The organism is Aquirufa sp. ROCK2-A2, from assembly GCF_054558485.1.
In genome coordinates this window covers 1-47,037 of sequence record NZ_JBPXKA010000014.1, presented here as the reverse complement: position 1 = coordinate 47,037, position 47,037 = coordinate 1, and the positions used below count along the sequence as shown (strand labels likewise).

Here is a 47,037-nt window from a genome sequence, read left to right as displayed (position 1 = left end):
TTGCCTTCAATTAAAACCTATTAATCCCGAACAACCAAGAAATAAATTATTAACTTTAAACTAAATAAACCTGAAAGTTGAAAGAAAAGTGACAACCAAATTCAGGCAAGTACATACCTTTTACCTATTACCTTTTACCTATTACCTTTTACCTTTTACCTATTACCTTTTACCTAATACCTAATACCTAATACCTATTACCTAATACCTATTACCTATTACTCATTACCTATTACCTAAAAATTCCTCCTTCTTTTCAGTATCTTTGAAAATGGAAAATGATGATTTAGTAGACGTACTTGAACTTTTGGTCAAATTATGGGATGTGCATGCCATCAATGAATTCAAAAGTAAAAATTTATCCTTCGCAATTCGAGGGATAGATAAATATCCTCATTCGATTGCCAATGCCACAGAGGAGGAATTATTGAAATTACCTGGTGTTGGTAAATCAGTGGTGAAATTAATTCAAGATTTTGCCCAAAATGGATCATCATCCGAACTGGATCAGGTAATGGAACAAACACCTCCCGGTATTTTTCAATTATTAAAGATCAAAGGATTAGGCCCCAAGAAAGTTCGTGCCATTTGGCAAGAGCTAGGAATTACAGAATTAGATGAACTTTTATTGGCTTGTCAAGAAAATCGATTAGAACAATTAAAAGGTTTTGGAAAGGCTGTACAAGAAAATGTTCTGACCTATATTTTGTTTTTAAAACAGAACGCCCAAAAATTAAGAATTGATAAAGCTAGTGCATTATCAGATGGTCTTCAACTTCAATTAAAAGAACATTTTAATCGTGTGGAGGTGGTTGGACATTTGAGGCGCTTTTCTGAAGTGATTTCTGAATTGGTTTTTTTGGTTCAATCAGATGATTTATTTGGTGCTCAATTCCTGATTAACTCCATTCCGCATTGGCAAGAAAATAGGCAAGAATCTTCTCCATTTACTTGGAGAGGTCATATTGAAGGACATATTATTCCAATTGAAGTTCATATGGTGGATGAACAACAATTCATTTCCAAACGTTTTGAATTATCTGCTCAGCCTGAACATTTGTCCCAAGTCAATTTCTACGCCCATTTTCAAGGCAAAATGATTCATTCTGAAGAAGAAATTTACACCAGTCAATCTTTACCATTTATCGTTCCAGAGATGCGAGAAGGGCTGCATGAATTTGATTGGGCTTTGAAATATCATAATGATCAATTGATTCAATTATCCGATTTAAAAGGTTGTGTTCACAACCATTCTACCTATTCAGATGGTAAAAATACGCTTTCAGAAATGGCAGAAGCTTGTCGGAATTTGGGTTTATCTTATTTTGGCATTGCCGATCATTCTCAATATGCTGCTTATGCTGGTGGATTAAAACCTGAAAGAATTATTGAACAGCATGAGGAAATTGATCGATTAAATGCCAATTGGACTGATTTTCAAATATTGAAAGGAATTGAGGCCGATATATTGCCGGATGGTTCTTTGGATTATAATGAGGAAATACTTGCTCGATTTGATTATGTTGTTGCCTCTGTTCATGCTGGATTAAATATGGATTTGGATAAAGCCATGTCCCGATTGATAAAAGCCATTGAAAATCCATACACCTCCATTTTGGGACATCCCACGGGTCGTTTGTTATTAACAAGACCGGGTTATCCCTTACACATGTCCAAGATCATTGACGCTTGCGCGGCGAACAATGTAGCACTCGAGTTGAATGCAAGTCCTTATCGCCTAGATCTCGATTGGCGGTTCATTTATGCGGCGATGGAGAAAGGCGTATTTATTTCCATCAATCCTGATGCTCATCAAATCGATGGATTAAAAGATATGGAATGGGGGGTGAAATTGGCACGAAAAGGAGGTTTAATCAAAGAATTAACCTTGAATGCATTAACAGCCGATGAAATGCTAGCATACAAAAAATAGTGGTTTAATTTTCATGATGTAGATTGTAATTCCTTGTATAATATTTCTTATAAGCGTTTTCAAACAAATACCTAAAATATTTACCGTTAAATAATTTTTACATGACAAAGGTTTTTTCTTAATTATAATTATTTACTGTAAGATTATAACATACTGGTTTTTCAAAGTTTTAATAAATTTAATTCTATCATTAGGATTGTAGATTTAATATTGGAATAATGATTTTATCAAATGTTAATTTTAATTAAAACACTCTTATTTGTAAATAATTAATTTGAAAATGGCATTAAAGACCAACCTTTCTAAATCGGATTTCCAATTAGCCTCTTCATGTGCTAAAAAATTGGTTTACAAAAAGAAAGGATATGATTCATCTAATGATACAGATGAATACATGATGATGCTTGCAGAAGGCGGCTATATAGTTGGCAAAATGGCTAATATGTTGTTCCCAGAAGGAATAGAAGTGGAGGGTAATACAACTGATTCATTATTAAAGACAAAAGAGCATATTGAAAATCATGATTCAATAACTCTATTCGAACCTGCTTTTGAGTTTAACCAACGATTAGCTAGGATCGACATTTTTGTTAAAAATGCCAATAAGATTCAATTAATTGAAGTAAAATCAGCTTCAAGAGATTCCTTAAATCCCAAGAAGGATTCTACCAAACTCAATAAGTATATCCAAGATATTTCGTATCAGTACACTATTTTGAAGGATGTATTCCCTGACTGTGAAATTACCTGTTTGCTCTTAATGCCTGATAAATCCATGCGGACTTTGATTGATGGTCTAGCTGGATGGTTTCGGTTAATAGACAAACCTATTTCGCAGGAAAGGGAATTTGATTCTCCAAAGGAGTATATAACCCAGGAAAAGAGCAAATTTCAAAATCCTAAGGTTGAGTTTGTTTATGAAAATCATCCAAATAGACAAAATTACATCGATAAACTACGAAATGAAGGTATTCTAAATTACTTGGATGTCACGGAGAAAGCTATTGCACTTGAATCAGGAATTAGAGCTAAAGCTGAGTCATATATCAAGATATTAAATAATGGACTTGAAGCTACCTCCGAAGACTATGAGATATCAAAATCCTGTAAATCTTGTGAATATTACGTTTCAGGAGATGCTAATTGTGGTTTTTTTGAATGTTGGAAAGGTGTGAATGCATTTCCAGGTATTTTCGATTTGTACTATGGTGGTACTGTTGGATCCAATAATTACTTAAATGAATTGATTCAAGATGGAAAATATAATTTTGAGGATATTCATACCGAACGACTATGTAAAAGTGATGGTAGTATAGGTACGAGGAATGAGCGGCAATTAATCCAGTTTGAAAATACAATTAGCAAAAAGGAGTGGATTTCTGAGACCATGAAACAAGAACTTAATTCTTGGACCTACCCACTTCATTTTGTGGACTTTGAAACTTACACAGGTGCATTACCATTCCATGAAGGAATGAGACCCTTCGAACTTATAGCATTTCAATGGTCATGCCATACAGTAGATGCCCCTGGTGCAGAACCGAGACATGAGGAATTTATCAATACAGACACTGAATTTCCCAATTTCAAGTTTGCTGAGAGCCTAATGAAGCATATTGGAATGTTGGGTACTCCTTTGATGTGGCAACTCATGAAAATTCTGTTTTGAGGGCTATCCTTTATCAAATGGATGAATATGGTTATCAAAACCCTGAATTAAAAGATTGGCTTCAAAAGACCATTAAGGATAAAGATTTAGGGACGGAAGGTCGGTTTATAGACATGAAAGCATTTACCTTGAAGCATTATTTCCATCCTGAAATGAAGGGAAAAACATCCATTAAGAAGGTTTTGCCAGCTATTTGGAATAATAATCAATTTCTTCATGAAATACCCTATCTTCATAAGTATTCTATTAAGGATTTAGAAGATCAGGTATTGGATCCCTATAATACCTTATTTAATCTGGCAAATGCTAAAATGCAAACTGCTGATGAAGAAATGGAAATTCAATCGGAGGATGTGAAAGGAGGTACGAGTGCAATGAGAGCATTTTACCGAATTCGGTTTGATAATTCTATTACTAAGGAACATAAAGAAGAACTAAAACATAGATTACTTGAGTATTGCAAATTGGATACAATGGCCATGGTTATCATTTGGTTGTATTGGAAACAAGCTGTTCGATAAAATTATATAATTATAACTTTTATCGAATCTATATTATTCTAAAATTGAAAAAATAAATAAACAAAAATATGCTAAAGCTTAATTTTTTAGACGAACTAATTGGTTCAGAACATGATTGGTTTAAGATAAATGAAATAGAAATTCTAGACGAGGAGTTTCAAATAAAGCTTATTGATAAACATAACAAATTTCGTGAAACAGTTGTATATCTAAAAAGAGAAGTTGATGAAAATTGGGGTGGATATCTTTGTTACATTAAAAGTCCAATAAGTAAAACATATTTATTTGAAGAATATCTTGAGACTCCGCAAATGTTTCTGGTTGGAATTTCTTCATTATTTTAATTTTAAACAAGGTCAATATGATTTATTATACCTGTTTTACTGATAAATATTCATTTTAAAATTCAGTTTTGAAATCAATAATGGTGATGGAGAGTTTCAAATCAGAATTAACCTATCTGATTTAGATAAATTTTATGCTTTCATTGGTTATCTGAAAACAAATGGCAAGTCTGAAATTACACAACTTTTAGAAGATTGGTGTAGAGATTTTCAAAGTGATGGTGAAGAAATTCCTGAAGGCTTTGACGATGAAATATTAGATATAATTACTTCTTAAAAAAGCTTATATTACTTAAAACAAATAAATTATGAAATCTAAAGATTTAATGAAGTTAGATTTTTCTCCTTGGGAATGAATTTTACACACATAAAGTTTAAATATTATAGCAACTATTACTTGCACTCATTGTGGTGGCATGTTTTAAATTCAATTAACTATGGGGACGATTGGTTGTGGTTCTCGTGGATATCAACATTCAAGTTCCCAAGGATCTGGCAAAATGACAAATGTAGACGTACATGATGGACAAATTTTAAAAAATTGGAAAGGGTAACAATTAGCAGCTTTAAAATAAATAAAATATGAAAATAGTAACCGTAGGAAATCAAACTTGGGCCTTAGAAAATGTAATTAATCCCGTATTTCGTAATGGTGACGAAATACCAATTGTAGATAACTTTTCAGATTGGAGTAAATATTCTTCCGATGGGAAGCCATGTTGTGCATATGTGGACAATAAATCTTCAATGAAAAAATATGGTTTGATCTTTAATGGTTTTTCATTAATTGACAGTAGAAACATTGCTCCATTGGGATTTAGGGTTCCTCGTATTTCTGATATTATTGAATTGACAACTTATTTGAAATTTCCAAATCTTTCCGAGAACTCAATTTACTATAATGGTAATGCTGCATTAGTCTTAAAAAGCAGTGATACATGGAAAAAAAGTTTTGTTGGAATGCCGGGTAATAATGAAACAGGAATGTCTTTCTTGGCTGGAGGGAATTTAGGAATCCGTTCTGGTAATTTTAATTTTATCGATAAGGGAACAACAGCAAGTCATTGGCTTTTAGATGAATATATTCCTAAGGAAGGTGTTCGTTTTTTACCTGCCCCTCCTGAAAATTGGCCTAAAAATCAAAATTATTGTTTTAATATAGGAATTGGTGGTGATCATTCATTGTCTATAAAAAATGAATTTTTGTTTGGTGCTAGGTTTATCCGTTTGATTGAAGAATGAAATAACTGAAATAAATATAGATTAAAAAAGTTTAAATAATCTAAAATGTAAACTGTTTAAATATGAATTACCAAAATTATTTAGATAAAGACTTAATCAATCAAGTAAAAGAGTCTAAGGAGGATAATGATCATAATACATTCGCACTTGTATTAATAAATGATCAACATCCAGAATATGAAAGTGTTTTTGATGATTTAGAAATGAATCACAACTTTTATACTATGAACTGGAAAGCCGAGGAAGAATATTCAGTCCGCTACTTATCTGGTTTTGATTTAGATGTTAGTCAAATTAATTTAAAATCAATATTAAAAGATGTTTATATAGATAGTTGTGAGGTGCCTTCAAGTATTGTGTAACTTCTCAAGAAATCAAATATTATTTTACTTGTCAAATAATATAGAAGATAACATTCAAGTAAAAAAATTAAATAAATATGAAAGCTAAAGATTTTAATGAGTTAGATTTTTCTCCTTGGGAAACAGATTTTACTGAAGATGCATTTGATGTTGGCGAGGACTGTTTAAATCTTTCTTCAGATTCTACTGATGTAACTGTAACAATTAGAGATGAAGGTGATTTTCTTGTAGTTGAATGGGCTTCAGATGATGATGGAGATCAGATATTGTACGTTAAGTCAGATTATAGTCAAACAGTAGAAGAAGTCTATGGAATAATCAAAGAGCAATTGGATTCCTTTTAGGAATGATTTTTTCATTACATAAAGTTTAAATATTATGGCAACTATTACTTGTGCTCACTGTGGTGGGATGTTTCAAATTCAATTAACTATGGGGACGACTGGTCGTGGATCCCGAGGATATCAACATTCAAGTTCTCAAGGATGCGGAAAAATGACAAACCTAGAAGTTCACAACGGACAAATTGTTAAAACTTGGAAAGGGTAATTTAGCACTCAAAATCAAACTTTAAATTAATTTACCCCAAACACTTAAATTCTTTATTAATTATTTATTTTAAAAATATGGAAAATATAATTCAACTAATGAATTCGGATCAGGAGTTATTGAAAATTGATGTCGTTGATTTTTATAATCCTCAAATTCATTCAACTAAGAAAACTATTCCAAATTCAAATTTCGATTCTAATGAGGTGGAACTTCTTAAAAAAAATATCTTAGAAAGTAATTTATTAAGTAAGTTAGAAAACATAGTTTATTTAGATTTGTCATCCTTGAAAATAGAGGATTATCCAAATTTGAATGCTTTAAAACATTTAATTGAACTTCATCATATAGGGGGAAAATTTAATTTGCCAGATTCAATTTGTGAATGCAAAACATTAATTAAAATTTGGTTTTCTGGTGTTATTTTAAATAAACTTCCAAAACAAATCTCGAATCTATCTAATTTAGAAAATTTAACAATTGAAAGGTCAACCATGAAAAAATTACCTAAAGAGGTAACAACTTTATTAAAATTAAATCACCTAAATTTTCAACAAAATAAAATCGAAAAATTGCCAGATGAGATTTCAAACTTGCAAGAATTACAAGTTTTAAAAATGAGCGAAAATAAAATATCTGAATTGCCACAAGGTTTTTATGAATTGAAAAACCTTGTGGAGATAGATTTATCCTACAATCCGATATTTTATTTGGATAAATTAAATGTTGAATGGAAAAAAATAAAAAAAATTAATTTAACAAATACTCCTTTTGGCTGTTTTGAAAATAATATTAATTTTTTGAAACAAAAATTCCCTAATTGTGAAGTGTTAGGGGGTAGTAATAATAGGTATTATGAAAATGGTGATAATTATTTTTATCTAACTTCGATTAAAAGGAGATTATGTAATGAGGATTTTAAAGAATAATTTAATGTTGGAAAGGGGGGTACTTACAAGTAGGCTGCCGTTTTAAAAACATAATTAGGGTAAAATCATAAAGTTTCAAATGCCTTTTTTACTTAGCAAACAATGTCCTTCCCAAAATACCCGATTCATTTCTTCTGAATCTCTTAGTTCCTTTGGAAAAGCAGGCGCATAATCACCTGGAAATAACGTAACAATTTGAAGGGTTTTTTCTTGTTTTAGGACAATAATTGAAAGCAGATTCGTTGAAGGAAGTTCTTCCACCTGACAGGTCCAAACTTGATAATCACTTCGATTCACCTTATATTTGGAAGCTTGATGGTGGGCAGAAAGTTCATGCAAAGGAATCAAGGCCGAATTCCCAATACCATTTGGAAAATCCTTATATGAAAATGAAAATTGGATTACTATTTTACTGTTTTCGATGTCTCTAGAGGTGAATGAATCTTTTTTAATAGACCTTAAAATATCCAAAGGTTGCCTTACAAATGAAGGATCAAATTTTGAACCAACCATGTCCAATTGTTCCCTGATTTCTTTTGTAGAATACTTTTGGAAAATTGTTTGAAGAAAATTTAATTGATCTTCATCGTGAAATGAAAAATGCCGAAGGCAATGAAATTGTCTTTCCAAGCTAAATTCGAAATCAAGGTCTCTTAAAGCCATCGACTAATGTAATTTTTGATTTTTTCAGGCATGAAAAATATAAAACTGATAATGGACGAACCTCCACCTATTAAAATAATATAAGCCGCATAGGTTGGCAAATGAAAAAATTCTTGCGCCATGACCGCATATCCCCAGAATGGTTCGATGGCCGATAAGGATGCAACAAAAGAAACTAAGCCTAATAAAATATTTGTCCTTTCCTGAGATCGTTCCTCTACTACGGCACCTATTTCTTGAATCCGCTTCGTTAGGGCATCTACTTCATTCTCCACGTCCAAGGCTACACGAAGCTTGGAATTAATCATGGAAGGCAGAAAATTAAAGGATATAAAAGAGAGATTGAACACATTTAAAAAATCTCTTAACTCGGGCCGAAGGTCTGACTTGAAATCGGAAATTCCCGTATTCATCTTAAATAGGTTGTATTTGACATATAGGTTATGTAGATAAATCAAGAAATAGTTTTCCTTAAAAGTTATCAGCTGAAATTCTGAGGTTAGGATATTATTTCCTACTATTACAAAAGTATCTAACAAGGCAATTCCCCTCCAATTTCGAAAGGCTGAAAACTGAAATTTGTCCGCTAATTGTATTTTGTATTCTTCACTTGGTGCATTTGCGTCATTGGATATCGCGGTTCCTGGTTGGGCTATGCATCCTATATCATACAATAGGGCATTTTGAGTTCCAATATCAAGCGTTTCATCAAAATCACAGGCAATAAATAGCTTGAACTTGGTTCCGGAATATTCATCCAATTCCACGCCTTCTCCTCTGGTTTTTTGACCTAACAAGTATTCTTTGACAATAAACTCGTTCCAATTTAAATCAGTCCCCTGAATTAACCCTCTTTCAAATTCTCTAACAATAAAACATGCATCCGAAAATTGAGCTAGGTGGGTAGTATTTTCATTAAATTCAACCTTTATGTCCAATGAAAACATCCCAAAGGAATCAGGAAATAAAAATAAATCTACTTGGTTAATACAGATGTGAATTTCCTTGGTACCGGCCACTAGCGTAAGTCTTTGCTCCAGTTTTTTTGTTAGACGCCTTACTTTATTGCTTTCTCCATCAAGAGTATATAAATCCCGAAAACCTTTGTAAAAGTAATCTTTATAAAAAGGCAATGAGGTAGGTGCAAATTGATGCAATTCATATCCAGCTATAAGCGCCTCCTGTTCAAATGAAGGTTGAACTGGGAAAACACCTACTATTTTCAGTAAGTGGTTTTTTATCTTAATATTTATATAATTTTCCATCTTTTCAATTTAATAAATATGCGGCAGCTGCCAAGGCACTTCGTCTTCCAGGGCATTCTAAAATGGCTATTCGGCGGGAATTAGGGTATTGTGATAAATATGTTCCGTCCCATTTCGCAATTCTTTTATAGTCAGAATAACGGATAATATAATCTCCATCAAATTTCAACAACCGCTTATAACTAGAATAGCTAACTAAATAATCATGATCAAATTTATAAATTCTTTTGTTGGATGGATAGTCTATTACATAGTCCCCGTCAACTTTCAAAATTCGTCGGTTGGATGGATATTCTTTTACGTAACATTGCCCGAATGCAGTGGTAGCAACAAATATCATTATTAATAAGCAAAAAGTATATCTTATCATTTTCATATATTAATTTCCATTTATTTATAGAGTGCTCGTGCTCGCTTTAAATTTCCCCAATTAACAATTATTGGAGGATCGTACTGAATGATAGATTTGAACTTAACATTTAAAACAAAACGAGGAAAATGACCTTTAGCTAAAATATTATTACAAGAAAAATTTCCGTTCCAAACATTCAAAGCCTTCGCGTGTAATACACCATAATTAAGGATAAAATTTGGACTATTTTCCACAAATTTATCAAAACCAACTTCTTTAAGTTTATCTCTCAAAGTCAATATTTCAGACTCGTCAAATAATTGATAAACTTCACTTAAAGTTGCATAATGCAGTGTTTTTCCTTTTCCATCTGAATAAAACAATTTCAACTCTTGAATAAAGGGTCTTTTGCAAGTACTATAGCTAGGAATAAATGCAAAACGAAAATCATTTAGCATGAAATTTGATAGAACTTCACAAAAATTAAATTCTTCCAGTCCTAAATATGCCTTTTGATTTTCCCCTGAAATTGGAATCCCAAAAGTACTTAGTGATTGCGGCGAGGACCATCCATTAGCACTTTTATATGTTTTAGCTTTCATAGAATGTAATTTAAATATTCAGTTTCTCTTGCACCTCAATAGTATCAACGTGTTCTGGGCCTAGTATTGCAAACCGAATATTAAAACATTTTTTGAAATATATTTGAGCATCGATTTCATTATTTATATCTGCCAAGATTAACCCTTTTTCAAAATATGCGTTTGCCGTTTCAATATGCGTTTCGCCAAAATTCGTTTCAAAGATTTCGATTGCCAAATCTATATTTTCTTCTGCAACATTAAACTTATTCAATAATCGTAAACATTTAGCAAGGTATAAGTAAGTTCTAGCTAGTTTTGGATCACTTTCTACCTGATTTTGTAATAAAATCTTGACCGATGAGTCAAGCATTTCTTTAGCTTTGTTCAATTCCCCTAAACCAATAAGTGCCTTTCCAACATTTCTTTTTAAACCTCCAACATTCGGATGATTTCCTCCAACATAGTTTTCAAATATATTTAAGGAGTTAATATAATTTAAATATGCATTTGAATAATCACCTTTTTTTTCCAAAATATCACCAATTAAACTATAACTTATTGCAGTATTCGGGTGGCTATCCCCAAAATATTGTATTTTTATTGTTAACGCTTTATTGTAATAATCAATCGCTTTATTAAGCTCCCCTTTTGTAAACATAATCTTACCAATTCGATCAAAACTATTTGCCACATTCGAATGTGATTCGCCGTAGTATTGAAGACGAATGGTCATTGCACGTTCAAAATATTCCAACGCCTTGTTGTAATCTCCTAATATCTCCCACACATCGCCGATCTGGTCTAATGATCCAGCCACATTCGGATGCAAATCCCCATAATATTGAAGATTGCTGGCCAAAGTGCGTTCATGATATTCTAGTGCCTTTTCGTAATCACCTTTAATTTCCCAAATATCTCCAATACGAAGTATTGAATTGGCCACATTTGGATGCAATTCACCATAGTATTGAAGTTGGATTGCTATAGCACGCTCAAAATTTTCCAACGCATTGTCAAAATCGCCTTTGGCCTTCCAGATATCTCCAACTCGAAGTAATGATGAAGCCACGTTTGGATGTGATTCACCATAGTATTGAAGATGAATGGCCATAGCACGCTCAAAATATTCCAAAGATTTGTCGTAATTACCTTTAGTCTCCCAGATATCTCCGATGCGATTAAATGATGAAGCCACGTTTGGATGTGATTCACCATAGTATTGAAGACGAATGGCCATAGCACGCTCAAAATTTTCCAACGCTGTGTTGTATTCGCCTTTAGACTCCCAAATATCTCCGATTAGGTCTAATGATCTAGCCACATTTGGATGCGTTTCACCATAGTATTGAAGACGAATGGCCTTAGCACGCTCATAATAATTTAGCGCCTTGTCGATATCACCTTTAATCTCCCAAATATCTCCGATGCGATCTAATGATGCAGCCACATTGGGATGCGACTCACCATAGATTTGAAGATAGATGGCTATAGCACGCTCAAAATATTCCAAAGATTCGTCGTAATTACCTTTAGTCTCCCAGATATCTCCGATGCGATTTATTGATGCAGCCACATTCGGATGCGTTTCACCATAGTATTCAATATTGATTTCCATTGCTCGCTTAAAATATTCTAGCGCCTTGTCGAAATCACCTTTGGTATTCCAAATATCTCCGATACGAAGTATTGAACCGGCCACATTCGGATGCGATTCACCATAGTATTCAAGATTGATTTCCATTGCTCGCTTAAAATATTCTAGCGCCTTGTCGTAATCACCTTTGGTATTCCAGATATCTCCGATGTGATTAAATGATGAAGCCACGTTTGGATGTGATTCACCATGGAATTGAAGATTGATTTCTATTGCACGCTCAAAATATTCCAAAGATTTGTCGTAATTACCTTTAGTCTCCCAGATATCTCCGATGCGATTAAATGATGAAGCCACGTTTGGATGTGATTCACCATAGTATTCAATATTGATTTCCATTGCTCGCTTAAAATATTCTAGCGCCTTGTCGAAATCACCTTTGGTATTCCAAATATCTCCGATACGAAGTATTGAACCGGCCACATTCGGATGCGATTCACCATAGTATTCAAGATCGATTTCCATTGCTCGCTTAAAATATTCTAGCGCCTTGTCGATATCACCTTTAATCTCCCAAATATCTCCGATGCGATCTAATGATGCAGCCACATTGGGATGCGACTCACCATAGATTTGAAGATAGATGGCTATAGCACGCTCAAAATATTCCAAAGATTCGTCGTAATTACCTTTAGTCTCCCAGATATCTCCGATGCGATTTATTGATGCAGCCACATTCGGATGCGTTTCACCATAGTATTGAAGATGTATATTCATAGTACGCTCGAAGTATTCCAGCGCTTTGTCGTAATCACCTTTGATTTCCCAGATATCTCCAATACGGTGTAATGAATTAGCTACATTGGGGGCTGAATCTCCATAAAATTGAATATTGATGGCTAAAGTTTTTTGATATTCTTCCAAAGCCAAATCATAATTCCCCAAGTGCCTGTGAATATCACCTTGATTATTCTGTGTCCTAATAGTCTCTTTATGAAAAGGACCTAGATTAGCTTTATTTAAATTAAATGCATTTTGATAATATTCTAATGCCTCACTAAATAAACTTTGATTCTCCTTAACTTCTCCTTTTAAGTTTATAATTCTTCCTTCAACCTTGGGAGAATAAATTAACTTGTTTTTGTAAAATAATTCAGCTTTTATAATTGATTCCCAAGCGTTAGTTAGATTCAGTAGATGAAGTTGAGTACTCGTTAATTCTTCTAAAATACCTCCCATCAAACTGCTATCCTCGGGCAATAGTGTAATGGCTTTATTTAATAGTTCCGCGGATTCCTTATGACCGCCAAACTTCGTGAAATACTTAGCTAATGCTATTAATTCTTCGACATCCTCTAAATTTTCTTTTATAATAAATTGTTCATGAAAAATATCCGCTTTTGATTTAGTTGACTCACTTAATAGTTCTATTATAAAAAGACGATTATTATCATTTAGGTCACTCTTACAATGATCTAAAATTTGATCTGCAAAATCAGTCGCTATTTTTGGTCGACTATCTTTTATATATATAAACGCTTCTTTTAATACGTTCCAATCATCTTTGCTTTCATGTAAAAACAATTGATTCAATGTTTCTTCAGCACCAAATAAGTTAATGCGTTGTGATAATGCTAATGCAGCTAAATCATTTGGAAACCCCTCTAAATCAATTAGACTAAAAAGTAATAAATCATCTTTATCTGCTGCTTTATCCCAAAGAAAATATTTAATTGACTCTTTCCAAATAGAATTATTTTCTAATTGCTTCAAAGCCAAATCCAATTCTAAATTCCTAGAAACAACATAATGAAAAGAAGCTTCCATGGTAAAGCTTACTTGAAGCGTATCATGTTGAAAAAACTGACTTAGTATTCCTCTACGAATTAATTGTTGGTGAGGGCTATCAATTTGAATATTCTTAACAGCATCAGATAATTGAGGAACATCAAATAATTCGTCTAATGAAACTTGTAACGAATTTTTGCCTATCATATAACTTGCTAATAAAGCAAGGTATTTTGACTGATTATTATCTTTTTGAATCTCCTTCCACCATAATTCCCATAAATTAATAAATCCTTTAGAAGCCTTAGGCAAAGACTTTCCGGAATATAATTCCATAAAGAGTCTCAACAATAGAGGATTACTTAATTCTTCAATCAATAAAGGATCAAATGCCAATAAATCTCTAAATGAAAAATTTGGTCGATATAATTTAGATGAATGACTTAGATAAAAATCCCAGGCACCTTCGATTTCGATTTTGTTCAAGCCTTTTAAAAAAAATGCACGATTAGCCTCTATAGATTCATCTTCGCGCTCTCTCACTTCATACAAAATGGTCTTATATCTTTCGTCTATTTGTGGTAAGTCGTTGAGTGTAGAAATACGCCAACTAAGAACTATTTTTACAGAGCCTATTAATGGTTTTAAGACGAATTTCAATATAGAATCTAGAAATACCTGCGGTTCTTGATGTTCATTTCCTCCGTCTATTAGAATGATGAGTGGATTTTCTTGGGTAAAATTTTTGCTTAAAAATAAGGGTAAATTAAAGTCGTCATTTACATTCAATATTTCTTTGATTTCCTTTTCAATATTTGTTTCTTCAGTTCGAATGGAACGTATTAATATAGAACTGTAACCTGCATTTTCATACTTGGTTACCATATGGGATAGTAAGTTTGTCTTACCACTTCCCGCTTCGGCAGCTAACATAAATAGACCAGCTTTTGCACTAACCCAACTCATTAATTCCGTTTCCGCATCTACTCTCGGTTGGTAAATCCCTTCTAATAGTTTTTTTTCTTTGATTAAACCAGATCTAGTCTTTTCATTATAAATGTGAATTTGATTAAGAAGTATTTCGATGGAAAATTGGTCCGACGTAAAATATTCAGCTTGCTCTTTTTTCTCCAAAAGAATTTTTAACCGCTCGAGAATTTCTCCGGATGCTTCAGACTTGACACTTTCTGGGCTGTAAAATACGACTCGTTGGCCAGTGTTTTGTTCATATACCTGAATCTGAACTTTATCACTTGCACCCGCTGTGAATTGCTTGGGCAAAACATAGAATGGAATCAATTCTAAGTTTCTGCCATCCAAGTGCGACAGACAGACATTTGATTTTTTGATGGGTGAATCATAGCTAATTAGACTTATTTCTGCTCCCATCATCTCCCAAGATTCCTTTGCTTCAGAACGAATCATAGAAATCCCCTCTAAAACTTTCCATTCGGATAGGAAATCAATCAAAACAGGATATGTACTATTATATAAACTTTGGTATTCTTCAGTTGATAAAGGAGCTCCATGTCCCAAATATCTATTTCGGAAATTGATAAGTAATCCAATGGCAGTCAATTCTGATTTCTTCCAAGCAACTTGTCCATTTTCATCAGTAAATTGAGACTCTGTTTTGTATTTTTTTGCAGACTTTTCTAGTTCTATTTTTTTATAAGTTTCCTTAATCTCAGGAAATACCAATTTTACATTTTCTGAATCTAAATAGTTAATAGCCTCCCTTAAAAAAGCATTCCAATTCCCAAAAGATGGCTGAAATAAATTATTTCGGAATTGTTCATTGAGTTTGGCTGACTTTAAAGTGGAGTTGAAATATTCAGATGCAATAACTAATCCTAGGTATTTTAATCCATTTAAAAACGTATAAGCTAAAAGTTCTAGTTTATTTCTTCCATCAGTTTCTTCCAACATCCTTTTATATGGATATGCAATAACATAAGGTAATTTTGAAATTAGTAGTTGTTCATCTTCAGAAATAGCTGATTTAATGATTTCCTCATATAATGGATTTTGACAAACTGGGCAATTCATCGCCACTGGGAATGATGCTTTCGAAATAGAAATGGGACAACTTTGGTTACTACAGATATATTTCATTTAATCTTTATTTAGCTCTTTTAAATTTTCAATCAATGCCACATTTTCAATATTATCACCTTTACAATTGTCAAGCATTTCAGTAAAAATAATCTGAAATTCATTATCACGATTTAATTCCTTATATAATTTTGCCAAAGCCAATCGAGACTTATTGGTAAAATAGTGTACCGTACCTAATTTAGTTTTTCTAATTTCAAGCGTTTCCAAATGAAATTTTAAGGCCTCACCTAACTTATTTTCAATAGTTCGAAGATTTGCTAATTCATAAATGGTTGTTGCAACGTCTTGGTGAATGCGTCCAAACCTTTTCTCCCGGATTCCAAGAGCCTTCAAAAGTAGTTCTTCAGACTCTTCTAGTCGATTGGTGTGCATATAAATTGTGGCTAAGTTGATATATGGAATACAAACTTTCGTATTGAATTCACCCATCAAATTTGATCTAACCACCATAGAATGTTGAATCATAGGTTCTGCATTTACCCAATCTTCTAAGTAAATATAAATAGATCCAACATATCCCGAAGAACTTGCTGTAAGGAGATGAATTTTACCATTATTATTAAGCATGATTTTATGTGCTTCCTTAGCTAAATCAAGGGCTTCGGGCAAACGATTCGCCTGTTTATAGGCTTCGCTGAGTCTTAATATATTTTGTGCCGCTAATACAAAATTGTTATTTTCTTTTAGCCGCTTAATGATATCGATATATTTTTCTGTCGCCTCTTTTGTTTTTCCTGTACTCTTTAACTGATGGGCAACATGTCCATAGATTGTTAAATGATCTTTCTTGAACTCATCTTTACCAAGAGTTAGATTATATCCAAATTCATAAATCGCCAAGGCTAGTTTCTTTTCCGAGTATCGCAAGATCTCCCGTCCCAAATGAAGGACAATACCAATAGTTATTTTAATGTCTTGATTGGACCTAAAATCATAAGAATTTAAAAATGCTATAGTGCGGTCATAAAGGTCAACCACATTTTCTTTTTCATAATGTTTACTTAATTCAGCGCAAAGGCCAAACTCCAATATGGTTGATGGGGTAATGCGCGTTAGAATTACAGCAGCAATTGCTTTATTTAATTTTGGTTTTCCGGAATATTCAAAATATTCAACTACTTTTTTAATAACAATGAGATCAGATTCTGATTTTTCAGCCAAAATTTGAATGAGTAAATCATCCCCATTCAATTCGATATTTTTGGCTAATGCTTGAACACTCGAAACTGCAAAATTAGGGTAATTATCAATGAATTTAGGCAAAAAATCGTTTTGATTTTTTTCAATAAAATGACTCAAACAATGTCCAATTCCTTCGCTTAATCCATTTAACTTATTTTCTAAGAGTGAATCAATTAACTCAAAAAGGCTAATTTGGCGTTTTGCTTGTTGATACAAATATGTACCTAACACATAATGGAAATACCGTTCAACGGTAAAGCTTACATATAATTTTTCATTTTGAACTGTTTCTGTAAGAACGCCATCTATCAACATTTGTTGGTAGGGTGAATCTATTTGGATACTGGTTACGAAATCTCCTACCTGTTCGTCATCAAACAATATGTCAACTGGCAAAATGGTTTTCTCATTTTGTAGCATCAATTCACTAAGTCGTAAAAGCAGTAGTTGATTAGATGTCATTTAGTTTTTGATATAATAATTTAGTGTGTGGGTGATTCGAACCAAATAATTTGAAAAATATTGAATAGGACTTATTGTAAAATTCTTTAGCTAATTGTATTTCCTTTTTATCTCTAAAGACATTTCCAAGATTATTATAGGTTATTGCTGTGGAGGGATGTACTTCTCCATGAACTTTTAAATTGATTGCTAATGATTTTTGATGATAATTAATTGCAATATCAAAGTCGCCCATATCATTCCATACGGACCCCAAATTATTATAGGAAATAGCTACTAATGGATGTTGACTTCCATAAACTTTCAAACGTATAGATAAAGATTTTTCGTAATATTCTATAGCCTTGTTGAATTCATTTTGATTACTCCAGACTATACCAAGATTATTAAAGCATTCTGCAATTGAGGAAAGCTTTTCGTCATTTAAGGTTAATTGTATTGCTAATGATTTTTCGAAATTTTCAATTGCCTTATTGAAATTGCCATTTTCGTTCCAAGCTAATCCTAAATTATTATAACATATCCCTGTTATGGGATGTTTTTTGCCATGTATTTTGACGCTTATCGTAAGTGCTTTTTCATGATGTTCAATTGCCTTTTCGTATTCGCCCAAATTTTTCCAGACTAAACCCAAATTATTAAAATCGATTACGATAGATGGGTGTTCTACCCCATGAATTTCCAAATCGATGGCTAAGGATTTATTATATAGTAAAATTGCTTGTTCGAAATCCCCTTTACTACTCCACACAGAGCCAAGATTATTGAGGGATACACTAGTAGAGGGATGGAGCTCGCCTTGGACTAAGATTCGAATATCCAATGACTTTTCAAAGCATTCTATTGCCTTGTCGTATTCACCCAAATTTTTCCAGACTAAACCTAGATTGTTGTAGGATATTCCAGTGGCTTGATGTTGATTTCCGTAAATTTTTATATCAATGGATAAAGCTTTTTTAAAATATGATAAAGCTTTTTCAAAATCATCTCTACTCATCCAAACATTTCCTATGCCATTATAAGTTATACTGGTTGATGGATGATGTTCGCCGTAAATTTTCAAATCTATCTTTAGTGATTTTTCAAGAAACCTTAATGCAGTCGCATAATTCCCAGATTGTCGATAGGCGTTCCCTAGATTATTAAAAGATATTGATGTTAGTGGATGATATTCTCCATATAATTTCAAGTTAAATTTAAGTGATTTGATATGAAATTGAATAGCTTTTCTAAAGTCACCATTTTCGCTCCAAATCGAGCCTAAATTATTATAGGAAATTCCAACGGAAGGATGGTTTTTGCCATTGAGCTTTAAGTTGAGGTTTAACGATTTTTCAAGGTACTCGATTGCTTTATTATAATTGCCAATAAAATAGTATTGTTGGGCTAAAGAATCATAAAATATATAATTCACAGAAATACCAACCTTTTTAACTACTTCATCAAGTTTACGAATACGATCTGATTCATGTATATATTTGATGGATTTTACAAACAAAATAGACTTAATAAGATTGTCCGGTACGATTAATTTATTTAAGGCTGAATATAGTAAGGCAACAAGTTTAGTATTTTGTGTTTCCTCTAAATATTCAATTGCCTTATTCAAAGCTACTATATCATTATCCGTCTGCTCCGTAAAAAGTTCATTAGAAACTAACTTAATTTGATCTGTGTAAGCTTGATTTAGTTCGGGTTCCGAGTTGATTTTGCCTTTAATGTTTAAAAAAGAATGAGCTAACGGTTTTGCACATAAATCTAATAAACCACCACCTGAATCAATTAACCACATCAACCTAGACAATTTATCTTGGTTGACATCACGAATCAAACATTGCTCAATTCCTTTGTTTAGGCCATTTAATTTATTCTTTTCAGCGATTTTTTTTAATGCTTCTGCGCCCTTTCCTTCAGTGATTTGATAAATCACTTCCCCAAGCACATAATGAAAATACCCCTCCACCGTAAAGCCTACGTACAACTTTTCTTCTCTGACTGACTCGGTTAAAACCCCTTCAAGTAACATTTGTTGGTAGGGGGAATCGATTTGAATACTCTTCACATAATCACCTATTTGCGCATCATCAAAAAGCAAATCTACAGGAAGGATATGCTGCTCATTGAGGAGCATGAGCTCTGAAAGTCTGTAAAGAAGAAGGTGATTAGAGGTCATTTAATTTTTGAATTAGTAATTTAGTATGAGGATGATCCTCCCCATGCGATTCTAAAAATATCTTGAATGCCTTTTCGTAATACTCTTTGGCCTGTTTCAAATCTTTTTTTTCATTGAAAACATTTCCCAAATTAGTGTAAGCTATTGCCGTTGATGGATTGTCTACGCCATTAACTTTTAAATTTATCTCTAATGACTTTTCTAGGTATTCTGCAGCCATTTTATAATTCCCTTTTTTTCTCCATACCACCCCAAGATTATTATAGGTTAGAGCAGTAAATGGGTGTTGATCGCCAAAGAATCTTAAGTCAATTACTATTGTTTTTTCATAATATTCAATTGCTTTATCATTATCACCTTTTTCCCTCCAAACAGACCCTAAATTATTATAGGATTCTCCTGTAGTTTGATGTTGATTTCCAAAGATTTTAATTCGAATAGCCAACGATTTTTCAAGAAATTCAATAGCTAAATCCTTTTCACCCATACTATTCCAAGCACTACCTAAATTGTTAAACGTTATAGCTGTTGAGGGATGGTGATTACCAAATATTTTCAAACTTAAAACTAAGGACTTTTGAAGAAATTCAATGGCTTTTTCATTTTCGCCCTTATTTAACCATATTTCTCCTAGGTTATTTTGGGATTCCCAAATTGAATAATGTAGCTCGCCAAAACATTTTAAACGAATCGATAATGATTTTATATAATGACCGATTGCCTCATCGTAGTCACCTTTATTACACAAAACCTCTCCTAATTGATTATAGGCTTCTCCTATTGAGAAATGATCTTCATTTTGATTTTTAAATAAAATATCCAGTGATTTTACGTGGAAATAAATTGCTTTTTCATAGTTACCCACAAAAGAAAATTGCTGCCCTAATGACCTATAAAACAAAGCGGCTAATTCACTTTCCTCCATTATTGTATAATCAGCAAGGTCCTGTAGTTCGTCATTTCGAACTGCCTCAGGCAAGTGTTCTATCGACTTTATGTATAAAATTGATTTTTTTAAATTATCAGGAACAATTAATTCATTGATTTGCTGATAAATTAAGGCGATGACATTATTTTTTTGTTTTTCTTCTAAATACTCAATTCCCTTACTAAGCGCTTCTAAATCGTTATCCGTTGGATCAGCAAATAGTTCACTCGTTACCTTTTTAATTTGAGCAATATAGGCTTGGGTAAGTTCTTCCTCAGAATTGATTTGACCTTTAATATTTAAAAAAGTATGTGCCAATGGTTTACTGCATAAATCTAATAATTCGCCTCCGGAATCAATGAGCCACATCAACCTCGATAAATCATTCTGGTTTACATCCCTGATCAAACATTGTTCAATCCCTTCTTTTAATCCATTTAATTTATTTCCCTCAACCATTTGTTTCAATACTTCCGCACCACAGCCTTCTGTTTGTTTAAAAATCACCTCTCCGAGGACGTAATGAAAATAACCTTCTACTGTAAAGCTTACGTACAACTTTTCTTCTCTGACTGACTCGGTTAAAACCCCTTCAAGTAACATTTGTTGGAAAGGGGAATCGATTTGAATACTCCTTACAAAGTCCCCAATCTGCTCATCTTCAAACAGCAAATCAACCGGCAGGATATGTTGCTCATTCTGCAGCATGAGTTCCGCATGCCTGTAAAGAAGAAGGTGATTAGAAGTCATTGATAACAAGTTTCCAAATCCCTTGACTATGATTGTATAATAATTCTTTTGAATCCTTAATTGAAATGAAGATTCCTTCAGTTAATGGTGGAATCTCTCCATCAAATTTCATATCTAAAAATCCTTTATTATTCGATAATTGCCAACCTGATAATCTATTTTGTATTTCAGGATCTTTCCCGAAAATGGGCGAAGGAACTTGTCCACCCCAGTTTACAACTAGATTTAATTCCTCAATGAATCCCATCGGTCCTTCGTGTCTTATAGACTCATGATTCGCGGGTAATATGGTTTTCCATTCTAGGGTCTTAAGGTCTAATTCGTGGGCATCCCTTAGCCAAGTGAAATAACCTACATCGGTGGCATTGGCTAACCCTAATCGAGCCTTATGTTCTCGTTGAATCCCTGTATCACTTCCGATTCCTGAAAGTAAGACTACTTTAGTATTGTCATTTGTGTGTAATAATTGACCATTTCTTGGGTATGGAGAAATACCTGGTTTGTTTTCTTTAAGTTGAATCCATTTCTTTTCAGTTATATCATAAACCCATAGCCAATTCTTATAGGTGAAATATCCATAGCCACCGAATTCAAACAATCGCCTGTTAATTGGATCAAATCCAAAAGAGGCTCCACAAGCATGCACGTCATGAACACCAAAAGATAAGCGAGTCCAATTCCCATCTGGAGCCGTTAATTCAAATACAGTAGAACGAATGGAGGACCATGCATAAAAAATTTGATTATTTTGATCATAAATTAATCTCCCAGATCCCTCTGGCCAATTGGATGGATTAAAAGTGGTAAGTGTATGATTGATTTTATTCCAAAAAACAAGATGTTTTTTATCGTTATTAAAAAACCAAATCCCATTTGGATCAACAAGCCAATTATTAGTATGAAAACCTTTCAACGCTTCAGAGAATTGCCAAATCCTCCACTCTGCTTTTAACTTTGAATCTAATTCAAGCGCAGGTAATTCTTCTACCAGAGTGTATTGGGGAAAATCAATATTTCCAACCTCAATGCCCTGTTTAACACTAAGCAAGCGATTAGAGATTTGATTGTCCTCATCGTAGTTTTTAATAAGGAATATAGCCTTCTGGATAAAGTTTAGTGCATTTTTTTTGTTGTTCGATGCATTGAATTTAGCGGACTCCTCCAAAGAAACAATCAAACAATACAAATAATAATAATCTGTATGTTCTCTAGTTTTAAAGGGGATCGCCTCTACGTATTTCTCTAACCATGGGATGGCTTGCTCATAATTTCCCATTGCATATCGATTCTCTTGAAGATAGTGTATCGCCTCCAAAGATTGAGGGTGACATTTTCCTAAATTTCTGAAATGGTAGTGGTAGGCCAATTGAAATTGTTTATCAGCATATTCAAAAAGATCTATATCTATTCCCTCTAACAAGGTAGGGTCAGCATTACCCCACCGACCAATACCACGTAGTCCACGCCAGAAATTAGCAAGTCCGATGTACAAGTTGATTTCTGCCAACTCTGCACTGTCGGAAGATTTTTCTAACATAAGAACTTTAGTCTTTTCGAAATATTCGGTTGATTTTACCACTTGAAGTCCAAGAGATAAATAAGCAAGACCCAAAAGACGATAGGTATATTTAAGTTTATCATTTTGAGGGGAGGTCTCTGATTCTCTAATTTCTACGACTCTGGTGAGTGCGTCCATAGCGGCTTTGTATCCATCATGACCCGATCTCTTATATTCGCTATCACCCAAAAGTTCTAATGCCTCAACCAATGATTCATGATTATTACGCTTCTCAGCCTCTTCTATAAACTGTTTATAATACTGTTTGGCCAAATCGAGTGCATTCATATTAGTATAGAATGAAATTAAAGTCAGCGACTCTTTGAAATCGATTTCATTTTCGCTTTGAAGCAATTCGTTAATTGTTTGCTTCAATTGAACTGACTCTTTTAAAATGCCATCCAATTGGTCAACAACATGCTGTTTTTGATTTGCCAAAAGTACACCGCGTACATGCTTAATTACGTTCCAATCGTGAACAGTAGGTTTACTCATTAGCTTTTGAAATATATCAACTACTCTAATTTTCATAAAAGCATGCACTAAAGGAAATCGAGCCACAATTTCAACTTCACCACCAACATCTATTAAAGACACTAGTCGTTCGAATTGCCCCAGGTTTACTTCTTTAATGAGACATTGCTCCATCCCTTCCTTTACACCATTCAATAGATTGTTTTCCAATAGACTAATAAAATAATTATAATCTTTATCCTGCGAATATTCAAAAATGATATCTCCTAACACAAAGTGAAAATACCCTTCAACGGTAAAACTTACGAAAAGCTTCTCATCTTGAACGGATTCAGTTAACACGCCCTCCATCAGCATTTGCTGATAAGGTGAGTCAATTTGAATACTCTTCACAAAATCGCCAATCTGTTCATCATCGAAAAGCAAATCCACTAACAAGATGTTTTGCTCATGTTTAAGCATAAGTTCGGCCAGGCGATAAAGAAGTAGGTGATTAGAGGTCATATAATTTTTGCTCTAAAAATTTAGTATTTGGGTGTTCTGACCCAAGTGATTTAATAAATATTCCATAGGCTTTTAGGTAATATTCCTCAGCTTTAAGTAAATCGATTTCATCTTTGAAAACATCACCAAGGTAAGTATAGGTAGATGCAATAGATTGATTCTTTTCGCTATGTGTATTTACTTGTCCGGCTAAAGATTTTTCAAAATATTCAATAGCTTTTTTAATATCTCCTTTTTTAAACCAACTTAATCCCAAATCATTGTAAGCGCTCCAGACAGAGGGATGTTGATCACCATGTACATTTAATCGAATGTTTAAAGATTTTTCAAAATTTTCAAGTGCACTATCATAATCCCCTTTGCCTCGGAAGGCTGACCCTAAACTATTGTAGGATTCCCCTGTTGTAGAATGTTGATTACCAAGGACATTTAATCGAATGTGTAAAGATTTTTCAAAATTTTCAAGTGCACTATCATAATCCCCCTTGCGTTCGAAAGCTGAACCCAAATTATTGTATGCATTCGCTGTTCTAGGGTGATGATCTCCATGGACAATAATATATGTAGATAATGCTTTTTTCAAGTATTTAAACGCCTTTTCAAATTGCCCTTTGTCACTCCAAGCTGCACCTAGATTATTATAAGTATTGACACTTAGTGTATGTTGATTACCGTGGATTTTCACTCGAATAGCCAATGATTTTTCAAAATAATCAATGGCTTTATCATATTCACCTTTCTCACCACATACCGTTCCCAAATTATTATAAGTCTGACCTATTGAAGGATGGTGATTACCATGGAATTTCAATCGAATTGATAATGATTTCTCATAAAACTCAAAAGCCTTGTCAAATTCATATTGATCAAACATAATTAATCCGAAATTATTATAGGTTAATCCTGTGGAAGAGTGAACTTCTCCATGAAGTGCAATATTTATGTGTAATGATTTTTTATAAAAATCTATTGCTTTTTCATAATTACCTACAAAATAAAATTGCTGTCCTAATGAATTATAAAATGTGGAAGCCAAATCGCTTTCCTCATTTAATTGATAATCTTCTAGGCTTTGAAGTTTATTAATTCGATCATACTCAGGTATATATTCTATTGATTTAACATATATTATTGCCTTTTTCAAATCAGTAGGGACAATCAGCTCATTAATTTGATGGTAAACTAGAGCTAAAACATTATTTTTTTGTGTTTCTTCTAGATAATTTATTGCTCTACTTAGCGCTTCTGTATCATTATCCGTTGGATCAGCAAAAAGTTCATTGGTTACCCTGCTAATTTGATCAGAGTATGCCTTTGTCAGTTCTTCCTCAGAATTAATTTGACCTTTAATATTTAAAAAAGAATGAGCTAAAGGCTTTGCACATAAATCTAACAAATCACCTCCTGAATCAATAAGCCACATCAACCTCGATAAATCATTCTGGTTTACATCCCTGATCAAACATTGTTCAATCCCTTCTTTTAATCCATTTAATTTATTTCCCTCAACCATTTGTTTCAATACTTCCGCACCACAGCCTTCTGTTTGTTTAAAAATCACCTCTCCGAGGATGTAATGAAAATAACCTTCTACTGTAAAGCCTACGTACAACTTTTCTTCTCTGACTGACTCGGTTAAAACCCCTTCAAGTAACATTTGTTGGAAAGGTGAATCGATTTGAATACTTTTCACAAAATCGCCAATTTGGTTGTCGTCAAATAGCATATCAACCGGCAGGACATGTTGCTCCTGTTCAAGCATGAGTTCAGCGACACGAAAAAGAAGAAAATGATTATCCGTCATCGCTTATTGACAAATTAGTTTTTCGTGATACAAGGTCCAAATGCTTGTGAATACTCCACGACTCTTTGGCAACCCCTTCCCATTATTCAACTCTAGGAATAAACGAAGCAATAACGGATTGTCGAGCTGGTCGCTCAATGAGCGATCATGATAGGTTAATTCTTCGTACGTGAAATTTGGTTTACGTCGCACTTTATCTTGTTTGTCGCTGACATATTTATTCCAAGCACCTTCAACTTCTACTTTATTTAATGGCTTTAACCAGTGGCAAGATTTCGCAATCAGGCTTTCCTCTCGAGCACCTTCATTGGCATCGCTATAAATAATAGCCTCATATTTTTCATCCGCTTGAGGCAATTCACTTTTGGTATTCACACGCCAACTCATTACAATTTTAATATGACCACCTTTGTATTTATCTAAAAATTGGATAATTGAATCAAAAAGGGCCTTTGAATTGGAATTTTCATTGGCTCCATCAATCAATATCATAATAGGGTTTTCCTGCTCGTAGGTAACGAATCCAGCATCTTCAAAGGAACTATCAGGAGAAAGATTTAGTCGATAACATAACTCCTCCCATATATCGGGGGTACGAAACCGATTTCCCCGAAGTAAAATAGTATCTAGTCCTCGTTCTTGATATTGACGATTCATTTCGACCAATAAATTCGTTTTGCCACTACCCGCTTCTGCTGCTAAAAAGAATAAACCTGCTCGAGCTCCAATCCAAGAGCGGAGAGCCAACTCAGCATCTTGCCGTTCCTGATATATTCCCTTGATTACTTTTTTCTCACTCAAAAGCGATTGATTAGTGGCTTCATTGTTTTCCTTTAAGAGAGCCTTCCAACTCACCTCATCCAAGTCTTTCATGAAAACAGGTTCTTGCTTTTCTTTTTCTCGAATCATCAGATTCAATTGCTCCAATACCTTTTCATTATTAGTTTCACCATGGACACTTTCCGGGCTAAAGAAGACGATGCGGCTACCTGTATTTTGTTCATATACCATTAATTTTGCTCGTTCTGAAACTTCTTTAATAAAGTATTCCCCAGGCAAAATAAAGAAGGGGACAATACTCAATTCTTGATTATCAGCGTTGAGCATGGCAACATTGCTTTTTAACTTTTGTCTGAGATTAACCTGGGTTATTTCATCTCCCATCAATCGCCAAGACACTGTTTTATCACTGCTGACGATGGTATAATTTTTACAGAAATCCATTTTTACCAAAAGTTCTTTCAACAATTCAAAGTTCTCTTCCCAAAGAACAGCACATTTTTGATCAGATGGAACGGTACCATGTCCGAGGTAATGATTACGAAAATTGATTAGTTGGCCAATGGCTGTTGTTCCATTTTTTTCGTAGGGCAACGTCTCCACCTCCTCGTAATACTTTGGCAATTCCTTTACAAACCATTGGTGATTATGTTCACCTAATGCTTGAATGGCACTACGCATAAATGCATTCCAATGCCCAAATTGAGGTCGATAAAGGAAGTTTTTAAATGCCCGATTAATTTCCCCAATTTTTAAATTACTATTGAAATATTCTGATGCTGTTAATAGTCCTACATATTTCAAATAATTAAGAAAAACCTCCTTTATTAAATGCAGCCGCTTAAAACTATTTTCTTCCTCTAAGGCTCTTTTATATGGGTGAGCTAGAAAATAAGGATAGGTTTCTATGATTTGGGTATCCAACTCATCCCAAGACCTGGCATCCACAAAACTCCGTGTTATATCCTGTTGAATACCTTCCATGGAAAGTTGTTCCAAAGAACTAAACAAATAGTTTTGAGATTGGTATTCAAGGCTAATCGAACCGTTGCAAGATTGTTCATATCCATGAAGACTTTCCCCCGTAGCAGTATCCTTAAATTGGAAAGTCTGACAGGTAAGCAGTGAATCAATGAATGTATCCAAAATTGGTTCATATGTTTCGTAAATCTTCCTACTCTCAATCTCTGAATAAACTGTCCCATGTCCTACATATTTATTTCTGAAATTGATCAACAATTCTATTGGAGTATTGGTCACATCAACTAGCTGCTTTTGTCCTTTTCCGTCAATAACCGTGTTTTTGACGGTCATTCTTTTTATTGAGGGTTGTTTCATGCTTTTTAATGAAACACCAAAAAGACTAGCGAGTTCAGGAGATAAAGCATTTGATTTTTGCTTGTCTAATTCTTGAATCAATTTCGCTATCGAAGAACTCCAAAGCCCATGACTATCTTTTGTCATTAGGGTCTCAATGGATTGTTCCAATGACTCATTGATAAGATTCTCTTGCTCAGCGATACTTATGATGGCATATCCGTACAATCTGAAAAAACCTAAAAGTACATCCGAGATCAAATGTAATTTTTTGAAATAATTGCTTGAGCAGCTCAGATTATATAATGGGTAAGAAATATGAACAGGTATTTCGCCCAATCGTTTTAATTGATTATTTTCTTCGTTGACTTTTAAATTCATCTCTTAATTTGATTAATATTGACATCAAATAATGGCTAAAGGGGAATCGACTTATTTTTCAACTTCATTCAGAATTGAAATCATTTCCGGGGAATACCAACTTTTATATTCAATCATGAAATCTTTAAGCACAACACTTATTTCTAATTGACCAACAATAAAATTTTTCCACCTTTGCCAAATATAATTCGGAATATTTTCTCTCTGTAATGTAACATTATCACAATAGTTCGCAATCATTTCGCAGCATATCAAGACTTGAACTTGATTTTCTGAATTAGGTTCAAGTTTTTTATTATGATAGAAATAGTCATAAAGAAATGGATTATCGTGAATCAATTTCAAAATTTCATAAGACAATCCACACAAGCTAGTATATGTCTCTCCGCGCGTTGCAAGAGCTTGCTGAGTAATTTGGCGTACAACAAAGTAAAAACCTATTATATTCACTATAATAGATGCAATTGATAGAATCGTATCAATATTCATAATTTTCTAAATCTTTAAATGAATTTTTAAAAATAATACTAAAATTGATTTCAGCCCAATTCCAACTTACAATACAATTTGTATCCCGGTTGAAATACTATAATAGTAATCAGAAATAGGTACCACCCTATTTGAATCATACATATGATCATAATGTAACTGGAAATTCACATGCTTTGAAAAATTAAAATTAAAATTGCAATCCCAAAACCACCTTGGTTTCATGAAATCATTTGTTAGAGGGAATTGGACAAACGAAATGGCAGAAAAGTCGATATTTTTTACAATTTGAAAGGCTGATTTTATATAGGTGTTAAACTTGAAAATATCTTTTCTAATGATGTCCGCATTGCTGGGAACTAAGCTTTCATTTACACCAACCCAATTCCATGTTTCTTGTTCTCTAAACACTCCAGTAGCCGTAATAAAATCAAAACCACTTTTTTCTATCCAACGTTGTCTTATGTTAAAACCCTCCAAATACCTACTTTCCATTCCCCAAGCTCCATTCCATTGGTATTGTAGAAAAAGTTCAGGGCTAAACTTTCGTGTATCATTATCTCGATACCTTAATTGTAGAATTCCCTCGTTTTGGATAAAAATTCCACCATTTGTGGTTAAATCATTTTTAACAGAACTAATTAATGCATAATTATTATTAAAAATACGGTCATATTCAAAGTTAGAGTTAAACTCTGTTACATTATTTTTTTGTTTGTCGGAGTTAAAACTAAATGTACCTGAAAGTATGTAATTACGATGAAGGGAGTCCGAAACAAGTTCTCTATCAATGACCAAAACCTGCCCAAAAAGAATATTTTGAATAAATAGCAATAGGATAACTATTTTTTTCATCTCATTGGGATTAAATTTATCTTTCTAATTGTTGCCCTAAATCTTTTAAATTTAATTGAAAAAAGATTTTTTAAACTAAAATACTCTTGGAGTAGGAGGGTAGGGAATAAAGGCTTCAAAAATCATCTCCAAACCACCAGCTACAAACTGGGTAATAACTAAAATAATTGTGCCTGAAATCAACGCTACCGCCACATTTTTGTTTTTGATTTCTTCAAATTCATTTAAGCCTTGGGTTAGCCAATTAAATAGAACAAATGATATGGATACTATTATGCCTGAAACGATTGTACTTACAACAAAAAATCCAGTAATGGTATAGCTTGCTCTACCCAATACTTCCTCTATTTGTAGCCCCATATTCATTAATCGATTCGTAAAATCGACAGCGGGTTGCAATGCGGCATTGACCATTTTGCCTACAGAAAATAAAACAAACGACAACAATACTCCAAACGCCATATTATCATATCGAATTTCCATTTTGTCTAAAAAAAGCTTTTTCATTAACCCAAAAACAAAAAAGCTAAGTAAGATTCCGTAAACTAAGCCTAAAACGACTTCTAATACGCCTAAATAAAGTGCAATGGTGTTCATAGTTTATACTTGTTTAATTTGTTATAGCAATATGCCACTTATCCATATCTGAAATTTCAGGTGATAATTCGCCAGGCTTAAAGCCGGGAGCGGTGGTTTCCCACACTAAATATTTTCTTTTTGCATTCCCTACATACTTTCCCCTCATTGGCAAATCAATTCCCAAAATACAATGTCCATACTCTTCACTAATTAACATGGCCACGGGGTATTTATATCGGCTCAATAACTCAAAACATAATAAGGACCTTGTGTCGCAATCCCCCTTGAGATTATGTAAAAACTCATAACCTCCTTGGATTCCAAACTTGATATTGGGTAAACATTCCTTTCCGTCTTTATGATATTGAATCAAGAATGAACTCCCACTTTCCTTAATCGCTTGTTGGCATGATTGATCATGAACCAGGACATAAGGAATGGTTTGAATTGATGTAACTATCGCTTCGGCTAATTGCTGGCGATCCCATTTATTTGCTGTATTTAAACTATCAAAAATATGGGCATAGGCATCAATAGTCTTTTCATCCTTTTTTACAAGTTCTTGATATACCTTAGAAATGTCGTCTGATTCATATTTATCCCTGAAGCTAAGTGATTTGTCGAATTGAGGATAAAATGTGAAATATCTGCCGGCTAATTTATTCACTTCATAATCTTGCCAATTGCGAACATGGAGTAGTGAATCACCCATCTTCAATATCTTGTTATTTTTAATAAATTCATCTTTTTGCGTATCATCATTTAACGTGTTGTTATTTCCACCAAGTAAATACCATAGCGCCATAATGGCAAGTAAACCTAGCAATAATCCTCCAATCAAATTAAATATCCGTTTTAATAATCCAAATCCAGAGGAAAAATAATTAAGCAAAACCCAAATAAATGTTACAATTGCCAAAAAATTTAGTAAGCCAAATTGCTTACTTATTAGAGCATATATTATTAATATGAATAAACCAATCAAAATAAACTTACTAAATGGACTCCATTTTCGGTCTTGTATAGATGACCTAGATTTATAGATGTCAATGGTGGGGCTTAATTCGTCTTTTTTATTGGTTGTCAGATTTGAATAACCAACGAAAAACCGCTTAAATGACCAAACTAAATAGATGATCCCGACAATCAATATTATAGGGAAAAATACACTACTAAAAAACAACCAAATCAATAATCCTAAGACTAGGAGTGATATCAAGAAATTCTTTTTCTCGGATTGAAAAAATGAATGAAGACGTGGATTATTTAATGTTAATTTAGTTGTGTCATCGACTAACACTTGTGGGTCACTTTCTACAATGCGGGTCCTAATTTGAACTAATTCTTGCTTATTTACAGTTTTTTTTTGAACTATAACGGGTGTTGTTACTTGAATTTTTCTCAAAAAATAGGCAGTGCCTTTTACAACATAATTATCGACATCATTCAGATGAACCTTTTGCAAAAATTCTACCTCATTAATTAATAATCCATTAATGTCTTCTTTAAATGCGACATCATCATGACTAAGCCCTTTTAACCTGATCTTTATATTAGGTAAAGTGCTGTCAAATTCCAAGTAAGGATTTTTACGTTCTAATTTAGGGTCAAATTCATCTAGAATTACCGCATTACTTATTTCAATATGCGATAATAGCACATCATTTACTTGCTTTGAACCAGTGGACAAATAAGTTTCATCAAAAGCTGATAATGCTTTAAAATCCCCTTTTACCCAAACATTTATTATTCTAATCGCCATTAATGTTGCTCAATAAATATGCGTTTTTTAAATCCTTGCTCGTTGTAAAATTTATACATCTTGGTAGCACCATCATCCATATTGACTAAATAGACTTCAGCGGTACAAATACCATATTTACCATTACTCAAAGCCTCAAAATCGATTATATTTTTACCATAACGCATGTTTTTCAAAACAACTTCTTGTTTGGCATTCAATACCTCAAGTGATTCTTCTAAGTCTCGTCCATTTAAACTTAATTTAATTTTATCTCCATCTTGCCGATTTGAGTCGAAAAATACTAGCTTGTAATTCCCTGGAGGAACGACAAATGTGGTATCTGAAAATTTATTCTTTTGTAGATTAACTAGTTTATCACTCTGTTCTATCTTTTCTTTACCTGTAGGTATGTCTAATTTTTTGTCATTCTTCATAGCATCATTCTTGGCACTATTCCAGGCATTACTTGAATAGTTTAAACAGCCTTTAAATAAAAATAGCATAAGAAATAGTAGCCCAAACATGCGTAATAATGGCCATAAACATCCAGCTCTCTGGAGTGATGGGATATCTGCTTTTGTATAAAATCCTGGAATAAATGGCAATAACCAAGAGAAACTAAAACAATTCATCAACAGTCCAAGACAGCCAATTCCTGGTTGAACTGGTGCACTCGAAACAACTTGAGTTTCAATTTCTGCAATCGGATTAGGAATGGGAAAAGGCGTTTTTTTTATTGCCAATGGCTTTGGATTGCCGACTTTAAAATACAATTCACCAGCGATCTCTCCGTAAGCAAAGCCGTCTTTAACTAATGAATAATTGAATACTGGATTTTTAATAAAGCATTCTGGACGATAAACGGATGTTCGTAAAAAATCTACATTATTAAAATAGAACTTATTAAATTGGATTGCTAATTGATCATCTAATGTAGCATGAAAATATGTCGATTTTTTCATTTCAACCAAAGTGGACTCCCAAAGTTCATTCGGGATAACTTTAGCATCTGAAATATTTATATCCTTGTAAAGGATAATGTCAAAAACACGTATCGAATTTTTTCGTTTATTTTTTAATATACTCGTTAATACTTGATTGTCAATGTGTTCTGGACCCTTAAAGAGGGCGATTACGTGACCATAGGCAAAAAATGAATCATCTACCTTTTTATTGTAAATTTCAGGAGTTATGTATGTACTCATGCTAATTCATTCGTTAAAAATGTATCTAACTGATTTTTCAAAGCCACTTTTTCAGACTTCAATTTCGCAATTGGCAAAAACGGATCATTACTATTTATTTGACCAAGTGAATACCCGTATGAATCGATTATTTTTTTTATTTCTTGATTTGATTTAATGAATTCTTCTTTAATAAAATCTATTGTTTTGTTTTCGAGTTTGATATCCAAATCAGATTCCGTCAACACCATTTGGTAACGTAGATAGAATGGATAAATAAATGTAAATACTAACAATCCAATCATTATAAGTGATAGGAAAATTAAATTTTTTAAAAAATGTTGAATACGATAAATTCCGTATTTGCTATATTGAACTGAAAGTTGGAGCTTACCTAATCCTACCTTGTATTCCGCATCTAGTTCATTAATTCTATTAGGTATGTTATTTAACTCATGATTATGCAGTAAGTCCCAATCCATTATCTGCTTCTCTATAATCGTTAAGTCAACTTGCAAGAAGCTTTTATGGAATTCATCCGGGGCTTTTTCGATTTTTGTAAGTAATTCAATTTTATTTTTTTCAATTTGCAAGCGATCTGACCGAAGTAAGTTTAATTGATTTCTTAAGTCGTCAATTTGATCTCCATATAAACTTGGATAAGCTTTTTCATAATTGTGAATAATTTCCTGCCCATGAATTTCTTCTAAATTCGGATAAAATAGCATGCTTAAACCCAAGGTTAAACCACAAAAAATAGTAAAGGAAAACCCAATGATATAAGTTATTCGAAGAATTATACTTGTAATTAGTTGGGATTTTTTGGGTACAGAATCATATGTCACTTCCGATACATCGATCTTAGTTTTGCCAATTATGATCTGCGAATTAGTCAAAACTTTGTTTTCTCTTTTTAAATAACTCAATCTGCGGAAACCAGAGAGTAAAATAAGGGTAATAGAAATATAGATAAATGTAAATAATGCTCCCGTAATAAATCCCATGATCCATGAAAAGGAAATGAAATAAAATAGAATAATCGCACTGCAGAAAAATACAGTAAATTGAATTTCTAACCAAAGTAGAATTTTCTCTACTTTGGCTAAATCATTAACATTTGGCAAGATTTTTCCACCAAATGTTAATGAATCTACGATTAAATATCTAAGGAGTTTCAAGTTATTTATAAGAATTTCGCTGGGTTATCTTTAATCTCAGAGTTCATCTGGTTTGTCCAACTTTCGTTTGCGCCCTTAGCTACATCAGACATGGCATCAACTTGTAAATACTTGTATTCTACAACAGCTTTTTCACCTTCTATATGAGGAGGCAATTCAATAATTCCTGACTTGGCTAAAATCAACTTCTTCTTATTTTCTTCTAAATAATCATATGGACCTTTAATCATCATTAATTTAAAGAAAATAGGTCCTGTTTCAATCATCAATAGAAGTGCCATAATTACCCATGGAACCAAGCCCCCAATCTCATGAGAAATGTGAATTCTTGCCAATAATCCATCAAGCTGATTTTTTCTTTTAACATTTTCTTTCTTTAAATCTTCGCGCTCTGACTCAATATTTTGAACTTTTTCCCGATAGATAGTTGCATTTTTCTGTAAACGCTCTATTTCAGGTTTTGCTGCCTCGACTGATTGCAAACGCTCCAATTCTAATTTATCTAAATTTGCTTTTTTACTTCGGTATGCAGGTCCCATCCCAACAGAACCATTCGCCGTTTTTCCAGCAGCCTCATCATCCAATGCTTTCATTTGATCTTTCAATTCCAAACGACGTAACTCAAAATAGGCTTGCTTATCTTTTATTTCTTTTTCTACTTTATCTAATTGGACTTTCCAAGAAGAAGCTTTCTTATTGATGATCGTATCAGATTCAGCATTCAACTTTTCCAAATAGGCATTTTGCTTGCTCTGTAATTCTGCATCAATTTCTGATTGCATGATGCGAATCTCTAAAGGAGCTGACATTGTAACTCCAATAATAACGGCCATAATTATACGTGGAATTGCATTCACTAATTCTTTGAACGAAATGCTATCTTTCCCATCTCCTTTACCTGTCGAAGAAATAATAAATCGGTCTAAATTAAAAATCATCAAACCCCAAACAATCCCTCCAATAATGGAGCCAATTACAGTCCCAACAAATAAAGTATTGTCTATGGCATCTCCCTTTGGCGAAAAAATTGTGTAAAAAGCATAGCCGGCAGAAAAAGCGGCTAAAATTCCGGTGGCTAGTACGATTCCACCAAGTCCTGCATATTTTGAATGATCAGAGGGAGGACAATGTTTGTCTAATAATTCGACATCTGCACCAGCGCAATTCCACAAGAAACGAAGAAATCGACGATTATTAGGTACTTCGTTTATTAAGCTTGAATCAGTTTTTTGTTCTGTTAACATAATGAATTCATTAGGGATTTAATTGAGACAAATCAATTGTATTAATACTTTTTAATTCTAAACAAGTAATATTTATTTTATTGGGTTTGTTTTCTATTCTTGACCCATCAATACTTAAATTTTTTATTTCAATTTGAGGCATTACTGCAGGTTTGATAGCGAGTTTTTCCTGAAAGGCAATAATTAATTCGGGAATTATAACTTCATTTTCAATTAATCTAACTTGCTTAATTTGAAATGGAGACCACTGAATTTTCCATACCCAGTTTTCCATTAATATTTCTTGAGGAAATACTAATTCATATTGGAAAGATTGCAAATTGTAAGACGAAAAACGAATGAAGATAAATGGAAATGCAAATAGGGAAAACTTGAACTTGCTGGATACAAAAACTAATTTCATTTGCTAGAATATTTTTTTAAATTTAACGATATATTTCCCAACGTTGAAACTTAAATAGTTTTATTTATTTAACGGTTATAAAACAATAGAGCTTTTAAATTGAATTTTCAGTGGATATCTTAAAATTAACTTTGATTTTATCCTTCTTATTTTTCAACTATTTAGCAATCACATTTTTATTCTTATTCACTCGTAAATGTAAAATTTATCCATGTACCTTTGTGAAATTTTATAGCTATTTATGATTAATACAATAACCTTTGCTGTCGGTGGTGATCACGCTGGCTTTGAATATAAAAATGATTTAATTCAATATTTAAAGGAACAAGGTATCGAAGTAAAAGACTTTGGTGCCTATTCATTGGATTCTGTGGATTATCCTGATTTTGCTCATCCTGTGTCTGATTCGGTAGAAAAAGGGGAGGTGAGTTTTGGTTTATTGTTGTGTGGAAGTGCCAATGGAGTTGCTATTACCGCAAACAAGCATCAAGGTATTCGCGCAGGTTTGGCTTGGAATACGGAAGTAGCCTCGTTAATACGCCAACATAATGATGCCAACATCATTTGTTTACCTGTCCGTTTTATTTCTTTAGAAGAAGCTAAAGCATGTCTTCAGATATTTATTGATACGCCATTTGAAGGCGGAAGACACCAAGGCCGTGTAAATAAAATTTCTTGCTGTTAATCTATTTGATTCTTTTGTAAAGATTTGGTTCAATTAATTGATACTGGTTATTTATTTGAGGTAAATACCGACTAATTATTTGAAATTTATTCGTCGGGTCATATATGTAGCTTGGTGTATCTTTTTGTAAGAAATCCGAAATGGAAATGACATTTTTATATTCATTGATACCACTGAAGATAAATTGCGATAATTCCCAATTGATGAATGGCCCCACCATGATATTTGCTTGGTATTCTTCAATTTGAGGACCTAATACCATTAATTTCTCATTTCTTATCTTCAATTTATTGTTTGTTAATCGATCCAAATCTTTGGTGGAAAATTGGACATTCAAACTGACGGCTGTTCCAATTATTAATGCCCAAAATATCAATTCTTTTTTCCAATTCTCACGATAGATGTAAAATGTATTTAGCCCAAAAAGCACCATACATGGCATTATGAAAACTAAATTGGCTCTTGATAAACTTGGTAATGTGAAAATGGAAAGGATGGAGAAAAGGAGAAAGATTAGATTACTTTGAAAGACTTTTTGAGCATGCGCTTTGATTTTCTTACTACGGCTAACTCCCCATAAACCCAATAAACCAAATACAATCGCGGGTGAAAATACAATGAAAATTTGTTGCCAGTCCCGAATATTAGGTGCTTGATACGAAAAAGCAGATTTTTTAAAAACCTCTAACATGAATGTTAGGTTGCCATTGTACATAAAAACGATGGCTGTTAAAACAACCACAAATAAATATCCGACAAAGGTTAACAATACTTGCCGTATCGTAATACCTGTGTAGAATATTAGGCTTAATAAGGCCCAAAATATAAATATGGTGTAACTCAAATAGAAAATACTGGCAATTCCGATAAAAATACCAATAAAAAATACACCATCATTGGTTTGAATACGTGTTTGCTGAGAGGTAATTTCCCGCCAAGCTAAAAGTAAAAAGGTTAATCCAATCAAGGCAGGCGTCGGAACAAAAAACTCAAAGGATAAGTGAAAAGTTAGCAAATAAATGATCATTGGAATTAATCCAATTCGAGGAAGTACATGGTGCTTACCCAAGGTTTGTTGGAAAACCCAAGCTTGAATACCAACAATAGCGGCAGCAATAAAAATGTTCCAACTTATAGGGATGGATAAATAACCGAGTAATCGATAAAATAATGCTGAAAATGGACTCGTATTATCTTTTATTTCGGCATAAAGTTGGAATCCTTGGTTGAGTTTATTGCCCAAAAGATGGTATTTGAATTCCCATGGAAAAGGGGATAATTGTAAGAAATAGACAGAATAGATTCCTGCAGCCCATAAAATCAGACTAGTAATAAGCGCAAATCGGTAATTTGATTTTAATAATTCAAACATATTTTTCTTTTCGACTTGCTAAATTACGGTGAATCCAATTATTATTGTGAAATTTGTAAAATTTTTGACAAGTAAAGAAAAGGAGAAATTATGGAAAGTAAACGTCAACAAAAATTTGGAAGACAAATTCAAAAAGATTTAAGTGAAATATTTCAGAAGGATTTCAAAGAAATTACGGGAAAAGGGATGCTTACCATCACAGATGTTAAGGTCAGTCCCGATCTTTCTTCTGCGAGAGTCTATTTAAGTTTTCTATTGGTTGACAATCCAACCCAAGTGGTACAAGCTTTAGAGGATAATAATAAGTCGATACGTACGGTTCTAGCCAATAAAATTCGTCATCAAGTACGAATCATCCCATATTTATCGTTTTTCTTAGACGACACGGCAGAATATGCGGCTAAAATAGATGCCTTGTTTGAAGGATTAGTCATTCCGCCAGCAACCGATGATGAATAAATAGTTTAATTGAATTTCCGTGAATTTACCTTTATTTATTGCTAAAAGATATTTTTTTACAAGAACTAAGGCGAGTTTCATCACCTTTATTTCTCGGATTTCTATGATTGGCGTAGGAGTGGAGGTAATGGCTTTGATTCTCATTTTATCGGTATTTAATGGTTTAGAGGATTTTCAAAAAGGCTTATTTCGGACCTATGATCCTGATTTGAAAATTATTCATCAAAAAGATAATCGTTTTTCTTTCTCACCTACACAAATACAACAATTACGTAAATTACCGGAAATTAAATTCATTAATCCTGTTTTAGAGGATCAAGCCCTTATTCGTTATGGTGGTAAACAATTGGTGGTACGATTAAAGGGTGTCACGGATGAGTTTCTGAAAGCAAAACGTTTAAAGGCACAAGTGACCGAAGGTGATTATTTGCTCAATGATTACGATCGTAATTTTGGTCTAGTGGGTTTAGGTGTTTTTTTAAGTATGGGAATGAGTTTTGAGGATGTATTTACTCCCATTGAAGCCTGGTATCCCAACCATCAATCGTTGAAAAATTTTTCCATTAATTCGGAAGCCGCCAGAAGTAATGTTTTTTTTCCCGGAGGTGTACTTGAAGTAGAACAAAATTTTGATAACCAAATGGTCATTGTTCCATTGAATTGGATGGAGCAGTTGGTGGGATCTGAAAATCAATTTTCAGGCATTGAATTAATGCTACAAAATGAAGATCAATCCCTTGAAGTCAAAAAGAATATTCAACAAATTTTAGGTTCCTCTTTTGAAATACAAACACGTGATGAACAACATGCTATCTTGTTGAAAGCGATTAAAATTGAAAAATTATTTGTTTTCTTAATCATGGCCTTCGTTATGGGAATTGCCTCATTCACCTTATTTTATGCACTTTCTTTGTTGGTAATTGAAAAGAAAAAGGACCTTTTTACGATGTTAGCCATGGGAATTACCAGAAAACAATTATTTCAAACTTTTCTGCTAGTAGGGATTTTGATAAGCTTCTCTGGAGCCTTTTTAGGAATGTTTTTAGGATTCGGTTTTGCTTGGATGCAAGAAACATTTGGTATTATTTCCTTGGGTATACCCAATGCCTTAATTGATGCTTATCCGATTAAAATGGAAGTAGCAGATTTTATTTGGACCACTTTAATAGTTGTCATCATTACTTTTTTAGCGTCGATATTTCCAGCCTATAAAGCAGTCCAAATTACATTTACGTCTAAGACTCAATAACTGGATTAAATTCCCCTTCCCATTTAGAAACGACGCAAGTTGCGACTCCGTTTCCTGCAACAGAAGTAACGGTTCTGCCCATATCCAAGAAAGGATCAACTCCTAACAATAAGGCAATTCCTTCGGCAGGTAAATTAAACATGGTTAAAGTGCCAGCAATAATCACCAACGAAGCTCTAGGTACTCCAGCAATTCCTTTGGACGTAATCATCAGCGTTAACAACATCGTTATTTGTTGTTCTAAACTCAGTTGAACTCCATATGCTTGTGCAATAAATCCTGTAGCGAAGGTCATATAAAGCATGGATCCGTCCAAATTAAAACTATATCCCAAAGGCAAAACAAAGCCCACAATTCTTCGGCTGCATCCAAATTTCTCCAAGGCCGCAATCGTTTGAGGAAAGGATGCTTCTGAACTAGCTGTGGAAAACGATATTAGCAAAGCTTCTTTTAAAGCGGTTAATAATTTCCAATAAGGGATTTTGTTGACCGCGCAAATGATCCATAAAATAACGGTGGTAAAAAATAAGAGTCCACCTAAAAAGCATAACATCAAATAACCATAGCTAATCAAAATGCTCAATCCTTTATTGGCAACTACGGTGGTCATCGCTGCAAAAACGGCATAAGGCGCCACTTCCATGACATAGTTGACCATTTTAAAAACAACCTCAGCTAAATTTTCTATGACATGTATCAATTTTTTGCCCGTCTCACCAATGGATCCTAAAGCCACTCCAAAGAAAAGGGAGAAAATGACAATCTGTAAAATTTCATTCTCCGCTAATGCTTTGAAAAAGCTATCTGGGAATATGTGTAAAATAAAATCTTCCAAGGTTTTGACTTTGGAACCGTCAATACCTGTATCTGTGCCTGCTGCGGGTTTTGGCCAACTTTGTAAACTTCCTGGCTTGGTAACATTCACAACCACTAAGCCTGTTAACAAGGATAAAATAGTAGCAAAATAAAAATAGCCGATGGTTTTGATTCCAATACGGCCCACAGCTTTGAAATCACCTAGTTTGGCGATGCCAACAACCAAGGTGCAAAATACCAAAGGACCTACGATCATTTTGATTAATCGCAAGAAAATTTTAGAAATAACCTGGAATTTAGCAGCCCATTCGTGGCTAACTTCTACACTAAAATTCAAAAAGAAAAATTCTCCAATGATAAGTCCAAGGACAAACCCAATAATAATTTTATTCGTTAAGCTTAATTTCATAAGATGTTGATAAGAGTTTTTTATAAATAGGTATACGGTAAAGAATCATTCCATAGAATAAAGGAAACAACAGGTAATCCAATAATACAAACTTTGATTTGTATTCGATGGAATCTACTACTGCGCTAGTGGAAGCACTCAGCATTTTTACACCATGTGTATGTTCCCAAAATGTTAAACCAAATGGCATTTTCATCCCTTTGTCGGTAAAATAATTGAGGTTTTCCGTTTCTTTATTGTCAATAATAATGGAACTCCAAGTGGTTTGCCATATCCCAAAATCCATTCTCAACGCTACATGGTCATTTATTTGACATCCATCAAAAGTTTCAATCTTTACGATGGGGAAGGGTGGAGAAAGTTTGGCTAATAAATTTCGATCAAATTGCTTCCAAACATGATTCATATTGGCTTTGATGTCTGTTTGGATGCTAAATTTGGGCATATCTTTTAAATAGAAAAAATAATTTTTATGAGAGTTGTCAATATTTTTTTCACTCCTAAAATTAAATAAGATCCCCATTTTTGAATGTTATTGGCGGATTGTTCAGACTCTTTGGAGGTATCTTTTTTTTCCTCTAAATCGGATGGATATTTAGATGATAAGGAATTAATAGGGTATTTATTTTTAAGCGAGTCAGAAGTAATCTGTGTATTTTGTTTAGCCTTGATGGAATTATATTCAATCAATCCAAAGCTACTCGTTGTGATAAAAACAAAAAGAATAATGATTTTGATGGATAGGTTTTTCATAGATGTTTATTTTTTTAATTTTTGTTTAGCGGTTTCTAATTTTTGACCTTGAATAACAACGGAATCCTCACTTGATTTCAAATCCAATTGATTTTGAACTTGATTAGCTAAAATCTTTTCTTTAGCTAATTTTGCTTCATCTAGGCGTAAATTTAACAAATCAGTTTGACGTTTATTGGCTTCTAATTCACGAACTAATCGTTCAGCATATCGTTGGTTTTTGGTTTTTGTTTTAATTAATTCATTTAATTTTTTCTCTTCCAATCGGGCAGCTTCTTCTAATTGAGCCAATTTAACGAAATTGTCTAACCAAATACTTGCTTCTCGATAACTAGGATGTCCAGATTTGATGTAATTATCAGTTCCCAATGGAATTGCAATAAATAATCGTACACGATTTTTCTCTTCGGTTATTTTGGAAAGCACAGTAAACTCATTTTCGGAAATCGATTTTACCTTGGTGTTATTCGAAATAATGGCTCCATTTCGGCCTTTTTCTACATTCCCAAACTCATTTAAGTATTTTTTCCAACTTTCAGTCACATCTTCTTCTGCTGCATTGATGTAAGTGTAAAATCCTTCTTTTTTAGCACTTTCGATTTCAGAAATTCCGGAAAAAGTTTGTCCCAATGATAAGAAAGAAATAAGAAAAAGAATACAGAAGTTGATTAAGTGTTTCATGATATGATTATTATAATCCTATTAACGGATTTTAATGAGCAAAGGTATATTATTTGTTGAATTTTAGAAATTATTATTGGACTTTCCTGCAAATTGCTACTTCATTTTTTCCTGCGAAATTTTGATAGGCTAAAATGCTTTTATCTCCACCATCACCTAATTTCCATTTTTTCCTTAATTCAACACTCGACTGTGGAAAATTTCGGGTTATGATATTTCCCCTTTTTTCCGGAATATAATCATTGATCCATTTTGTATCAGCTGTTCCTGCCGTTAAGACCTGAAAAATTTTACCTGGAAAATTTTCGATGATTTGATCCGATGTGTATAAATGTGTGTGCTGTGAAATTTTTTCAACTCCCAATTGACAGATACTCTTAAAAAATCCAGCCTTCATCAATCCTGGATGTGCTTCATAGAGATATCTTTTTGCTTGGGAAAAAGTTGTCATTTGTTCTTTTTCAAAAGCTCTAGTTTGTGAAAAAATAAATGGATTTTCACGACTTAATTCAATCACATGAATCAGGGCATGCTCACTGGCATTTTTAGTCTTTTTGAAAAGTAATTCTTTGACCTCGCCTTTTAAAGCTACCACATAGACCTCATCCACACCATTTAATTCATTTACTGCACGATCAATATCTAATAATGGACTTGTTTTTATCAGTAAATTCAATCCTTTGTCAATGAATGGTAATATTTCCATCACATTCGGCTGACAATCTTTGAACAATAATACTTTATCTCCATGTACATTCCTTCTAGCTGGATCTAAATAAACATAATCAAAATCTTCGTAATGTTTATGTAGGTAGGAGATTCCGTCTGTGTGATGATGCTTAATTTGATTAGGAAGTAATATTTGATGATTGTATTGCGAAATTTTCACTAAATCTTCTTGCTTTTCTACATAATCTACTTGATTTCCAGCTTTGGCAAAGGCCCAAGCATCCACGCCCATACCACCTGTAATATCAATTATTCTCCCAGAAATCAAACAGGCTTTAAACTGACTTGTTTGTTCTGAGGAGGATTGTTCCAAGGAAATATTGGCTGGAAAAAATAGGCTTGGTTGGGCAACCCATGTAGGAAGTTTGTCTTTTAGCTTTTGCCTAGCATGAATTTGATGCACGACCTTTTGGAAATCAACTGAATCAATTTTCTTCTTTTTCAAGGCAAGTTGAAATGGATCAATCAGAAGATTTTCTTCAATAAATAAGATTTCAGAATCATTTAACATTCAACAAAAATAATTCTTTTTATTCACAAGGATTAATTTATCCATTTTTAATAGAATGAATTTGATTTTATTGTAAATTCAGCCATAATTTTAAAACTATGCCTCTTTATTCACTAACAATTAATTCAAAAAAGCATCGAGTAGATGTAGATGCTGAGACACCCTTACTGTGGGTTATTCGAGATATCGTCGGTTTAAATGGTACCAAATTCGGTTGTGGGATGGGACTTTGTGGAGCTTGTACCGTTTTAGTGAATGGAGAACCCATTCGTTCCTGCTCAACGCCCGTTTCCACTGTAAAATCAGTCGATAAAATTGTTACTATAGAAGGCTTATCTGCTGATAATCAACATGCTGTTCAACTAGCTTGGATCAAGGAACAAGTTCCACAATGTGGATATTGTCAAAGTGGTCAAATACTCGCAGCAGCTTCTTTGTTAGCCAAAAACACGCAACCAACTGATGATGATATAGACCAAGCCATGGCCGGTAATATTTGTCGATGCGGAACGTATAACGATATGCGTAATGCTATACATGTAGCAGCCAAAGCAATCAATCAATCTAAAAAAGCTAAATAAATTATACAGAGATGAACACAAATAACGCCAATTCTCGTAGAGATTTTATTAAAAAAAGTGCTTTTTCAGTCGCTTTTTTAGCTTTAGGATTTTCAGGTAAATCTCAATCAAATACCCTTAAAAAGCTTTCTAAGGTGTCCAATATGGCCATTGAAATGAATCCTTATATTTTGATTGATGAATTAGGTCAAGTTACGCTATACAATGCTAGGCCAGATATGGGTCAGGGTACTTTTCAAGCATTACCGATGTTGATTGCAGAGGAATTGGAAGTTCCAATGTCTTCTGTGAATGTGGTGATGTCGGATGGTTCTGCCAAATTTGGGTCTCAATTATCGGGTGGCTCTTCATCTATCCGTACTCGTTGGATTCCCATGCGTACTGCCGGAGCAGCCGCTAAAGAGATGTTGATTCAGACTGCTGCCAAAAAATGGAATATTTCGGTAGCTGATTGTTATGCCAAGGATGCCAAAGTTTATTCAAAAAAGTCTAATCAGAGTTTCTCTTATGGCGAATTGGTCGAAGAGGCCTCTCATTTGCCTATTCCAGGTAATCCAAAATTAAAATCAGCCAATGAATTTACTCAAATAGGAAAATCTTTGCCAAGAGCGGATGTACCAATGAAAGTAAATGGGACGGCAATTTTTGGTATGGATGTAAAACTTCCTGGAATGTTGTATGCTGCGATTGCACATGCACCTATGATTCATGCCAAAGTGAAATCTTATAATGGAGAAAAAGCGATCGCACAAAAAGGTGTCAAGTTTGTGCTGAAAACAGAACGAAAAATGCCTCATGCCAAAACAGAGGCGGTAGCTGTTTTAGCCGACACCTATTTTGCAGCACTAAAAGCAAAAAAAGCCCTAACAATTGAATGGACTTCGGAAGAAGCACCTGATATGAATACAGATGCCTATTTCCAAAAATTGGAAAAAGCAGGTAAGGAGAAAGGGTATGAATACAAAGATGCCAAAGTCGGCGAATTTGATAAAGCTATTTTGATTTCAGATAAGGTGCTCGAGGCGAATTATCAGACTCCATTTTTGGCTCATGCACCCATGGAGCCCGAAAATGCAACGGTATTTGTGCAAGATGGACAAGTAGAAGTTTGGGCACCAGTTCAAGGTCCTGACGCTTTACTGACTGAATTGGCTCAATATTTACAAATCAAACCTGAAAATATTAAAATCAACGTTACTTTTTTAGGAGGTGCCTTTGGCCGAAAAGCGTATTACGATTATGTATTGGAAGCAGCTAATTTATCCAAACAAGTCAATGCTCCTGTCAAGGTCATTTGGACCCGTGAGGACGATACCCAACAAGGGCCGTTTAGACCAGGAATGTTATCTGCTATGAAAGCAGGTTTAAATGAGCAAGGTGATATTTTAGCTTTTGAACATAAATTAAATGGAGCGTCTATTTTAAATCAAGTTTTCAGAGCACCTCTTGGTGAAGGACCTGATCCTTGGGCTGGGGAAGGGATCAATCTTGAAGATAGTCCATATGCTTTTCCCAATCGACGAAATTCCTTCAATTTGGTACAAACCAAAATTCCAATTTTGTGGTGGCGTTCGGTCTATGCCTCCACCAATTTGTTTGGACAAGAAAGTTTTCTAGATGAGATAGCCAATTTGACCAAAAAAGATCCTTTGGATCTTCGTTTAAACATGTTGAAAGACCATCCAAAGTTTACGGCCATATTGAATAAATTAGCTGAAATATCCGATTATCGTAATCGCAAGAAACGTGGAGAAGCGATTGGTATTGCTATTTCAAGATCATTTGCTAGTTCGGTAGCACATGCATTTTTGGTAGAGAAAATAGGCGCAGGAGTAAAAATAAAGAAGGTGTTTTCTGTTATTGATTGTGGCATTGCCTTAAATGAAAGAAATATTATTGCTCAAACGCAAAGTAATATTGTGATGGGATTAACGGCAGCCATTAAAAATGAAATTACCGTGAAGAATGGTGAAACCCAGCAAAGTAATTTTCATGATTATGCGGTGTTGAGACAAGGAGAAATTCCGACAGTTGAGGTTTTTGTGATGAAAAACGAAGATCTACCAGGTGGGGTAGGTGAACCAGGTTTACCACCTGTCGCTCCTGCTTTATGCAATGCCATTTTCTTGGCAACAGGAAAACGAATTCGTAAATTACCTTTTGATATAAATCAAATTTAAGATGATACAAGGGCTAATTTTAGCTGCTGGAACCTCTTCCCGATTGGGTCAAGCCAAACAATTGTTGGAAATAAAGGGTCAAAGTCTGTTGGAATTAGCCATTTTATCTTTGTTGAAAAGTACTCCGCATGTTTTAGTTCTTTTAGGGGCTGAAACAACTAAGTCAATCGAAATTATTCAACGTTTACAGGTCACTCACAAAGAATTATCCTATTTTGTATGTGAGTCCTTTTTGTCGGGCATGGGAAGTACCTTGTCGGAAGGACTCAGGTATTTAAAGTCGGAGCAACCCGTTTTAATTCATTTGGTCGACTTACCCTTGGTGAATGAAAATCATTTTAACACCCTCATTGATCATCATTTGCAACAACCTGAAAAGGCCATCATCAGTTCCTTTCGTGGGCAATCTGCCCCACCTATTTTGATTCCAAGCCACTTTCTTTCTTTGTTTTTTGAATGGCAAGGAGAAAAAGGCCTTGGTCAATTTTGGAAAACAAATCCGCAATTATGTGAAATTGTTGATTTCGATGAAGATTTCAAAGATGTGGATACGATGGAGGATTATTGGGAGGTAATAGGTATTAGGTAAAAGGTAATAGGTAAAAGGTAATAGGTATGTACTTGCCTGAATTTGGTTGTCACTTTTCTTTCAACTTTCAGGTTTATTTAGTTTAAAGTTAATAATTTATTTCTTGGTTGTTCGGGATTAA

The 47,037-nt window shown here is 33.7% G+C and carries 40 protein-coding genes; 15 read left to right on the top strand and 25 right to left on the bottom strand.

The annotated features are described in order from the left end of the window. Positions 1–271 precede the first annotated feature (271 nt). From V7S76_RS13040 to V7S76_RS13000, 9 genes are all read left to right on the top strand, one after another. Positions 272–1,933 carry a helix-hairpin-helix domain-containing protein gene (locus V7S76_RS13040; RefSeq protein ID WP_459510579.1) on the top strand — a complete coding sequence of 554 codons (1,662 nt, stop codon included), beginning with the start codon at positions 272–274 and terminating at the stop codon, positions 1,931–1,933. 280 nt (positions 1,934–2,213) lie between these two features. After that, the gene (locus V7S76_RS13035; protein WP_459510578.1) at positions 2,214–3,602 is read left to right on the top strand and encodes a DUF2779 domain-containing protein; all 1,389 of its coding nucleotides are present in this window, start codon (positions 2,214–2,216) and stop codon (positions 3,600–3,602) included. Next, positions 3,599–4,123 carry a hypothetical protein gene (locus V7S76_RS13030; protein WP_459510577.1) on the top strand — a complete coding sequence of 175 codons (525 nt, stop codon included), beginning with the start codon at positions 3,599–3,601 and terminating at the stop codon, positions 4,121–4,123. The genes V7S76_RS13035 and V7S76_RS13030 overlap by 4 nt, the downstream gene beginning before the upstream one ends. Positions 4,124–4,191: 68 nt before the next feature. Beyond that, the gene (locus V7S76_RS13025) at positions 4,192–4,467 is read left to right on the top strand and encodes a hypothetical protein (RefSeq protein WP_459510576.1); all 276 of its coding nucleotides are present in this window, start codon (positions 4,192–4,194) and stop codon (positions 4,465–4,467) included. Positions 4,468–5,049: 582 nt separating this feature from the next. Continuing rightward, the gene (locus V7S76_RS13020) at positions 5,050–5,709 is read left to right on the top strand and encodes an FISUMP domain-containing protein (RefSeq protein WP_459510575.1); all 660 of its coding nucleotides are present in this window, start codon (positions 5,050–5,052) and stop codon (positions 5,707–5,709) included. A 62-nt stretch (positions 5,710–5,771) separates the two neighbouring features. Next, complete coding sequence (locus V7S76_RS13015) at positions 5,772–6,071, top strand: hypothetical protein (protein WP_459510574.1); 300 nt, start codon at positions 5,772–5,774, stop codon at positions 6,069–6,071. 77 nt (positions 6,072–6,148) lie between these two features. After that, the gene (locus V7S76_RS13010; protein ID WP_459510573.1) at positions 6,149–6,415 is read left to right on the top strand and encodes a hypothetical protein; all 267 of its coding nucleotides are present in this window, start codon (positions 6,149–6,151) and stop codon (positions 6,413–6,415) included. 34 nt (positions 6,416–6,449) lie between these two features. Then, positions 6,450–6,620 carry a hypothetical protein gene (locus V7S76_RS13005; protein WP_459510572.1) on the top strand — a complete coding sequence of 57 codons (171 nt, stop codon included), beginning with the start codon at positions 6,450–6,452 and terminating at the stop codon, positions 6,618–6,620. 77 nt (positions 6,621–6,697) lie between these two features. After that, positions 6,698–7,549 carry a leucine-rich repeat and calponin homology domain-containing protein gene (locus tag V7S76_RS13000; protein WP_459510571.1) on the top strand — a complete coding sequence of 284 codons (852 nt, stop codon included), beginning with the start codon at positions 6,698–6,700 and terminating at the stop codon, positions 7,547–7,549. Positions 7,550–7,624: 75 nt separating this feature from the next. Here the strand turns inward: V7S76_RS13000 and V7S76_RS12995 are convergent, their stop codons facing one another. The 19 genes from V7S76_RS12995 to V7S76_RS12905 all read right to left on the bottom strand — a co-directional run bounded on the left by V7S76_RS12995 (position 7,625) and on the right by V7S76_RS12905 (position 35,773). Further along, a complete protein-coding gene (locus V7S76_RS12995) occupies positions 7,625–8,212 on the bottom strand; it encodes a hypothetical protein (RefSeq protein WP_459510570.1) in 588 nt (195 codons plus the stop codon). Then, entirely contained in the window at positions 8,203–9,477 is a 1,275-nt protein-coding gene (locus V7S76_RS12990) for a hypothetical protein (RefSeq protein WP_459510569.1), read from the bottom strand. The genes V7S76_RS12995 and V7S76_RS12990 overlap by 10 nt, the downstream gene beginning before the upstream one ends. A gap of 4 nt (positions 9,478–9,481) precedes the next feature. Then, positions 9,482–9,817 carry a hypothetical protein gene (locus V7S76_RS12985; RefSeq protein WP_459510568.1) on the bottom strand — a complete coding sequence of 112 codons (336 nt, stop codon included), beginning with the start codon at positions 9,815–9,817 and terminating at the stop codon, positions 9,482–9,484. Between the two features lie 50 nt (positions 9,818–9,867). After that, positions 9,868–10,431, bottom strand: coding sequence for a hypothetical protein (locus V7S76_RS12980; RefSeq protein WP_459510567.1), 564 nt, complete (start codon positions 10,429–10,431; stop codon positions 9,868–9,870). A 10-nt stretch (positions 10,432–10,441) separates the two neighbouring features. Beyond that, positions 10,442–15,910 carry a tetratricopeptide repeat protein gene (locus tag V7S76_RS12975; RefSeq protein ID WP_459510566.1) on the bottom strand — a complete coding sequence of 1,823 codons (5,469 nt, stop codon included), beginning with the start codon at positions 15,908–15,910 and terminating at the stop codon, positions 10,442–10,444. Further along, a complete protein-coding gene (locus V7S76_RS12970) occupies positions 15,911–17,557 on the bottom strand; it encodes a tetratricopeptide repeat protein (RefSeq protein ID WP_459510565.1) in 1,647 nt (548 codons plus the stop codon). Continuing rightward, positions 17,547–19,499 (bottom strand): tetratricopeptide repeat protein, encoded by a 1,953-nt coding sequence (locus V7S76_RS12965; protein ID WP_459510564.1) that lies wholly within the window; start codon positions 19,497–19,499, stop codon positions 17,547–17,549. Before V7S76_RS12965 ends, V7S76_RS12970 begins: the two co-directional genes overlap by 11 nt. A gap of 220 nt (positions 19,500–19,719) precedes the next feature. Beyond that, positions 19,720–21,408 (bottom strand): tetratricopeptide repeat protein, encoded by a 1,689-nt coding sequence (locus tag V7S76_RS12960; RefSeq protein ID WP_459510563.1) that lies wholly within the window; start codon positions 21,406–21,408, stop codon positions 19,720–19,722. After that, positions 21,398–23,902 (bottom strand): hypothetical protein, encoded by a 2,505-nt coding sequence (locus tag V7S76_RS12955; protein ID WP_459510562.1) that lies wholly within the window; start codon positions 23,900–23,902, stop codon positions 21,398–21,400. Before V7S76_RS12955 ends, V7S76_RS12960 begins: the two co-directional genes overlap by 11 nt. 31 nt (positions 23,903–23,933) lie before the next feature. Then, positions 23,934–25,748, bottom strand: a complete 1,815-nt coding sequence (locus V7S76_RS12950; protein WP_459510561.1) for a tetratricopeptide repeat protein — start codon at positions 25,746–25,748, stop codon at positions 23,934–23,936. 3 nt (positions 25,749–25,751) lie between these two features. Next, positions 25,752–28,226 carry a hypothetical protein gene (locus V7S76_RS12945; protein ID WP_459510560.1) on the bottom strand — a complete coding sequence of 825 codons (2,475 nt, stop codon included), beginning with the start codon at positions 28,224–28,226 and terminating at the stop codon, positions 25,752–25,754. A gap of 51 nt (positions 28,227–28,277) precedes the next feature. Further along, on the bottom strand, positions 28,278–28,715 hold the full coding sequence (locus V7S76_RS12940) for a hypothetical protein (protein WP_459510559.1): 438 nt from the start codon (positions 28,713–28,715) through the stop codon (positions 28,278–28,280). A gap of 66 nt (positions 28,716–28,781) precedes the next feature. Then, positions 28,782–29,570, bottom strand: coding sequence for a hypothetical protein (locus V7S76_RS12935; protein WP_459510558.1), 789 nt, complete (start codon positions 29,568–29,570; stop codon positions 28,782–28,784). 75 nt (positions 29,571–29,645) lie between these two features. Next, a complete protein-coding gene (locus V7S76_RS12930) occupies positions 29,646–30,167 on the bottom strand; it encodes a DUF350 domain-containing protein (protein WP_459510557.1) in 522 nt (173 codons plus the stop codon). 13 nt (positions 30,168–30,180) lie between these two features. After that, positions 30,181–31,911, bottom strand: coding sequence for a hypothetical protein (locus V7S76_RS12925; RefSeq protein WP_459510556.1), 1,731 nt, complete (start codon positions 31,909–31,911; stop codon positions 30,181–30,183). Further along, positions 31,911–33,098 carry a hypothetical protein gene (locus tag V7S76_RS12920; protein ID WP_459510555.1) on the bottom strand — a complete coding sequence of 396 codons (1,188 nt, stop codon included), beginning with the start codon at positions 33,096–33,098 and terminating at the stop codon, positions 31,911–31,913. The genes V7S76_RS12925 and V7S76_RS12920 overlap by 1 nt, the downstream gene beginning before the upstream one ends. Beyond that, positions 33,095–34,255: a hypothetical protein gene (locus V7S76_RS12915; RefSeq protein WP_459510554.1), complete on the bottom strand. Its 1,161-nt coding sequence runs from the start codon at positions 34,253–34,255 to the stop codon at positions 33,095–33,097. The genes V7S76_RS12920 and V7S76_RS12915 overlap by 4 nt, the downstream gene beginning before the upstream one ends. Positions 34,256–34,260: 5 nt before the next feature. Continuing rightward, positions 34,261–35,499, bottom strand: coding sequence for a DUF4407 domain-containing protein (locus V7S76_RS12910; protein WP_459510553.1), 1,239 nt, complete (start codon positions 35,497–35,499; stop codon positions 34,261–34,263). Between the two features lie 10 nt (positions 35,500–35,509). Continuing rightward, positions 35,510–35,773: a hypothetical protein gene (locus V7S76_RS12905; RefSeq protein WP_459510552.1), complete on the bottom strand. Its 264-nt coding sequence runs from the start codon at positions 35,771–35,773 to the stop codon at positions 35,510–35,512. A 370-nt stretch (positions 35,774–36,143) separates the two neighbouring features. On the opposite strand from V7S76_RS12905, the gene rpiB reads away from it, so the two are divergent. Next, positions 36,144–36,587 (top strand): ribose 5-phosphate isomerase B, encoded by a 444-nt coding sequence (gene rpiB, locus V7S76_RS12900; RefSeq protein WP_459510551.1) that lies wholly within the window; start codon positions 36,144–36,146, stop codon positions 36,585–36,587. 1 nt (position 36,588) lies between these two features. Here the strand turns inward: rpiB and V7S76_RS12895 are convergent, their stop codons facing one another. Beyond that, positions 36,589–37,959, bottom strand: coding sequence for a hypothetical protein (locus tag V7S76_RS12895; protein WP_459510549.1), 1,371 nt, complete (start codon positions 37,957–37,959; stop codon positions 36,589–36,591). A 90-nt stretch (positions 37,960–38,049) separates the two neighbouring features. Here V7S76_RS12895 and rbfA point away from each other — a divergent pair, with 90 nt between their 5' ends. Further along, on the top strand, positions 38,050–38,418 hold the full coding sequence (rbfA, locus tag V7S76_RS12890; protein ID WP_459510548.1) for a 30S ribosome-binding factor RbfA: 369 nt from the start codon (positions 38,050–38,052) through the stop codon (positions 38,416–38,418). A 19-nt stretch (positions 38,419–38,437) separates the two neighbouring features. Next, on the top strand, positions 38,438–39,667 hold the full coding sequence (locus V7S76_RS12885; RefSeq protein ID WP_459510547.1) for an ABC transporter permease: 1,230 nt from the start codon (positions 38,438–38,440) through the stop codon (positions 39,665–39,667). On the opposite strand, the gene V7S76_RS12880 is transcribed toward V7S76_RS12885, so the two are convergent. The 5 genes from V7S76_RS12880 to V7S76_RS12860 form a co-directional block, all read right to left on the bottom strand. After that, a complete protein-coding gene (locus V7S76_RS12880; protein WP_459510545.1) occupies positions 39,654–40,892 on the bottom strand; it encodes a dicarboxylate/amino acid:cation symporter in 1,239 nt (412 codons plus the stop codon). The two genes, V7S76_RS12885 and V7S76_RS12880, sit on opposite strands and share 14 nt — an antisense overlap. Continuing rightward, complete coding sequence (locus V7S76_RS12875; protein WP_459510544.1) at positions 40,870–41,337, bottom strand: hypothetical protein; 468 nt, start codon at positions 41,335–41,337, stop codon at positions 40,870–40,872. Before V7S76_RS12875 ends, V7S76_RS12880 begins: the two co-directional genes overlap by 23 nt. Before the next feature lie 5 nt (positions 41,338–41,342). Further along, positions 41,343–41,645: a hypothetical protein gene (locus tag V7S76_RS12870; RefSeq protein ID WP_459510543.1), complete on the bottom strand. Its 303-nt coding sequence runs from the start codon at positions 41,643–41,645 to the stop codon at positions 41,343–41,345. Between the two features lie 6 nt (positions 41,646–41,651). Beyond that, positions 41,652–42,326: a hypothetical protein gene (locus V7S76_RS12865; protein WP_459510542.1), complete on the bottom strand. Its 675-nt coding sequence runs from the start codon at positions 42,324–42,326 to the stop codon at positions 41,652–41,654. A gap of 73 nt (positions 42,327–42,399) precedes the next feature. Beyond that, complete coding sequence (locus tag V7S76_RS12860; protein ID WP_459510541.1) at positions 42,400–43,566, bottom strand: class I SAM-dependent methyltransferase; 1,167 nt, start codon at positions 43,564–43,566, stop codon at positions 42,400–42,402. Positions 43,567–43,664: 98 nt separating this feature from the next. Here V7S76_RS12860 and V7S76_RS12855 point away from each other — a divergent pair, with 98 nt between their 5' ends. Genes V7S76_RS12855 through V7S76_RS12845 form a run of 3 tightly spaced genes read left to right on the top strand, consistent with a single transcriptional unit; the run spans position 43,665 to position 46,916 of the window. Beyond that, positions 43,665–44,147, top strand: a complete 483-nt coding sequence (locus V7S76_RS12855) for a (2Fe-2S)-binding protein (RefSeq protein WP_459510540.1) — start codon at positions 43,665–43,667, stop codon at positions 44,145–44,147. A gap of 11 nt (positions 44,148–44,158) precedes the next feature. Beyond that, the gene (locus V7S76_RS12850; RefSeq protein WP_459510539.1) at positions 44,159–46,327 is read left to right on the top strand and encodes a xanthine dehydrogenase family protein molybdopterin-binding subunit; all 2,169 of its coding nucleotides are present in this window, start codon (positions 44,159–44,161) and stop codon (positions 46,325–46,327) included. A 1-nt stretch (position 46,328) separates the two neighbouring features. Beyond that, on the top strand, positions 46,329–46,916 hold the full coding sequence (locus tag V7S76_RS12845) for a nucleotidyltransferase family protein (protein ID WP_459510538.1): 588 nt from the start codon (positions 46,329–46,331) through the stop codon (positions 46,914–46,916). Positions 46,917–47,037 lie beyond the last annotated feature (121 nt).

Bases quoted from the DNA above. Each gene is read 5' to 3' on its own strand.
- V7S76_RS13040 (WP_459510579.1), top strand. From the start codon at position 272: ATGGAAAATGATGATTTAGTAGACGTACTTGAACTTTTGGTCAAATTA.
- V7S76_RS13035 (WP_459510578.1), top strand. From the start codon at position 2,214: ATGGCATTAAAGACCAACCTTTCTAAATCGGATTTCCAATTAGCCTCT.
- V7S76_RS13025 (WP_459510576.1), top strand. From the start codon at position 4,192: ATGCTAAAGCTTAATTTTTTAGACGAACTAATTGGTTCAGAACATGAT.
- V7S76_RS13020 (WP_459510575.1), top strand. From the start codon at position 5,050: ATGAAAATAGTAACCGTAGGAAATCAAACTTGGGCCTTAGAAAATGTA.
- V7S76_RS13015 (WP_459510574.1), top strand. From the start codon at position 5,772: ATGAATTACCAAAATTATTTAGATAAAGACTTAATCAATCAAGTAAAA.
- V7S76_RS13010 (WP_459510573.1), top strand. From the start codon at position 6,149: ATGAAAGCTAAAGATTTTAATGAGTTAGATTTTTCTCCTTGGGAAACA.
- V7S76_RS13005 (WP_459510572.1), top strand. From the start codon at position 6,450: ATGGCAACTATTACTTGTGCTCACTGTGGTGGGATGTTTCAAATTCAA.
- V7S76_RS13000 (WP_459510571.1), top strand. From the start codon at position 6,698: ATGGAAAATATAATTCAACTAATGAATTCGGATCAGGAGTTATTGAAA.
- V7S76_RS12995 (WP_459510570.1), bottom strand. From the start codon at position 8,212: ATGGCTTTAAGAGACCTTGATTTCGAATTTAGCTTGGAAAGACAATTT.
- V7S76_RS12990 (WP_459510569.1), bottom strand. From the start codon at position 9,477: ATGGAAAATTATATAAATATTAAGATAAAAAACCACTTACTGAAAATA.
- V7S76_RS12985 (WP_459510568.1), bottom strand. From the start codon at position 9,817: ATGATATTTGTTGCTACCACTGCATTCGGGCAATGTTACGTAAAAGAA.
- V7S76_RS12980 (WP_459510567.1), bottom strand. From the start codon at position 10,431: ATGAAAGCTAAAACATATAAAAGTGCTAATGGATGGTCCTCGCCGCAA.
- V7S76_RS12975 (WP_459510566.1), bottom strand. From the start codon at position 15,910: ATGAAATATATCTGTAGTAACCAAAGTTGTCCCATTTCTATTTCGAAA.
- V7S76_RS12970 (WP_459510565.1), bottom strand. From the start codon at position 17,557: ATGACATCTAATCAACTACTGCTTTTACGACTTAGTGAATTGATGCTA.
- V7S76_RS12960 (WP_459510563.1), bottom strand. From the start codon at position 21,408: ATGACTTCTAATCACCTTCTTCTTTACAGGCATGCGGAACTCATGCTG.
- V7S76_RS12955 (WP_459510562.1), bottom strand. From the start codon at position 23,902: ATGCTTAAACATGAGCAAAACATCTTGTTAGTGGATTTGCTTTTCGAT.
- V7S76_RS12950 (WP_459510561.1), bottom strand. From the start codon at position 25,748: ATGACGGATAATCATTTTCTTCTTTTTCGTGTCGCTGAACTCATGCTT.
- V7S76_RS12945 (WP_459510560.1), bottom strand. From the start codon at position 28,226: ATGAATTTAAAAGTCAACGAAGAAAATAATCAATTAAAACGATTGGGC.
- V7S76_RS12940 (WP_459510559.1), bottom strand. From the start codon at position 28,715: ATGAATATTGATACGATTCTATCAATTGCATCTATTATAGTGAATATA.
- V7S76_RS12935 (WP_459510558.1), bottom strand. From the start codon at position 29,570: ATGAAAAAAATAGTTATCCTATTGCTATTTATTCAAAATATTCTTTTT.
- V7S76_RS12930 (WP_459510557.1), bottom strand. From the start codon at position 30,167: ATGAACACCATTGCACTTTATTTAGGCGTATTAGAAGTCGTTTTAGGC.
- V7S76_RS12925 (WP_459510556.1), bottom strand. From the start codon at position 31,911: ATGGCGATTAGAATAATAAATGTTTGGGTAAAAGGGGATTTTAAAGCA.
- V7S76_RS12920 (WP_459510555.1), bottom strand. From the start codon at position 33,098: ATGAGTACATACATAACTCCTGAAATTTACAATAAAAAGGTAGATGAT.
- V7S76_RS12910 (WP_459510553.1), bottom strand. From the start codon at position 35,499: ATGTTAACAGAACAAAAAACTGATTCAAGCTTAATAAACGAAGTACCT.
- V7S76_RS12905 (WP_459510552.1), bottom strand. From the start codon at position 35,773: ATGGAAAACTGGGTATGGAAAATTCAGTGGTCTCCATTTCAAATTAAG.
- rpiB (WP_459510551.1), top strand. From the start codon at position 36,144: ATGATTAATACAATAACCTTTGCTGTCGGTGGTGATCACGCTGGCTTT.
- V7S76_RS12895 (WP_459510549.1), bottom strand. From the start codon at position 37,959: ATGTTTGAATTATTAAAATCAAATTACCGATTTGCGCTTATTACTAGT.
- rbfA (WP_459510548.1), top strand. From the start codon at position 38,050: ATGGAAAGTAAACGTCAACAAAAATTTGGAAGACAAATTCAAAAAGAT.
- V7S76_RS12880 (WP_459510545.1), bottom strand. From the start codon at position 40,892: ATGAAATTAAGCTTAACGAATAAAATTATTATTGGGTTTGTCCTTGGA.
- V7S76_RS12875 (WP_459510544.1), bottom strand. From the start codon at position 41,337: ATGCCCAAATTTAGCATCCAAACAGACATCAAAGCCAATATGAATCAT.
- V7S76_RS12870 (WP_459510543.1), bottom strand. From the start codon at position 41,645: ATGAAAAACCTATCCATCAAAATCATTATTCTTTTTGTTTTTATCACA.
- V7S76_RS12865 (WP_459510542.1), bottom strand. From the start codon at position 42,326: ATGAAACACTTAATCAACTTCTGTATTCTTTTTCTTATTTCTTTCTTA.
- V7S76_RS12860 (WP_459510541.1), bottom strand. From the start codon at position 43,566: ATGTTAAATGATTCTGAAATCTTATTTATTGAAGAAAATCTTCTGATT.
- V7S76_RS12855 (WP_459510540.1), top strand. From the start codon at position 43,665: ATGCCTCTTTATTCACTAACAATTAATTCAAAAAAGCATCGAGTAGAT.
- V7S76_RS12850 (WP_459510539.1), top strand. From the start codon at position 44,159: ATGAACACAAATAACGCCAATTCTCGTAGAGATTTTATTAAAAAAAGT.
- V7S76_RS12845 (WP_459510538.1), top strand. From the start codon at position 46,329: ATGATACAAGGGCTAATTTTAGCTGCTGGAACCTCTTCCCGATTGGGT.